The organism is Streptomyces sp. GL_140, assembly GCF_057834465.1.
The window spans coordinates 1,689,745-1,745,133 of sequence record NZ_CM174404.1 but is presented as its reverse complement, the minus strand read 5'-3'; the positions used below and the strand labels follow the sequence as shown (position 1 = coordinate 1,745,133).

Below are 55,389 nucleotides of genomic sequence, written 5' to 3'. Positions count from 1 at the left end.
AGGCGATCCCGAAGTCGATGATCCGCGGGCCCTTGGGGGACAGAAGAATGTTCGAGGGCTTGAGGTCGCGGTGGACGACCCCGGCCTCGTGCACGGCGACCAGGCCTTCGGAGAGCGCGGCGCCGATGGCGGCGATCTGCGCGGCCGTCAGCGGGCCCTCCTCGGCCACCTTGTCGTGCAGGGAGGGGCCGGGCACGTACTGGGTGGCGAACCAGGGGCGCTCGGCCTCCAGGTCCGCGGCGACCAGGCGCGCGGTGCATCCGCCGCGGATCCGCCGGGCGGCGGACACCTCGCGGGCGAAGCGGGAGCGGAACTCCTGGTCCTCGGCCAGGTCGGGCCGGATCACCTTGAGCGCGACGCGCTGTCCGCGCCGGTCGGAGCCCAGATAGACGACGCCCATGCCGCCGGCGCCGAGGCGTCGGTGCAGCCTGAACGAGCCGACGACACGCGGGTCCTCGCGCCGGAGCCGCATCATCGCCATGTCCACCCCGCTGACCGGTCGTCCTGTTGACGTGCCACAGCTTACGGACCATCCGGCATGCGCGCTCAGAGGCCGCGCCCTCGCCGGGGGATTCGATAGTCAGTGCGGGGCAGTCCACTTGAGGGATCCTCAGGCCACCGGTCGGACGCATGTGCGGAACGAGGCCGCGAGGCCAAACGGTGCACGGACCAAGGGATTTGGGGTGACGGGCGGTGTATTCGCGGGGTCCGGCCCGGGGTGCGGGCCGGACCCCGCCGGGTGATCTTGGGAGGACCTGGTCGGAGGCGGGGCGTGTGCGGGGAGTGACGGAAGTGAGCGAAGTCACTACCCTCCGGTCATCCCCTCCGGGAAGACCCTCAGGGCCGGGGGCCGGCCTCCACCCAGGGGAGTACACCGGAGGGTGGCTCGTCATCCTCCCGGAGGCCCGGTAATGGGTACGAGGGCATGAGGCCAGGGGCCTTCTCCGCGCCTAGTGTTGAAGACAAGCGGCGGGTGGAGCACTCGTCCCCCGAGGTCACAAACCCGCCGCTGCCAATCGACAGGGAGAGGACCATGGCGGACATCGCACGGCAGGGACGCAAGGCATTCGCGTTCAACAGCCATGAGTCCGGCCGTCGCCACCCACTGGTGGCCGCGGCCATGGTGCTCCCCCTGGCCGCCCTCCTGCTCTTCCTCTTCGGGGGCTTCGACCAGGTGGTGGCGCAGGCGTCGTCCGTAGGCGTGATGCTGGGGCGCTGAGCGGCGCCCCGGGCCCAGGAGAGCGGTCTGGGCCGGGACTGTCACCGGTCGAACCCCGTGGGGACGGGGGAGCGGCCAACGGACGACAGATGAAGGGTGTTGCCCGTACGACTGGGGAGTCGGCCGGGCAACACCCTTTTTTCATGCCCGCGGCCGCCGCGGCGTCCTTGCCGCAGGCGGTGGGGGCAGGGGCCGTGCACGGTTGTCGGCGGGCTCGCTGGGGCCTTCGGCCCCTCTTCGCGTGCTCGGGCGGGGCAGTCGGGACCCGGTCAGATCGTGACCGGGCCGCGGGCGGTGGCGAACTCGACCGAGACCAGGCCCGGTTCCTCGTCCTCGACCCAGGTGACGTCGATCTGGTCGAGGGGGTGGTCGGCCGGTTCGCCGAGGAATTCGGCGATGGAGGCGGCATCGCCGGCGATGGAGACCCCGTGGATGGTGGTGGAAGTGCGCGGGTCGGCGCTCGGGCGTTCCTCGATGGGGACCGCCCACTGGAGGAAGTAGGGCAGTTGCGGGTCCTCCATCAGTTCCAGCAGGCCGATCTGCTTCCACCTCAGGTCGAACCCGTCGGGGCGGACGCGGTGGCCCTCGGCCGAGGTGCGGCCGAGGCGGGCCTCGACCGGGGCGATGTCGTCGACGGAGACCACCCAACCGAGCCAGCCGCCGCCCTCGGCGGCACGGCGCGCGACCGCCTGGCCGAAGGGTGCGCGGTCGGCGGCGGGGTGGTCGAGTGTGGTGACGACCTCGACGTAGGTGCCGCCGCTCAGCGGAAGAATGAAATTGCGGGTGCCGAACCGCGGGTGCACGCCCCCGTCGACGAACCCGGCTCCGAGGGCCGACCCGATCCACTGGACGGTCGAGACGAAGCTGTCGCGGGCCACCGCATAGGACACGTGATCAAGTCGCACGGCGTCATCATCACCCGACAACCCGCACAAATCCCGACGCCACGCCCGCCGCCCCGGCCGCGTCCGCCGTGGATTCGGCAGTCGAAGCCGGGCAGCAGCCCTGCCGCCTGGTCGAGGCCCACGACCCGCTCGATCAACCGCTGCGGGGCGAGCGCTGCAGCCAGAGGATTCCGATCCGGCATGCAGCACCATGCGCACCGCACGTCCAAGGGACAGCCCGCCCTCCCTTCCCCCCTCCTCGTCCCGGAGCTGCGTACCCTCGTCCGGAGGAGCGCCCGCGCGGGGTGGCGCCGGTGCGGGGGAGCGGTCATGGAGAAATCGGGTCCGGAGGACGGCATCCCGAGCCCCGATGGGCAGGCCCGGCCGCCGGGTCGCCCCTTTCGGGTCCTGCCGGGTGGCGCGGACCCGGCAGGACCCGAGGGAGACGTCGTGAGCCTGCCCCCGGGCGCGGAGCCGCCCCTCCTCGCGCACACCGACGGCGTCGGGACGTGGTCGCGTTGGAGCGGGTGAGCGCGGCCGCGCTCGCGGCGCACGCGGGGGCCGTGCGGTACCTGGTCCTCGCGGACCGCGACGACGGCACCGTCGTCCGCTGCGGGGAGGTCGTGGTCAAGGCGCACGCGGGGGACGGCGACCCCGGCGCGCTGGCGGCACGGATCCGGATCGCGGGGGCCCCGGCGCTGGCCGGGGTCCTGCTGGCACCGCTGCGGACCGGGCTCGGCCATGTCGAAGGACGGCCCGTCTCCCTGTGGCCCTACGGGGCTCCGGTCGACCCGGACCGGCCGCAGGACGCCCCCTGGGAGGCGGCCGCCGAACTCCTGGCCGCCCTGCACAGCACCCCCCTCCACCACCTCCCGACCCCGCTCCCCCCGATGCGCGGCCCCGCCAAACTGGCCCGAGCCCTCCACCGCCTCGCCACGGCCTACCCAACCCTGGACCCGGACCCGGCCCCACCCACGAACCGCGCCCCGACCAGTGCCGCGACAACGCCCCAGCCGACAGCCCCGACCCCGCCTACGGGCCCGACTACGGCCGCGGACCCGACCCACGACTCGATTTGGACCCAGACCCAGACCCCGACCCCGGCCCCGGCCCCGGCCCCGGCCCCGACCCCGACCCCGACCCCGGCCCCGGCGGTGGGTGCAGCCCCCGTTCCGTCCACGGCCCCGCCCCCGGCGGCTACGGCCTTCCGGGCCCGCCGGGTCGAGGGGTTTCCGGGGCAGGGCGGGGATGTTGTTCGGCTCGTGCGGTCCGTGTGGGCCGCTGCGCGGACGCTGCCCGGGTGGACGCGGGGGGAAGGGCCGCAGCCGGGGGGTGGGGTGCTGTGCCACGGGGACCTGCACCTCGGGCAGTTGGTCCGGATTCCCGGGCCGGACGGGCACTGGCGGCTCATCGACGTCGACGACCTCGGACTCGGAGCCCCGGCCTGGGATCTCGCCCGGCCGGCGGCCTGGTACGCCGCCGGGCTGCTCGACGCGCCCACCTGGCTGCGCTTCCTCGACGCCTACCGCGCCGCGGGCGGGCCCGCCGCCGGTCCGCCCGGCAGCGACCCCTGGCCGGAACTCGACATCGCCGCCCGCGCGCTCACCGTGCAGACGGCCGCACTGGCCCTGGCCAAGGCGGCCCGGGAGGAACGCCGACTGGACGACGTGGAGCGGCTGATGGTGGACGCCTGTGTCCGAATTGCGGCTCTCCCGGCCGACTTGGAGCCGCAGGCTCCGTCGTAGGGTGAGGCTCACGCCACCGGGTACGCATCCGGTGTCGACCCAGACGGCGAGGAGTTGATCCGGTCATGCAGTGTCCGAAGTGTCACGCGATGATGCACACCTACAACCGCAACGGTGTCCAGATAGAGCAGTGCAGCGGCTGCCGCGGCATCTTCCTCGACTACGGCGAGCTCGAAGCGCTGACCCGCCTGGAGTCCCAGTACACGGCCCAGTACGGCCAGGTCCCGCCGCCCGCCGCGCCGCCGGCCCCGGCTCCGTACCCGGCCCAGCACGCCCCCGCGCCGGCCTGGGGAGCCCCGCAGCACGGCGGCTACGGCCACGGACATGGGCACGGCCACCACAAGGGCGGCTTCGGCCGGATGCTCTTCTCCTCCTGACGGTGACGGTGACGTTCCGGGGCCCCGCGAACCACCACCGGGGCCCCACCCCGCCCGCCCGACACGTACGGAGTCGTAAGGACGCGTACGGACACGAATGGACGCGCACGCCCATGCCCACCGCACACGCGGAAGCCCCGGCCGTCGTAACGGCCGGGGCTTCCGGATGCTGGTGCGCGATACTGGGATTGAACCAGTGACCTCTTCCGTGTCAGGGAAGCGCTCTCCCGCTGAGCTAATCGCGCGGGACCACGGTCTGAAACCGCAGGTGTTGCGTGTACTGCGTGCGCGATACTGGGATTGAACCAGTGACCTCTTCCGTGTCAGGGAAGCGCTCTCCCGCTGAGCTAATCGCGCGGGGATCCTTGCGGACCAGTGGACGATACTGGGATTGAACCAGTGACCTCTTCCGTGTCAGGGAAGCGCTCTCCCGCTGAGCTAATCGTCCTTGGAGGTGGAGACGGGATTTGAACCCGTGTAGACGGCTTTGCAGGCCGTTGCCTCGCCTCTCGGCCACTCCACCATGGAGCAAGAGCGGGGGTTCTCGGGAAGATGATCCCCCACCACAGAGCGGACGACGAGACTCGAACTCGCGACATCCACCTTGGCAAGGTGGTGCTCTACCAACTGAGCTACGTCCGCAGGTCACCGTGTTCGCTCCGGGGTTTTCCCCCTTCGCTCCCTGGCGACGAGTTGAACTCTAGCGGATTCCCGGGCCAGCTCAAAAACGCGTTTCCGCAGCGTGCTGCCGCCCGATCACCACCGGTCACCCGGCAGACGCCTCACCGGCGCCGCCGCGTCACCGGTCATAGACTCGCAGCCGTGCACGACCTGCCTCCCCTCGCCCGCTTCGGCGGCCTTCTCGCGACCGATCTCCGAGATGTCACCCATGACCCCGCCGCCCTGGAGTCCACCGGCTTCTGGGCGGTCGCCGCCGACTTCGAGGGGCGGCTCGTCTGCGCGCGCTTCGGAGACATACGCCCCGACCCGGTGCCGGCGCCCGTCCCGGGGGCCTGGCTGGGCCCCGACGCCGACCAGTGGACCTCCTCGCTCGACCGCGCCGCGTACGTCGCGGGCGTGCGCCGCATCCGCGAGCACATCGCGGCGGGCGAGGTCTACCAGGCCAATCTCTGCCGCGTGATGTCGGCGCCCCTTCTCGAGCCGACCGCCGGCGGCGGCGCGGCAGATGTCGACGCCCTGACCGCGCTGCTGGCGCGCGGTAACCCGGCCCCGTATGCAGGAACGATTCGTCTGCCGGCCCACGGAGTCGAGATCGCCACCGCGTCCCCGGAGCTCTACCTGCGCCGCACCGGCCGCCACGTCGAGTCCGGCCCCATCAAGGGCACCGGCCGTACCGCCGCGGACCTGCTGCCCAAGGACCACGCCGAGAACGTGATGATCGTGGACCTCGTGCGCAACGACCTCGGCCGGGTGTGCGCCACCGGATCCGTCGCCGTCCCCGAGCTGTGCGCCCTCGAAGAGCACCCGGGCCTGGTCCACCTCGTCTCCACCGTCACCGGTGAGCTCGCCGACGGAGCCGGCTGGCCCGAGCTGCTGGCCGCCACCTTCCCGCCCGGCTCGGTCACCGGCGCCCCCAAATCCTCCGCCCTGCGGATCATCGAGGCCCTGGAGACCGCCCCGCGCGGCCCCTACTGCGGTGGCATCGGCTGGGTGGACGCCGACCGGGGCGCCGCCGAGCTCGCCGTCGGCATCCGGACCTTCTGGATCGACCGCGAGACCCCCGGCGGCCCCCGCCTCTGCTTCGGCACCGGCGCCGGGATCACCTGGGGCTCCGACCCCGACCGCGAGTGGGCCGAGACCGAGCTGAAGGCCGCCCGACTGCTGCGGGTAGCGTCGGGGGAGATCGGGGCGCCCAAGGGTGAAACGAACGCGACCGAAACGAACGCGAACGAAAGCGGGAGGACCGTACGGTGAGGATCTGGCTCGACGGAGCACTGCGGGACGCCGACGACGCGAAGGTGTCCGTGTTCGACCACGGTCTCACCGTCGGCGACGGGGTCTTCGAGACGCTCAAGGCGGAGCACGGCACGACCTTCGCCCTCACCCGCCACCTGGAGCGGCTGACCCGCTCGGCCCGGGGTCTGGGCCTGCCCGATCCCGACCTGGACGAGGTCCGCCACGCCTGCGCGGCCGTACTGGAGGCCAACCCGGTCCCGCTCGGCCGGCTGCGCGTGACCTACACCGGGGGCGTCTCCCCGCTGGGCTCCGACCGGGGCGATACCGGCCCCACGCTGATCGTCGCCCTGGCCGGGGCGGTGCGCCGCCCGGACACCACCGCCGTCATCACCGTGCCCTGGGTGCGCAACGAGCGCTCCGCCGTGGTCGGCCTGAAGACCACCTCGTACGCGGAGAACGTGGTCGCGCTCGCCGCCGCCCACCGGGCCGGAGCCTCCGAGGCCCTGTTCGCCAACACGGTCGGGCGGCTCTGCGAGGGCACCGGTTCCAACGTGTTCCTGGTGCTCGACGGGGAACTGCACACCCCGCCCGTTGCCTCCGGCTGCCTCGGCGGCATCACCCGGGCCCTCGTCGCCGAGTGGTCCGGGGCCAAGGAGACCGACCTGCCCTTCGAGGCGCTGGAGCAGGCCGAGGAGGTCTTCCTGACCTCCTCGCTGCGTGATGTCCAGGCCGTCGTACGGATCGACGGGCGTGAGCTCGGCTCCGCCCCCGGCCCCGTCACGGCCGAGGCCATGCGGATCTTCGACGCCCGCTCCGCCGAGGACGCCGACCCCGCGTCCTGACCCGGCCGCGGCCGGGCAGCGGCCCGGTCCCGGTCATGTCCCGACCCGGTGCGGCCCGGGTCGGGACGGAACTCCCTGTGCTTCGGGCCGCGGGGCGGGTAGAACTCGACTGATGACCACCACCCTGCGGCCGAGCGGGCCGCTTCAGCAGAGCACTGGCGGGGCGCGCTCGCGCCCGTACGAGATCCGCGTCAACAGCAGGCGCGTCGGCGCGCTGCTGCTCGCCGCCGACACCCCCTTCGGGCCGACGGTCGCCGAGATCCGCGACCTCGCCGTCGAGGAGCCCGACCGGCGGCGCGGCCGCGCCACGGTCGCTGCGCTCGCCGCCGAGGAAGTGCTGCGCAGCTGGGGCTGCCGGCGGGTCCGCGTCTCGGTCCCGGCCGGTTCGGCGGGCGGCCTGCGGATGGCCGACTCCCTCGGGTACGCCGAGTACAGCCGCAACATGGCCAAGGAACTCCCGGCCGAGCCGCCCGCCCTGTCCGAGGGGGTCACCGGCCGCCCGATGACGGAGGCCGAGTTCGAGATCTGGCTCGCCCGGGCGATCGAGGAGTACGCGCAGGACTGGATCGGCCGCGGCATGCCCGAGGAAGCGGCGCGCGCGAAGTCGGCGGCCGACCACGCCTCCCAGCTGCCCCGGGGCCTGGCCAGTCCGGGTGTCCGCTTCGCCGTGCTGGAGGCGGCGGGAGTCGCCGTCGGCAGCGTGTGGGTCTCGCCGAACGGCGAAGGCTCGTACGTCTTCGACGTCGTGGTCGCCGAGGAGCACCGGGGCCGCGGCTACGGCCGGGACCTGATGCTCCTCGCGGAACGCCAAGCCCTGGCCGCGGGCCACCGGGTGCTCGCGCTGCACGTCTTCACCGACAACACCCCGGCCCTGCGGCTCTACGAGTCCCTCGGCTACCGGACGACCGACTTCAACTACGCCAAGGACCTGATCTAGAGGGCGAGCAGCCGGTCGGCGATCTCCTCGATGCGGGCGCGCAGGCCCTCCTGGCTCTTGCCGCCGTCGAGGCGCTGGCCGTCGATCACGTACGTCGGGGTGCCGCTCACGCCGATCGCCTTGCCCTCGGCCTGGTCGGCGTCCACGATCAGGATGTGCCGGCCGTCGATCAGGGCGGTGTCGAACTCCTCGGCGTCCAGGCCGAGTTCACGCGCCACGTCCACGAGCACGGCCTCGCCGCGCTTGTCCAGCTCCGCGGTGCGGGCGAGCACGGCCTCCACGTACGGCCAGCCCTGCCCCTGCTCGACGGCCTCCTCGGCCGCCTGCGCGGCGGCGAAGGCGTGCTTGTGCTTCTCCAGCGGGAAGTGGCGCAGCCGGATGTCCAGCCGGTCGCCGTAGCGGGCCCGCAGGGCGCGTACGTCGTCCAGGGCGCTGTTGCAGTCCGGGCACTGGAGTTCGCACCAGACATCGAGGATCACGGAATCGGTCATGTGGACAGTCTCCCAGCCCGTGGCCGGGGGGGGCCGACCGGGACCTCGGGATGAGGGACGACCCGGAGATGTCCCGGAGATCCGCTCCGGGCGGGCCGCGGACATGGCCCGGACGGTGGTCGCCGGTGCAGGATGGATGGGGACAGAACGCCCGGCCCGGCCCACCGGCCGGGTCCGACCGACCGCATCGCCCTGGAGGCCCGCATGCTCGCCGAGACCATTTGTTCCGCGGTGTCCGCGGCGGGCCTGGGCATCGCCGCGCTGACCGCCTACCGCAAGCGCTTCCTCTCGGCCACCCGGATCGCGGCGTACTCGCTGGTGCCCCTCGGCCTGGTGATGACCGGCGTGGTCCAGTGGGCGTCCGGGATCGTCTTCAAGCCGACGGTGTGGATCGGGTTCGGGGTGCTGGGTCTGGCCTGGCTGCTCTTCATGACCACCCGTGCCGTGGAACGGCGTGGGCTCGGCGCGGGGGAGAAGCCCGCGAAGCAGCCGAAGGCCGCCAGGGGCGGTGGTGCGCAGGCCGTGGCTCCGACCGCGTCCGCGCCCTCCCTGGGGGGCGGCGGCCGCCCGCAGGCGACCCCGGCGGCTTCCGCGCCGGGCGAGGACTTCTCCGACATCGAGGCGATCCTCAAGAAGCACGGCATATGACATCCCCCGGTCCACCGGGGGGATTCCGGCCGGGAACCACCTGATCTGACGGGATCCGGCGAACTCCGGCGTGGTGTCTGGCGTGTTGAGCGGCGGACCGGGGTGGGCTGCGCCATCATCGGCCCGACATGCTCGACACATCGCAGGGTGAGCCGGCCGTTCCCGCGCCGGCCACCGCCCCCGTCGCCGTTGCCGAGGAGCCGCGAGGCTGCCTCTTCGCGCTCTCCCAGCCGCCCTTGATGATCTTCCTAGGCGTGATCGGCTGTCTGCTGCTGCTCGCCGCCGTGCACGATCTCTTCCTGCTGTGAACCGGGCACCTGCTCGGGCACTTGCTCGGTTCCCTGCTCAGGCCCCTGCTCCGACTTGCGCCGGGCCCGGTACGCCGCCACGTGCAGCCGGTTCCCGCAGGTGCGGCTGTCGCAGTAGCGCCGGGAGCGGTTGCGGGACAGGTCCACGAAGGCCCGTCGGCAGTCCGGGGCCTCGCAGCGGCGCAGCCGCTCCTGCTCGCCCGAGACCACGATGAATGCCAGCGCCATGCCGCCGTCGGCGGCCAGGTGGTCGCCGACCGAGGCGCCCGGCGCGAAGTAGTGCACGTGCCAGTCGTAGCCGTCGTGGTTGGTCAGCTGCGGAGTGGTGCCGGCCGTCGCGACGAGCTCGTTGATCAGTACCGAGGCCACGCGCGAGTTCGCCGCCCCGAAGATCTGGGCGAACTTTCCGCGCACCGTCCGCACGCCCGCGAGGTCGCGGGCGCCGAGCTCGCCGACGTCGCTGATCGAGTACTCCCGGACGAACCCGCGCAGCGCGTTCACGTCGGCCAGCGTGTCGGACTGGTCCGCCTCGGCCGAGGTGTTCACCAGCGCGACGACGACGTCCAGCGCGCGACGGGTGTCGTGGGGGATCTGCAAGGGGTCTCCCTCAAGGGCCGGGCCTGCGGTGACGGTCGGCCGCCGCCGCTGGTGGCCGACTCTAGCGGGTCCCTACCAAGCGCACCGGCGCCGTCCACGCGGGTGGCTCCCGTGTGAACAGCGCCGGTACTTCCGTATGTGGTTGTCCGCCGCGCACCGTCGCCCCGAGTCGGACGGTGTCGTGCGGCTCCCGGCCTGGGCCGGGAGGGGGTTCCCTCTGTAGGCCTGGCTCAGGATTCGGCCAGGATGTGGGAGAGCTCCTTGTCGAGGTCGAAGTGCCGGTGTTCGGTCCCGGGTGGGACCGCGGCGTCCGTCCGCTTGAGGAACGATTCGAGTGCTCGGGCGGGTGCTTCGAGCAGTGCTTCTCCCTCCGGTGAGCTCAGGGCGATGCAGACGACTCCCTGACCGTGGCTACGGGACGGCCACACGCGGACGTCGCCGGTACCGGTGGGCCGGTGAAGGCCCTCGGCGAGGAGGTCGCGGGCGAATACCCATTCGACCGTCTCCTCGGCGCCGGTGTGGAAGGTGGCGTGCACGGCGTAGGGATCGGCCGTGTCATACCGCAGGCCCGCGGGAACAGGCAGTGAGGACTCGCTCGACACAACGAGGCGCAGGTGCAGCTCGCAGCTGACCGTGGTGTTCATAAGCGCCAGGGCCTTTCGCTCAGTGTGCGCTCGGGGATTCGCACGTCGGCGAAATCGACATGCCACCTACGGTGCCGTTGTAAACCCCTCTGACCGTTTTGCGGACCTCTGGGTCCCTCGAACGGCGGATCCAAACGCCCATTCACGTGTGCTTCGCGCTCCGGTAGATTCGACCCCATGAACACGGGGAGTGACCGCGAGACCAACGAGTCCGCAACCGAGTCCGCCGCCACCGAGCCTGCCGCCGGGGCCGAGTCCGCGGCCAAGGAGGAAGCGCCGCACGTCTCCAAGGCGCCCGCCTTCATCAAGGCCCGCCGCGGGCTGCACCTGAGCTGGCAGGTCGGAGTCTTCGTCGTCGGCCTCGCCGTCATCGGCGCCGGCATCGCCATGCTCGTCCTGCCCGGCCCCGGCTGGGTCGCGATCTTCGCGGGTCTCGCGATCTGGGCCACCGAGTTCGCCTGGGCCCACCTCGTGCTGCGCTGGACCAAGCGCAAGGTCAGCGAGGCGGCGCAGAAGGCCCTCGACCCCCGGGTCCGGCGCCGCAACATCATCCTGACCAGCGTCGGCCTCGTCATCGCGGGCGCGCTGATCGGCTTCTACCTGTGGAAGTACGGGCTCGTCCTGCCCTGGAACCTCAAGGACCAGTGAGCGCTCCGGCCCGTGGCCGGGAGCACCGCTGACATGCGGTAATGTTTGCGGTGCGTCCGGGCGATTAGCTCAGTGGGAGAGCACTTCGTTCACACCGAAGGGGTCACTGGTTCGAACCCAGTATCGCCCACCCGGACCAGAGGCCCGGAGACTTTCACAGTCTCCGGGCCTCTGGCGTTTCCCCTCGCGGAGGACCTCCGCCGCAGGCCCTCTGCGGGCCTTCCGCAGGCCCTGCGCGGGCCACTCCCCGGCCCCCGCCCGAGACAGGTGCCCCTGGCGTCACCTCAGCCTGCCGATCGCCTCTCGCAGCCGCCGGGCGTCCCGCAGCCGCTTCTCGTAGGTGGCCCCCACCGCCAGCAGCAGCACCCCGGCCAGCGCCGGCGGCAGCCAGCGCGGCAGCGCGTCCACGACCTGCACCACGTACGGGGTCAGCTCGTGCAGGGCCACCGCCACCAGCGTCGCCCCGCCCAGCAGCAGCGGGGCCCGGAGCCGGCGCCGCGCCCCGGCCAGGGTCACCGCGAGCGCGGCGACACCCAGCAGCAGCGGCCGCAGCCAGTGCGGGTCGGCCCACACCGCGAGGGTGCTCGGCAGCAGGGTCGCCGCCAGGCCCGGCCCGTACGCCGTCCAGGAGGCGGCCAGCGGGTCCCGGCGGCGCCGCAGGAACCCCGCCGCCAGCGCCGCCGCCGACACCGGCAGCGTGTACGCCTCGGGCACCGTCACCCCCGAAGCCGCCAGCCGCACCCAGGTCGCCGCCAGGAACAGCGCCCCCGCCGCCCAGCCCGCCGAACGGCGCTCCGGCCGCACGGCCGCCCCCGCGCAGACCGCACCGGCCAGCCCCAGGACCAGCGCGAGCACCGGCGTGGCCGCCGACTCGGCCCCGACGGCCAGCAGCACCGCGAGGAGCACCGCTCCGGCCGCCGTGAGCTCCGCCGGAGCCCTCACGAGGCCCAGCCGCGGCCCGAGCGCCGCCACCACCGCGGGAACCACCAGCACCGGCGGACCCCACCACGCCACCGGGAGCTCCAGCAGCGCGCCCAGCGCCACCGCCAGCAGGGCCGCGTACCCGACGGCGAAGGCCGCCGCCGCACGCCTGGCCCACGCTGAGCCGGGCCGGTACGCCGCCCCCGCCGCCGAAGCCGCGCCCAGCAGGCCCAGCACCGCGAAGGTGGCCAGTCGGCCGTCCAGGGCCGCCAGGGACACGTTCAGGGCCCCCGCCGCCGCACAGGCCCCCGCCGCGATCCCGAGGCCCGGGGCGACCGCCGGGGTCCGCAGGGCGAGGGTTCCCGCCGCCAGGGTCACCGCCAGCTGTGCCACAAGGACCGGGCCCGCCGGCAGGCCGGCCGCCACCGGGGCCGTGAACAGCCCCGCCCAGCCCAGCGCCACCGTCGCGGCGGCCGCCGCCGGCTTCAGACGCTCCGGAACCACCCGCAGCAGCCACCACGCGGCCGCCGCCGTCAGCAGCAGCGCCACCACCGGGGCCAGGCCCGTCGCGTGTCCGGCCGCCGGGGGCGGGGTCGTCGGCGCCCACACCTCGTCCAGCACCCGCAGCCGGGCCGCCGCCACCGTCACCACCCACGACGCGCCCCACACCGCCGTCAGCGCCGCCACCCCCGCACCGGCCAGGGAGAGGCCGCGCCGGACCGGAGCCGGGAGCACTGGGGCCCGTACCGCCCCCAGCAGGGGCAGCGCCACCACCAGGTAGGCCACCGCGGCCCAGGAGGACCCCACCCCCGGGGCCACCAGCCCGCCCGCCGCCGCCACCGCCGCGACACCGGCCGCCACGGCGAAGGCCGGGAGCCCCGCCGGACGCCAGGCCACCGCCACACCGAGCGCGCACACCGCCGCCAGCAGCGCCGCCGCTGCCAGCGGCAGGCCACCCGACTCCGGCGCCACCGACTCGCCCAGCCCCATCAGCAGCGCGGCCCCGCCCGTCACCGAGCCGGTGACCGTGCCCCACACCGACCAGCGCCCCGGGCGGACCAGCGCGAGCGCCGCGTCCAGTGCCGCCGTCGCCAACAGCGCCCAGCCCAGGGCGATCCCGTTGCCGCCCGCCGCCACCGCGGCCAGCTGCAACGGCAGCTGCGCCGTCAGCACCGCCGCGGGCAACGGGATCCGCAGCTCCGGCAGCGCGAGCCCGTACCCGGCCCACACCGCCGCCAGCACCGCGGCCGCCCCCGCCGCGTAGGCGGTGCCGTCGGTGTCCGGCATCCCGACCGCGTACAGCGCGTAGGCGTCGAGCACCGTCAGCAGCAGCCCGACCGCGCCCACCGCCTCGGCCGTCGACCGCAGCCCGCGGCGCAGCAGCGCCGCGGGGGCGCCCAGCGCCGCCGCCGTCACCACGGCGAGTACGGCGCTGCGCCCCGCGATGCCCAGGGAACCCCAACTGACCAGCGTGAACGCCAACGCGGCCACGGCCAGCAGCACCGCGCCCAGGATCAGCAGCACGTTCTGCGCACTCGGGGCCGAGGCCTCCGGCCCGCCCTGCGCCGGCTTAGGCCCGGCGGGATGAGCGGGCACCCCCCAGGCCAAGGGGGCCTGAACGCGCAGCAGCCACTCCCGACGGCTCAGCAGGTAGTGACGCCGGGCGTCGAGTTGAATCAGCTCGCGGTCGATGAGCACCAGCTCTTCGGCCGGCGGCAGGGAGTTGTCCATGTGCGGAGTGTCGCCCCGGCCGCGCCCCGGGCACATGGGTGCGCGTACTCATCCCTGGACGAATTCCGGCTGAGTAGGGGTGTCGCGTCCCGCCCCGCGTCAGACTGGGTCCATGGACCCGAGCCGTGGCCGCCGCGACCGCTGGACCCACTACCGCTTCCGCAGCGTGTGGGACCTCGACGCCCCGCCTGCCCGCGTCTACGCCGCCCTCGAGCGGCCCGAGGCCTACCCGCTGTGGTGGCCGCAGATCCGCGAGGCCCTCCCCTCCGGCGACGAGCGCAGCGGCACCGCCCTCATCCGCTCGGCCCTCCCGTACACCCTGCGCGTGAGCGCCGACGAGCTCCTGCGCGACCCCGCGCGCGGAATCCTGGAGGTCGCCCTGCACGGCGACCTGGAGGGCTGGGCGCGCTGGACCGTCGGTCCGCGGCACGGCGGAGCGCGCGCCCTCTACGAGCAGGAGGTCGAAGTCCACCGGCCCCTCATGCGGTGGCTCTCGCTCCCCGGACGGCCCGTGTTCCGGCTCAACCACACCCTGATGATGCGGGCCGGGCGGCGCGGACTCGCCGCACATCTGGCAGCCGGAGCCGAAGCGGTTTGAACCAGCCCCGAGCCTTCTGTATTGTTCAGTCCGTTCCCGGGCGATTAGCTCAGCGGGAGAGCACTTCGTTCACACCGAAGGGGTCACTGGTTCGATCCCAGTATCGCCCACCGGGACAGGCCGGTCCGTCTTATGACGGACCGGCCTTCCGCATGTACGGGCCCGGTACGCACGGGCCCCTGCCGTACGGGAGCCGCGCCTTCGGACCCTTCCGCTACGCCGCCTGCGGCAGCTCCGGCCGCAACGGCCAGTGCGGATCCACCGGCTCCGGCGTCCCCTGCCGGGCGAACCAGGCCTGCAGCCCCCGCGCCTGCGCCGCGTGCCAGACCTGCTGCAAGGTGTGCAGCTCCGCCGGGGACAGCCGCTCCAGCCGCCCCGCGAACCGCCGGCCCACCGCCCGTACGAGCTCCAGCGAGGCGAGGGCGTCCGCCGCCGCGTCGTGCGCGGCCTCCAGCTCTATCCCGTAGTGCGCGCACAGGTCCGTCAGCGTCCGGCGCCCCTTGCGGTAGCGGTCCAGGTGCTTGTCGAGCACCCGTGGATCCAGCACCGTCAGCGGCCGGTTGTCCAGGTAGCGCGCCAGCGAGGAAGCCCGGTGCCGACGCAACTCCCGGTCCAGCAGCGTCAGATCGAACGGCGCGTTCATCACCACCACCGGCCGCCCCGCCAACTGCTGCTCCCCGAGCGCGCGGGCTATCTCCTCCACCACCGGCGCGGGCCAGCGCCCGTTGCGCTGGAGGTGGTCGTCGGTCAGGCCGTGCACTTCCGTGGCTCCCGGAGGTACCGGGACACCGGGATTGACCAGCCAGCGCGTCGAGCGGACCCGGCCGCCCGCGCACTCCTGGACTATGAGCGCGGCGGACACGATCCGGTCCTGTTCCACGTCCACCCCGGTCGTCTCCGTGTCGAATGCGGCCAGCGGGCCCTCGTACCAGCGTGTCATGGCGAACTCCTCGTCACCCGTGGACGGATGGGGCGCATCCGGGCACCGCGCCACAGGACCTGCCACCCTTCCCCGCATCGGTTGTACCCGGGCTCTTTGCCGCGTACGCCGTTTGCGCCACGCCGACTGCGGAGACAACTCCAGTGGGGGACCGCACACATGACCGGTCGTCACCCCGAACCCCTCGTAGAAGAGCCCGGAAGGCATGGGGAGCCGGCCATGGCGCTCGCACAGCCCGAACCGGGCGGGGTGCTCGCTGGTCAGATCGAGCCGCGGACCGACCCGCGGAGCGGACCGCTGCGCGGCACACTCGCCACCACCGCCTGCATGGAAACCCTCCAGGTGGGATACCTGCACGCAGTCGTCGCCGCGGCCGGCTGCTCGCTCTCCCAGCCCTTTCCGGACAACGGCATCGACTGGCACGTCAGCCACGGATCACCCGAGCACGTGATCGACGACGAGGTGACCATCAAGGTCCAGCTGAAGGCGACCTACCAGATACCGCCCAGACCGGTCGGGCCCACCTTCGGCTTCACCCTCGACAACGAGCACCTGGTGAAGCTCGCCCGCAGCCCGGTCGCCGTGCACAAGATCCTCGTGGTGATGCTCGTACCGCGGGAACGCGACCAATGGCTCAGCGCCGGACACGACCGGCTCGACCTGCGGCACTGCTGCTACTGGACCAATCTCGCCGGACACCCCGTGACCGGCCGGCGCCGGACCACCGTACGGATCCCGACCACGCGGATCTTCGACGACCGGGCGCTCTGCGCGATCATGACCCGGGTCGGGTCGGGAGGGACACCTTGATGAACTGGCAGTCACCGCACCTGGAGCCGTACCCGCTCCCGTCCCCGCAGTTCGGCGCCGCCGCACCCGATCCCGCCCAGGTCGATCCGCTCGTGCTCGGCGCCCTGCTGCACCGGCACGGCTGGCTGCGCCGCGGCGGCGCGGCCGGACGCTACGGGCGCTGGACCCCGCCGGCCCCCCACGGGAGCGACAGCCGGGGCACCAGCCTCCTCGTCCCCGAGAGCCGGGCCTTCCCGGACTGCGCCGACCTCCTCGAAGAGGCCCTCACCGCCCTCTCGCGCAGCGCGCTGCCCTCGGCCCGCGAGGTGCTCTACGGGCTCAGCGTGCCGAGCGACGAGATCCGCTGGGAGCGGGAGATCCCGCAGGGGGCGTACGGGCTCCGGGGCGAGGCCGACTGGACCGTCCAGGAACAGCTGCGCTCGGCCGCACGCCAGCTGCTCCTCGCCGGGGCACTGGCCGACCGGGCCCGCGCCGGGTACTACGGCGCACGGCACCGGGGGCAGGCGGAGCGGGCGCTGGACGGGGTGCTGGTCGGGCCGGCCCCCGGCGGGCGCCGGCTCACCGCGTACGTCCCCGTGGACGGGGGCCGCGGCACCGTGATCCGGCTCCACCACGCCCTGCACGCGGCCCGCGAAGCCGTGGACTACCAGCGGGCCACCGGAGGCATGGAAGCCTTCGACGCTGCGGTCGAAGCCGGGGTCAGCCGGGAACTGGCCGAAGCGCTCATCGCGCTGGTCCGCGGCTCCGAGGGGGCCCGGGTGGCCCTCGCGTGGGCCCCGGCCGCGGGGGTCCCGGCGGGCTGCGCGGCCAGGCCGGAGCCGGTGGAGTTCTCGCCCGGGGACCTCCCGGTGCTCCGGGACGCGGCCGCCCGCTACACGCGGGACGAGCCGGCCGTCCCCGTCCGGGTGGCGGGCGCGGTGGTCCGGATGCGGCGCTCGGCCCCCGGGGGCGGGGGCACGGTCCGGCTGCGGGTCCTCGCCGGGGCGGAGATCCCGTACATCCGGGTGGTGCTCGACGAGGAGTCGTACCGGGTGGCGGGCCACGCGCACCTGGTCGGGCTGCCGATCCGGGTGAGCGGTCGCCTGCAGCGGCGGGGCGGGTTCCGTCGGCTGACCGATGCCACTGACGTCCGTCCCGTCCCCCTGGACGAGGTCGAGCGCGACCGCCTCATGAAGTCCCTGGACGGGGACGACGCCCTCGACCCGGGGGACGTCCTCCCGTCGGACGACTGACCCGTCCCTGCGGGGCTCGTCCCCTACCCGCCCTTCCACCATCCCCCAGACTCCGTCCGGGGGGACCCCCAGCCGGGCGCTGCCCGGACCCGGTCCTCAAACGCCGGACGGGCTGAATTTCGCCGCGCAGCGGCAAATCCAGCCCTGCCGGGCAAATTCAGCCTCGCCCGGGGCCCCTCCCAGCGGTAGCTGGGGGAGTTTGAGGCGCGGGGTCCGGGGCGGAGCCCCGGGAGCGGCGCCGCTCGGTGGGCGGACCCCGGCCGGAACAACCGTTTAGCGGCGCAGCCACTCCGCTCGGTACGATTCAGGCGCGCAGCCATCCGCTCGCGCACCCCCCTGAGTCAGGAGAGACCGTGTCAGACGTCCGTGTGATCATCCAACGCGATTCCGAGCGGGACGAGCGCGTGGTGGCCACGGGCACTACGGCGGCGGAGCTCTTCGCCGGCGAGCGCACCATCGTCGCCGTGCGCATCGCCGATGAGCTGAAGGACCTCTCCTACGAGGTGCGGGACGGCGAGACCGTCGAGCCGGTGGAGATCTCCTCCGAGGACGGGCTCAACATCCTGCGCCACTCGACCGCGCACGTCATGGCGCAGGCCGTGCAGGAGCTCTTCCCCGAGGCCAAGCTGGGCATCGGCCCGCCGGTCCGGGACGGCTTCTACTACGACTTCGACGTCGCGAAGCCCTTCACCCCCGATGACCTCAAGGCCATCGAGAAGAAGATGCAGGAGATCCAGAAGCGCGGGCAGAAGTTCGCCCGCCGCGTGGTCACCGACGAGGCGGCCCGCGAGGAGCTGGCGAACGAGCCGTACAAGCTGGAGCTGATCGGCCTCAAGGGTTCGGCGGCGACCTCGGACGACGGCGCGGACGTCGAGGTGGGCGGCGGCGAGCTGACCATCTACGACAACCTCGACGGCAAGACCGGCGACGTGTGCTGGTCCGACCTGTGCCGCGGCCCGCACCTGCCGACCACCCGCAACATCCCCGCGTTCAAGCTCATGCGCAACGCCGCCGCCTACTGGCGCGGCAGCGAGAAGAACCCGATGCTCCAGCGCATCTACGGCACCGCGTGGCCGTCGAAGGAGGAGCTGAAGGCCCACCTCGACTTCCTCGTCGAGGCCGAGAAGCGCGACCACCGCAAGCTCGGCACCGAGCTCGACCTGTTCTCCGTGCAGGACGAGATCGGCTCCGGCCTGGCCGTCTTCCACCCGCGCGGTGGCGTCATCCGCCGCACCATGGAGGACTACTCGCGCAAGCGGCACGAGGAAGAGGGCTACGAGTTCGTCTACACCCCGCACGCCACCAAGGGCACCCTCTTCGAGAAGAGCGGTCACCTGGACTGGTACGCGGAGGGCATGTACCCCCCCATGCAGCTCGACGGTGGTACCGACTACTACCTCAAGCCCATGAACTGCCCGATGCACAACCTGATCTTCGATGCGCGCGGCCGCTCCTACCGCGAGCTCCCGCTGCGCCTGTTCGAGTTCGGCACCGTGTACCGGTACGAGAAGTCGGGCGTGGTCCACGGCCTGACCCGCTCGCGCGGTTTCACCCAGGACGACGCGCACATCTACTGCACCAAGGAGCAGATGGCGGAGGAGCTCGACCGCACGCTGACCTTCGTGCTGAACCTGCTCCGCGACTACGGTCTGACCGACTTCTACCTGGAGCTGTCGACCAAGGACCCGGAGAAGTTCGTCGGCTCGGACGAGGTCTGGGAGGAAGCGACCGCGACCCTCCAGAAGGTGGCCGAGAAGCAGGGCCTCCCGCTGGTCCCGGACCCGGGCGGCGCCGCGTTCTACGGCCCGAAGATCTCGGTGCAGTGCCGCGACGCGATCGGCCGCACCTGGCAGATGTCGACCGTGCAGCTCGACTTCAACCTGCCGGAGCGCTTCAACCTGGAGTACACCGGCCCCGACGGCACCAAGCAGCGCCCGGTCATGATCCACCGCGCGCTGTTCGGTTCCATCGAGCGGTTCTTCGCCGTGCTGCTGGAGCACTACGCGGGTGTCATGCCGCCGTGGCTCGCCCCGGTCCAGGCGGTCGGCATCCCGATCGGCGACTCGCACATCGAGTACCTGCAGGAGTTCGCCGCCGAGGCGAAGAAGAAGGGCCTGCGGGTCGAGGTGGACGCCTCGTCCGACCGGATGCAGAAGAAGATCCGCAACCAGCAGAAGCTCAAGGTCCCGTTCATGATCATCGTCGGTGACGAGGACATGGCCGCGGGCACCGTCTCCTTCCGCTACCGCGACGGTTCGCAGGAGAACGGCGTCCCGCGCGACGAGGCGCTGGCCAAGTTGGTCAAGGTCGTCGCGGACCGCGTCCAGGTCTGAGGCGTTTGAAGCACGAAGAGCGGGCCTCCGGGGAGATCAGTTCCCCGGAGGCCCGCTCTCGTCCTCCCGGCGGAAGACCTGGAGCATCCAGGACGAGAACGAGCCCGTCACCGCGCCCAGCAGCGCCAGCCCGCACGCCATCATGCCCGCCGCGATGATCCGGCCTCCCGGCGTCACCGGGGCCATGTCCCCGTAGCCGACGGTCGTCAGGGTCTCGCACACCCACCAGACCGCGTCGCCGAAGGTGTGGATCGTGGCTCCCGGAGCCCTGCGCTCGAAGTGGTAGACGCCGAGCGCTCCCGCGAAGCCGAGCAGACCCGCCGACAGACCGGCGTACGCCATCACGCGCGCGTACAGCCCCAGGCGCGGGCGGTCGCTCCTGGCCTGCAGCGCGGTGTGGACCTTGACCATGCGCAGCGGCCGCAGCATCGGCAGCGCCACGACCAGCGTGTCCAGCCAGTGCACGCGGACGAAGCACGGGGGCCGCATACCGCTCAGGACCAGGCGGACCGCGTAGTCCACGACGAAGCAGAGCCAGGTCAGCGCGACCAGGACGAGGCCGATGTCCCGCCACAGCGGGTGGGCCCGGTAGGCGAGCACGGCCACGGCGTAGCCGGCGAGGAAGATCAGGGACGCGTAGAACAGCGGCAGTTCGGTCCGGCGTTCCCAGACCTCGTCACGGGTCTCGGATGCATCGTGCATGGGGTCAGCATCGCGGCCCCGGCACTCAGCTTTGCCCCGGCGACACGCCGTGCGGGGGCAAGGTCATATGCTGCATCCCATGACGATTGAGCCGGAGCAGCAGATCGGTGTGGGCACGCAGGACGCGTTCCAGCGTCTGTGGACGCCCCACCGGATGGCCTACATCCAGGGGGAGAACAAGCCGACCGGGCCGGAGGCCGGGGACGGCTGTCCCTTCTGCGGGATTCCGGACATGTCCGATCAGGACGGCCTGGTCGTGGCGCGCGGCAAGCACGTCTACGCCGTGCTGAACCTGTACCCGTACAACGGCGGCCACCTCATGGTCGTGCCCTACCGGCACGTCGCCGACTACACGGACCTGGACGCCGCCGAGACCCTCGAACTCGCGGACCTCACGAAGCGGGCGATGGTCGCGCTGCGCAAGGCCTCCGGGGCGCACGGGTTCAACATCGGCATGAACCAGGGCCAGGCCGCGGGCGCCGGGATCGCCGCGCACCTGCACCAGCACATCGTGCCCCGCTGGGGCGGGGACACGAACTTCATGCCGGTCGTGGGCCACACCAAGGTGCTGCCCCAACTCCTCGCGGACACCCGCCAGATGCTCGCGGACGCCTGGCCGGTCGACTAGCCGCAGGGCGCGGCACCCGGCTTTTGCCGGTGCCGCGCCCCAGGGCCTGTCGTCAAGAGACGGCCTACGCGTCGTAGACGTCCGCCTTGCGCGGCGCCGCGTCCTGGATCAGGCCGCTGACGATCGACGAGCGGTTGGTGAAGCGCTCGGTGTCCACGCCGTTCTCCTCCAGGACCCGCATCGCGGCGGCGTGCACCGCCCTCAGGACGGGGGTCGCGGCGCGCATCGCGTCGTCCGCCATGAAGCGGTGGCGCCACGGCTGGTCGGCCCAGACGTGGCGGACTCCGAAGGGCTCGGGCAGCACGAGCTTGCCGCCCAGGAACTCCAGGAGCGGCGGGTACCAGGTGAAGGGGGCGCGCACGGCGAGGCGCACGACCTCGCTCGTGTCGACCAGGGGCAGCGGGCGCTCCACCATCTCCCAGAACCGTATGGACTTGGGGACCTCGACCACGGGGGGCTTGGACTTCGTGGTGAACAGGCCGTTCAACGGGCCGAGCGCGTGGCCCGTGACCTCCACGCGCAGGGTCTTGTAGAGCACGGTGACCGTCACCAGCATGGTGATGACGAGCTGGCCGTCCCAGAGCGGGTACTGGATGCCGAGGTAGTGCCGGTTGCCACCGCTGAACTGCTGCTCGTTGCAGATCCGGGTGATCTCGTGCGGCTTGATCAGGAAGGTGTCCACGTCCGCGCCGGTGGGGCGGGTGACCTCCTTGGCACCCTCACCGACCGGAGCGACGATCCAGTGCATGATCGAGGCGGGCGGCAGGCCTCCGGTGTGCAGGGGGCCGCGCTCCAGCTTGCGCAGCTGGGTGTCGATCGCGCGTATGACGTCCCAGCTGCGGAACGGGTGGATCTCGGCGCCCTCGGTCTTGGGGGCCAGCTCCTCGGCCATCTGCCAGCTGCCCCAGCGGGTGCCCATGCCGAGGATGCCCTTGGGGCCGGCGTAGAAGACGGAGTTGCTGCGGTCCTCGGCGGTGAGCTTGGCCAGGGAGTGGCGCAGGTCCTCGCGGGCCTTCTCGTCGGGGTTGCCGGGGACGGCTTCGGGGATCTTGGCCGCGACCCCGCCACCGCCGGCCAGGAGGCCGTCCCAGCGGGAGCGCATGTCCTCGGCGGTGGCCTCGCAGAGCCGGCGGGCGAAGAACCAGCCGAGGACCGGGGCGATGACCATGGCACGGACGTACAGCCCGAGGACCCCGGTCACCGGCAGCCGGAACATCAGGACGGCGACGACGATACCCACACCGACCAGGAGCGCCGTGCCCATCCAGGAGGCGCGCTTGGCCTTGGAGGCGGCCAGGGCCTTGCGGCCCGCGAAGAGGCCGAGCCACAGGAGCAGGCCGGGGAGGAACACGACCCCGCAGACGAGCATGATCCAGCGGAGCTTGCGGTCGCGTTCCTTGCGGATGCGGGAGGCGGCCAGGCAGTGCTCGACGACGGTCTGCGGGTCGGCGCCGAAGGACTGGATGAGCGGTTTGCGGGTGGGCGGGATCGTGCGCGCCTCGACGGCGCGGCAGAAGGCCTCGCCGAGGTTGGGTGCGAGGAGAGGGATCTTGCCGGGTTTGACGACGGACTCGTGGTACTCGTTGTTGGCGCCGAGTATGACGTCCAGCTTCGTGTCGCCTCCGCCGTCCCGGTAGGCCGCGGAGGAGAGGGCGTTGGTCGCCGCGGTCTGCCCGCTGCCGCCCTGGAGCGGGATCTGCGCCCCGGGCCTGAAGTCGAATCCGTCGTCCGCCACCGTTGCCCCCATCGCTGTGCGTCGTGCTCGTGTGCGGGTCCGCCCGCCCGCCTGCCTGTCGGCTCACTTGCGTGATGTCTCAGCTCTACCCGCTCCACCCCGCGGACGAGCCTATCGGCGGATTCCTCCCCATGGTGAGGGGACAGGCAAATGCCGCCCACCGCAAGCGGGTTGGGTGGGCGGCTCGGATGGTGCTATGTCAACTGGCTTCCCTTCTCTGCCTGTTCGCGTAGCTTGTCCGCCAGCTGTGGCGGCATCGGCTCGTGGCGCGCGTAGGTACGGCTGAAGCGTCCGGTGCCGTGCGATACGGAACGCAGTTCGACGGCGTAGCGGCCGATCTCGATCTCGGGGATCTCCGCGAGGACGCGGCTGCGGCCCGGGGTGGCCCGGTCGGTGCCGACGACCCGGCCGCGGCGGCCCGCGAGGTCGCTCATGACGGGTCCGACGTACTCGTCCGGGACCAGTACGGAGACCTCTGCCACCGGTTCGAGGAGGTGGATGGCGGCCCCGGCAGCGGCCTCGCGCAGGGCGAGGGCGCCGGCGGTCTGGAAGGCGGCGTCGGAGGAGTCCACCGAGTGGGCCTTGCCGTCGAGGAGGGTGATGCGCACGTCGACGAGCGGGTAGCCGGCCGCGACCCCCCGGGCGGCCTGCGCGCGGACGCCCTTCTCGACCGAGGGGATGAACTGGCGGGGGACGGCTCCGCCGACGACCTTGTCGACGAACTCGACGCCGCTGCCGGGCGGCAGCGGATCGACCTGGATCTCGCAGATGGCGAACTGGCCGTGGCCGCCGGACTGTTTGACGTGCCTGCCGCGGCCGGCGGCCTTGGCGCCGAAGGTCTCGCGGAGGCTGACCTTGTGGGGGACGGGGTCGACCTGGACCCCGTAGCGGGTGCGCAGGCGTTCGAGGGCGAGGTCCTGGTGGGCTTCGCCGAGGCACCACAGGACGAGCTGGTGCGTGTGCGGGTTCTGTTCGAGCCGCATCGTGGGGTCTTCGGCGACGAGGCGGGCCAGGCCCTGGGAGAGCTTGTCCTCGTCGGCCTTGCTGTGGGCCTCGATGGCCAGGGGGAGCAGCGGGTCGGGCATGGACCAGGTCTCCATGAGGAGGGGCTGGTCCTTGGCGGAGAGGGTGTCTCCGGTCTCGGCGCGGGTGAGCTTGGCCACGCAGGCCAGGTCGCCGGCGATGCAGTGGGTCAGGGTGCGCTGCTGTTTGCCGAAGGGGGAGGTGAGGGTGCCGATCCGTTCGTCGGCCTCGTGGAGGTCCTGGTCCCGGGGGCTTCCGTTCTCGCGGCTCGGGGCTGTGCGGCTTCCGCCGTCGGGGCCCCGGCCGTCCGGGCCCTGACCGTCCGGCCCGTGGCCGTTGGCGTGCCGGCCGGCGTGGCCGCTGACGTGGACGGTCTCGTCGGGGCGCAGGGTGCCGGAGAAGACCCGGACCAGGGAGACGCGGCCGACGTAGGGGTCGGAGGAGGTCTTGACGACCTCGGCGAGCAGCGGGCCCGCGGGGTCGCAGGTGACGGCGGGGCGGTCGGCGCCGCCGGGGGTGGTGACGGTGACGGGGGCGCGTTCCAGGGGGGTGGGGAAGCCGCCGGTGATCAGTTCCAGGAGTTCTACGGTACCCAGGCCCTTGCGGGCGCCCTCGGCGGCGGGGGCAGCCATCAGGACGGGGTGGAAGGTGCCCCGGGCCACCGCGCGCTCCAGGTCGTCCACGAGGGTCTTGAGGTCGATGTCCTCGCCGGCCAGGTAGCGGTCCATGAGGGTCTCGTCCTCGCTCTCGGCGATGATCCCCTCGATCAGGCGGGCGCGGGCTTCGGTGATGAGGTCGAGCTCGGCGGGGTCCGGATCGCGTTCGACGCGGTCCCCGGAGGTGTAGTCGTAGACCCGCTGCGAGAGCAGGCCGAGCAGTCCGGCGACCGGGGCGTGGCCGTCGTGGCCGGCGGGGCCGTGGAGGGGCAGGTAGAGGGGGCGGACGGCGTCGGGGTCGTCGGCGCCGAAGGCGTCCCCGCAGACGCTGGTCATCTGGCCGTAGTCGGCGCGGGCCGCTTCGAGGTGGGTGACGACGATGGCGCGGGGCATCCCGACGGCGGCGCATTCGTCCCAGACCATGCGGGTGGGGCCGCAGAGCCCGTCCCCGTCCTCGGCGGCCGAGACGACGAAGAGGGCGGCGTCGGCCGCGCGCAGACCGGCCCGGAGCTCTCCGACGAAGTCGGCGTATCCGGGGGTGTCGAGGATGTTGATCTTGATTCCGGCCCACTCGACGGGGACCAGGGAGAGCTGTACGGAGCGCTGGCGCCGGTGCTCGGTCTCGTCGTAGTCGGAGACGGTGGCCCCGTCCTCGACGCGGCCGGCGCGGTTCACGGCCCCCGCGGTCAGGGCCAGGGCTTCGACCAGGGTGGTCTTGCCGGATCCGCTGTGGCCGACCAGCACGACGTTCCGTACGGAGGCGGGGCGGTCGGCCGTCGGTGCCCTGCCGGCGGCTCCGGCTTGGTGTGATGTGGCTCCCATGATGCTCGTGCCTCCCGGTTGGAGAGGAAATGGGCTCCTTCGAGCTTTGCACTGCCGTCACACCGCGTCCATACGTCGTACCGGAGCCGCTCACCGGGGTGGCCGGGAGACGGGCGGGCACCGGGACGTGCTGGAGCCGTGCGGGAGCTGTGCCATAGGCGTGCCTGAGCTGTGCCTGAGCCGTGCCGGAGCCCCCTCCCCGGGGCGGCCCGCAGGCGCCCTTCGGGGCAGGTCGCAGGGGTGCCGATGGCGGAAGAACGGCCTCCGCGGCGTGAACCAGTGGGTGCGCGGCGCCGATGGGCCGGGGTGCTGGCTACGATGGGCCAGCCGGTGGCCGTGGTGGCCGTGCGGCCCAGCGACCCTCCGGGAAGGCCATGCTGAACAAGTACGCGCGTGCATTCTTCACGCGTGTTCTCACGCCATTCGCCGCTTTTCTGCTCAGGCTGGGAGTGAGTCCCGACGCGGTCACCCTCATCGGCACGGCCGGAGTGGTGGCGGGAGCACTGGTCTTCTTCCCCATGGGCGAGTTCTTCTGGGGCACGATCACCATCACGCTCTTCGTCTTCTCCGACCTGGTGGACGGGAACATGGCCCGCCAGGCCGGCGTCTCCAGCCGGTGGGGCGCGTTCCTCGACTCCACCCTCGACCGGGTGGCCGACGCGGCGATCTTCGGCGGGCTCGCGCTCTGGTACGCGGGCTCCGGGAACAACAACGCCCTCTGCGCGGTCGCGATCTTCTGCCTGGCCAGCGGGCAGGTGGTCTCGTACACCAAGGCGCGCGGGGAGTCGATCGGGCTGCCGGTGGCCGTCAACGGGCTCATCGAGCGCGCCGAACGACTGGTGATCACGCTGGTCGCGGCCGGTCTGTCCGGGCTGGAGACCTTCGGGGTGCCCTCGTGGATCGGCGTACTGCTGCCGATCGCGCTGTGGGTCGTCGCGGCGGGCTCGCTCGTGACGCTGATCCAGCGGGTGGTCACCGTACGGCGCGAATCGGCGGAGGCCGACGCGGCCGCGGCTGCCGCCGCCTCTCCGGGCGCCCCCGCCTCTCCCGAAAGCGGTACGGCCTGATGGGCAAGGCGCAGGACAAGCTGGTCGACGGGCTCTACGGGCTCGGCTGGGCCGGCGTCAAGAAGCTGCCCGAGCCCGCGGCGGCGGCCCTCGGCCGCCGGATCGCGGACTTCACGTGGAAGCGGCGCGGCAAGAGCGTGCTGCGCCTGGAGTCGAACCTGGCCAGGGTGGTGCCGGACGCGACGCCGGAGCGGCTGCGCGAGCTGTCGCAGGCGGGCATGCGCTCCTACATGCGGTACTGGATGGAGTCCTTCCGACTGCCGACCATGGCCAAGGAACGTTTCAGCACCGACGTGGACATGAAGGACGACCACATCCTGCGCGAGGCCCTGGCCTCCGGGCGCGGAGTCGTGGTCGCCCTGCCCCACCTGGCCAACTGGGACCTCGCCGGCGCCTGGGCCGTCACCCACATCGGCGTCCCGTTCACCACGGTCGCCGAGCGGCTCAAGCCGGAGACCCTCTACGACCGCTTCGTCGCCTACCGCGAGAGCCTGGGCATGGAGGTGCTCCCGCACAGCGGCGGCGCCGCCTTCGGCACGCTCGCGCGCCGGCTGCGCTCGGGCGGGCTGGTCTGCCTGGTCGCCGACCGCGACCTGTCGGCTTCCGGGGTGGAGGTCGACTTCTTCGGCTCCGCCGCGCGGATGCCGGCCGGACCCGCGCTGCTGGCGCAGCAGACCGGCGCGGTACTGCTGCCCGCCACCCTCTACTACGGCGCCACGCCCCGGATGTACGGCCGCATCCACTCCCCGGTGGACGTGCCCGAGAAGGGGACCCGGCAGGAGAAGACGGCCGCCATGACCCAGGCGCTCGCCGATGCCTTCGCACAGGGGATCGCCGAGCACCCGGAGGACTGGCACATGCTGCAGCGACTGTGGATCGACGACCTGGAGCCCCAGGGCGAGGAGCGCTCCGCGTGAAGATCGGCATCGTCTGCCCGTACTCGTGGGACGTGCCGGGCGGAGTCCAGTTCCACATCCGCGACCTGGCCGAACACCTGATCCGCCTCGGCCACGAGGTGTCGGTCCTGGCCCCGGCGGACGACGAGACCCCGCTGCCCCAGTACGTGGTCTCGGCGGGCCGGGCGGTGCCGGTGCCCTACAACGGCTCGGTCGCACGCCTGAACTTCGGCTTCCTGTCGGCCGCGCGGGTGCGGCGCTGGCTGCACGAGGGCGTCTTCGACGTGGTCCACATCCATGAGCCGACCGCGCCCTCCCTGGGCCTGCTGACCTGCTGGGCGGCGCAGGGCCCGATCGTGGCCACCTTCCACACCTCCAACCCGCGCTCGAGGGCCATGCTGGCGGCGTACCCGATCCTCCAGCCGGCGCTGGAGAAGATCAGCGCGCGGATCGCGGTGAGCGAGTACGCGCGGCGCACCCTCGTCGAGCACCTCGGCGGCGACGCGGTGGTCATCCCCAACGGCGTGGACGTGGACTTCTTCGCCAAGGCCGAACCGAACCCCTCCTGGTCCGGCCGGACCCTCGGCTTCATCGGCCGCATCGACGAACCGCGCAAGGGACTGCCCGTCCTGATGGCGGCCTTCCCCCGCATCGTCGAGGCGTGCCCGGACGTGCGCCTCCTGGTGGCGGGCCGCGGAGACGAGGAGGAGGCGGTCGCCTCCCTCCCGGCCGAGCTCCGCTCCCGGGTCGAGTTCCTCGGCATGGTCTCCGACGAGGACAAGGCGAGGCTGCTGCGCAGCGTCGACGTGTACGTGGCCCCGAACACCGGCGGCGAGAGCTTCGGCATCATCCTGGTCGAGGCCCTCTCGGCCGGGGCGGCCGTCCTGGCAGCCGACCTGGACGCCTTCGCGCAGGTCCTGGACCAGGGCGCGGCCGGCGAACTCTTCACGAACGAGGACCCCGACTCCCTGGCCGAATCGGCGATCGCCCTCCTGCACGATCCCGAACGCCGCGCAGCCCTCAGCACCCGCGGCTCCGCGCACGTACGCCGCTTCGACTGGTCCACGGTCGGCGCCGACATCCTGGCCGTCTACGAAACGGTGACGGACGGCGCAACCGCGGTGGCGGAGGACGAGCGGGTCCCGCTCCGGACCAGGCTGGGACTTTCGCGCGAAGCGTAGGCGGCACTGCCGCCCGCACCGGCACGCGCGCCGACCCGAGCGCGCCCGCCCGCGCCCGCCCGCGCCCGCCCGCCGAGGGGGCGGGTGCGCGAAAGCGGTGACCGGGCCGATGAAAGGTAAAGTCGCCGCCCGTGATCGAAACCCTTGTCTGGACTGCTCTGGCGCTCGGTGTCGTCGGGGTCTACCTCAGTTGGACCGCCGGGCGGCTCGACCGGCTGCACACGCGGATGGACGCCGCCCGGGCCGCGCTCGACGCCCAGCTCGTCAGGCGCGCCTCCGTGGTGGTGGAGGTGGCCACCTCGGGGGTCCTCGACCCCGCCTCCTCCATCGTGCTGTACGAGGCCGCGCACGCGGCCCGGCAGGCCGAGGAGGAGCACCGGGAGGTCGCCGAGAGCGAGCTGAGCCAGGCGCTGCGCGCGGTGTTCGCCGACGCCGGCCAGGTAGACGCGCTGAAGGCGGCACCGGGTGGGGTGGAGGCGGCCGAGGAGCTCGCGGCGGCGGTCCGCCGGGTGCCGATGGCCCGGCGGTTCCACAACGACGCCGTTCGCGCGGCCCGCGCCCTGCGCAGGCACCGCAAGGTCCGCTGGTTCCGGTTGGCCGGGCACGCGCCGTTCCCGTTGGCCTTCGAGATGGACGACGAGCCTCCGGTGGATCTGGCGGAACGCCCGTAACTTGTACCCAATGGCCAAAATGCGAAGAGCCACCGGCTGCACATTGGCCCTTGCAGTGGACTGCTCCAGAGGGTTTCCTCGGTCCAGTACCACCTGAATCTTCCTTTCGAGTGAGGTCAATCCGTGAGCACGCTTTCTTCCAACCCGCAGTCCGCTGAGTCGGCGATCGGCACCTCCCGCGTCAAGCGCGGCATGGCCGAGCAGCTCAAGGGCGGCGTGATCATGGACGTGGTCAACGCCGAGCAGGCGAAGATCGCCGAGGACGCCGGCGCCGTGGCCGTCATGGCCCTGGAGCGGGTCCCCGCCGACATCCGCAAGGACGGCGGCGTCGCCCGGATGTCCGACCCGAACATGATCGAAGAGATCATCGAGGCCGTCTCCATCCCGGTCATGGCGAAGTCCCGCATCGGCCACTTCGTCGAGGCCCAGGTCCTGCAGTCCCTCGGCGTCGACTACATCGACGAGTCCGAGGTCCTGACCCCGGCCGACGAGGTCAACCACTCCGACAAGTGGGCGTTCACGACCCCCTTCGTCTGCGGTGCCACCAACCTGGGCGAGGCCCTGCGCCGCATCGCCGAGGGCGCGGCCATGATCCGCTCGAAGGGCGAGGCCGGTACCGGCAACGTCGTCGAGGCCGTCCGTCACCTGCGCCAGATCAAGAACGAGATCGCCCGCCTGCGCGGCTACGACAACAACGAGCTGTTCGCCGCCGCCAAGGAGCTGCGCGCGCCGTACGAGCTCGTCAAGGAAGTTGCCGAGCTCGGCAAGCTCCCGGTCGTGCTGTTCTCCGCCGGTGGCGTCGCCACCCCGGCCGACGCCGCGCTGATGCGCCAGCTCGGTGCCGAGGGCGTCTTCGTCGGCTCCGGCATCTTCAAGTCGGGCGACCCGGCCAAGCGCGCCGCCGCCATCGTGAAGGCCACCACCTTCTACGACGACCCGAAGATCATCGCGGACGCCTCCCGCAACCTGGGCGAGGCCATGGTCGGCATCAACTGCGACACCCTCCCCGAGTCCGAGCGCTACGCCAACCGCGGCTGGTAATCACCTCATGACGAACACCCCCGTTATCGGCGTCCTGGCTCTCCAGGGCGATGTACGGGAGCACCTGATCGCCCTGGCCTCGGCTGACGCCGTGGCCAGGCCGGTCCGGCGTCCCGAGGAGCTCGCCGAGGTCGACGCCCTGGTGATCCCCGGCGGCGAGTCCACGACGATGTCGAAGCTCGCCGTGCTGTTCGGCATGCTGGAGCCGCTGCGCGAGCGCGTGCGGGCCGGGATGCCGGTCTACGGCACCTGCGCCGGCATGATCATGCTCGCCGACAAGCTCCTGGACGGCCGTGAGGACCAGGAGACCCTGGGCGGCATCGACATGATCGTGCGCCGCAACGCCTTCGGCCGCCAGAACGAGTCCTTCGAGGCGCAGGTCGACTTCGCGGGCATCGAGGGCGGCCCCGTCGAGGGCGTCTTCATCCGCGCCCCCTGGGTCGAGTCCGTCGGCGCCTCCGCCGAGGTGCTCGCCACATACGACGGCCACACCGTCGCCGTGCGCCAGGGCAACGTGCTCGCCACCTCGTTCCACCCCGAGCTCACGGGTGACGATCGGGTCCACGCGTACTTCGTCGACATGGTGCGCGCGGGGCTGTAACGGCGTCCCGGTAGGATCTGAGGCGAACATTGTTGGTGACGCGAAGGAGACAGGCAGATGTCCGGCCACTCTAAATGGGCTACGACGAAGCACAAGAAGGCCGTGGTTGACGCCAAGCGCGGCAAGCTCTTCGCGAAGCTGATCAAGAACATCGAGGTCGCGGCCCGTATGGGCGGCGCCGACATCGATGGCAACCCGACCCTCTTCGACGCCATCCAGAAGGCCAAGAAGAGCTCGGTGCCCAACAAGAACATCGACTCCGCGGTCAAGCGCGGCGGCGGCCTCGAGGCCGGCGGCGCCGACTACGAGACGATCATGTACGAAGGCTACGGGCCCAACGGCGTCGCGGTGCTCATCGAGTGCCTCACCGACAACCGCAACCGTGCCGCGTCCGACGTGCGGGTCGCCATGACCCGCAACGGCGGTTCGATGGCCGACCCGGGCTCGGTCTCGTACCTGTTCAACCGCAAGGGCGTCGTGCTCCTGCCCAAGGGCGAGCTCTCCGAGGACGACGTCCTGGAGACGGTGCTCGAAGCGGGTGCCGAGGAGGTCAACGACCTCGGAGACCAGTTCGAGATCATCAGCGAGGCCACCGACATGGTCGCGGTCCGTACCGCGCTCCAGACCGCCGGCATCGACTACGACTCGGCCGACTCCAACTTCCTGCCGACCATGCAGGTCGAGCTGGACGAGGAGGGCGCGCGCAAGATCTTCAAGCTCATCGACGCGCTGGAGGACAGCGACGACGTGCAGAACGTCTTCGCCAACTTCGACGTCTCGGACGAGGTCATGGAGAAGGTCGACGCCTGAGCTGCCCCTTGTGGCTAAACCCTCGCCGCTCTCGCGGAGGTGGTCGCTCGCCGTTGGGGTTGCTCAATTGACGGTTGCTGTATTCGACGGGCCGACAGGACACACCCTGTCGGCCCGTCGCTTTGTCAGTGGTGCCCGATAGCCTGCGTAGCTGCACGTACAGGAGATCGAAGGAGGGGGGGTGGGCATGCGCGTGCTCGGTGTTGACCCGGGACTGACCCGATGCGGTGTCGGCGTGGTCGAAGGCGTGGCCGGCCGCCCCCTGACGATGCTGGGCGTGGGAGTCGTACGGACGCCTGCGGACGCCGAGTTGGGGCTGCGGCTCGTCGGCATCGAGCAGGGCATCGAGGAATGGATCGACGAGTACCGGCCCGAAGTCCTCGCCGTGGAGCGGGTGTTCAGCCAGCACAACGTAAGCACCGTGATGGGCACCGCCCAGGCCAGCGCCGTCGCCATGCTGTGCGCCGCGCGCCGCGGACTGCCGGTCGCCCTGCACACCCCGAGTGAGGTCAAGGCCGCCGTCACCGGCAGCGGTCGCGCCGACAAGGCGCAGGTCGGAGCCATGGTCACCCGGCTGCTGCGGCTGCCGGCGCCGCCCAAGCCCGCCGACGCGGCGGACGCCCTCGCCCTCGCCATCTGCCACATCTGGCGGGCCCCCGCCCAGAACCGACTCCAGCAGGCGGTGGCCCGGCACGCCACCACCCTGAAAGGCCGCACCTCATGATCGCCTTCGTCAGCGGCCCGGTCGCCGCGCTCGCCCCCACCCTGGCCGTCATCGAGGTCGGGGGAGTGGGCATGGCCGTGCACTGCACGCCGAACACCATCGCCGGCCTGCGCACGGGCGAGACGGCCCGGCTGGCCACCTCCCTGGTCGTACGGGAGGACTCGCTGACCCTGTACGGGTTCGCCGACGACGACGAGCGGCAGGTCTTCGAGCTGCTGCAGACCGCGAGCGGGGTCGGGCCGAAGCTCGCGCAGGCGATGCTCGGGGTGCACAGCCCGGACGCGCTGCGGCTCGCCGTGTCCATGGGGGACGAGAAGGCGCTGATGGCCGTCTCCGGCATCGGGAAGAAGGGTGCGCAGAAGCTCCTGCTGGACCTCAAGGACAAGCTCGGCGCACCGCTGGGGTCGAGCGGCATGGTCGGTGCGCAGCGTGCGGTGGCCTCCGGCCCGGCGCCGTGGTCGGAACAGCTGTCCGCGGCGCTGATCGGTCTGGGCTATGCCGCCCGGGACGCGGACGAGGCCGTCTCCGCGGTGACCCCCCAGGCGGAGGCCGCCATCGCCGCCGGCGGTTCCGCCCCGGTCCCGCAGCTGCTGCGCGCGGCCCTGCAGACTCTGAACCGGGCCCGGTGACGACCGCCTGCGCGGCGCCCCAGCAGACGGCCCGCACGCGACGGACCACCGCACCACCGAGAAGGCAGACTGAACACCGTGAACTGGGATGACGAGAGCGACGACCGGATCGTCGCAGCCGCGGCGGACGGCGAGGACACCGCCGTCGAGGCGGCCCTGCGGCCCAAGGACCTCGGCGAGTTCGTCGGCCAGGAGAAGGTCCGCCAGCAGCTGGACCTCGTCCTGAAGGCGGCCCGCCAGCGCGGGGCCACCGCCGATCACGTGCTGCTGTCGGGCGCCCCGGGGCTGGGGAAGACCACCCTGTCCATGATCATCGCCGCCGAGATGGGCGCGCCGATCCGGATCACCTCCGGCCCGGCCATCCAGCACGCCGGCGACCTCGCCGCGATCCTCTCCTCCCTACAGGAGGGCGAGGTCCTCTTCCTCGACGAGATCCACCGCATGTCCCGGCCCGCCGAGGAGATGCTGTACATGGCCATGGAGGACTTCCGGGTCGACGTGATCGTCGGCAAGGGTCCGGGGGCCACCGCGATCCCGCTGGAGCTGCCCCCGTTCACGCTGGTCGGCGCGACCACCCGGGCCGGGCTGCTGCCCCCGCCGCTGCGCGACCGCTTCGGGTTCACCGGGCACATGGAGTTCTACGCCCCCGAGGAGCTGGAGCGCGTCATCCACCGCTCCGCGCGCCTCCTCGACGTGGAGATCGACACGGCGGGCGCCGCCGAGATCGCCGGCCGCTCCCGCGGCACCCCCCGCATCGCCAACCGGCTGCTGCGCCGGGTCCGCGACTACGCCCAGGTCAGGGCCGACGGCGTGATCAACCGCGAGGTCGCCGGTACCGCCCTGAAGGTCTACGAGGTGGACGAGCGCGGGCTGGACCGGCTGGACCGGGCCGTCCTGGAGGCGCTGCTGAAGCTCTTCGGCGGCGGGCCCGTCGGGCTGTCGACGCTCGCGGTGGCCGTCGGCGAGGAGCGGGAGACCGTCGAAGAGGTGGCCGAGCCGTTCCTCGTGCGCGAGGGGCTCTTGGCCAGGACCCCCCGGGGCCGGGTCGCGACCCCGGCCGCATGGGCTCACCTGGGACTTGTTCCGCCGATGCAGACCGGTGGCGGATCAAGCGGACAACAGGGGCTGTTCGGGGCCTGACGGCGCGGAGGTTCGCCTCGTCAGGAACTGCGGTGACATGCTGGGCGTTGTTCCATCGGTGCGGACTCGCCTAGACTCCGCCGATGCCGACCCTTACGGTCGGCGTACCCACCCCCCGTAGAAAAGGCCGCGCGCTCGTGCGGTCGATGCGAAGGACCTGCGTCCCTTGAATATCATCTCCCTCCTCCCGTTCTTGCTGATCATCGGCGCGATGTTCCTGCTGACCCGCAGCCAGAAGAAGAAGCAGCAGCAGGCCGTGCAGATGCGCGATCAGCTGACGCCCGGCACCGGTGTCCGCACCATCGGCGGCATGTACGCCACGGTGAAGGAGATCGGTGACGACACGGTCACGCTCGAGGTGGCTCCCGGCGTCCACGCGATGTTCGCGAAGAACGCCATCGGCGCCGTCCTCGAGGACGAGGAGTACAACCGCATCGTCCACGGCGTGAGCGATGATCTGACGATCGACACGCCGGTCGTCCCGGACGACGCGTCCTCCCTGACCGAGGGCGAGGCTCCCAAGCTCGACCTCGGCAAGAAGGACGAGCCCAAGGCCGACGGGCCCGCGGCGCAGGAGCCCAAGGACGACGAGCCCAAGGACGGCAAGTCCGACGGTGAGGCCGGCGCGAAGTAGCGCCCGGCAGGGGGCCGTGCAGGGAGCCTGATCGGCATCCCGGACGGTCCCCGCCAGTGACCCTTCTGCGGGGGGCAGGGGTCCCCACACACATTTCGTGGCCGTCCGCGCGCTGACCCGGCGCGGGACGGTTGGACAGGGAGATACGACAAGGTGGCAGCACCGAAGAAGGGCCGGCGGCCCACGGGGGCTCAGGGGAGGCCGGGGCGTTCCCTGGCCATCATCCTGATCGCGATGGTGGCGCTCACCGCGGGGATGTTCCTCACGAAGCAGACGACGCCGCGACTCGGCATCGACCTCGCCGGCGGTACGAGCATCACGCTCAAGGCCAAGAGCGAGCCCGGCAAGCCGGACGCGATCAACGAGACCAACATGAACACGGCGGTCGGCATCATCGAGCGCCGCGTCAACGGTCTCGGTGTGTCTGAGGCCGAGGTTCAGACTCAGGGCAAAGACCACATCATCGTGAACATCCCCAAGGGGACGAACGAGGAGCAGGCGCGCCAGCAGGTCGGTACCACCGCCCAGCTGTACTTCCGCCCCGTTCTCGCGATGGCTGACGGTGCCCCGATCACCCCCGAGGCCAACGCGAGCGGCTCCCCGAGCCCCACCGCGAGCGGTTCCGGTTCGCCGTCCGCAGGTGCGCCCACCCCGTCGTCCAGCGCCACTTCCCAGGGCCGCGCGCTCAGTGAGGCCCTCAAGGCCCCGAACGCCCCCTCGCCCTCGCCCTCGGCGAGCGCTTCGAAGAAGGCAGACGACAAGGCCACCCCGCCGGCTTCCCCCTCGGCGAGCACTCCGCCGAGCGCCGACCAGGCCGCCGCCGCCGACCTCCAGGCGAAGTTCGCCGCGCTGGACTGCAGCAACGAGACGCAGCGCGCCGCCGTCGGCAAGAACGTCAAGCCCGAGGACCCGACGCTCGCCTGTGGCAAGCGCGGGAACGCATGGGGCAAGTGGGTGCTCGGTCCGGCGCAGGTCGCCGGCACGGACGTGAAGGACGCCAAGGGCGTCATCGACCCGCAGCGCGGCATGTGGATCGTCACGATGCAGTTCACCGACAAGGGCGCCGACAAGTTCGCCAAGATCACCGGTGAGCTCGCCGCCAAGCAGTCCCCGCAGAACCAGTTCGCGATCGTCCTCGACGGCGAGGTCATCTCCGACCCGTCCGTCAGCCAGGCGCTGACCGGCGGCAACGCCGAGATCTCCGGCGGCTTCACCCAGCAGTCCGCGCAGGACCTGGGCAACATGCTCTCGTACGGCGCCCTGCCGCTGTCCTTCCAGGAGGACAGCGTCACCACCGTCACCGCCGCGCTCGGTGGCGAGCAGCTGAAGGCTGGCCTCATCGCCGGTGCCATCGGCCTCGCGCTCGTCGTGATCTACCTGCTGGCGTACTACCGGGGCCTGGCGTTCATCGCCATCATCAGCCTCCTGGTCTCCGGCGTACTGACCTACACGATCATGGCGCTGCTCGGAAAGGGCATCGGCTTCGCGCTGAACCTGCCCGCCGTCTGTGGTGCGATCGTCGCGATCGGCATCACCGCGGACTCGTTCATCGTGTACTTCGAACGCATCCGGGACGAGATCCGCGAGGGCCGCACCCTGCGTCCGGCCGTCGAGCGCGCCTGGCCGCGGGCCCGGCGCACCATCCTGGTCTCCGACTTCGTGTCGTTCCTGGCCGCCGCGGTGCTGTTCATCGTGACCGTCGGCAAGGTGCAGGGCTTCGCCTTCACCCTGGGTCTGACGACCCTGCTCGACGTGGTCGTGGTGTTCCTCTTCACCAAGCCCGTCATGACGCTGCTGGCCCGTACGAAGTTCTTCTCCAGCGGTCACCCGTGGTCCGGGCTGGACCCGAAGCGACTGGGCGCGAAGCCGCCGCTGCGACGTTCGCGTCGTACCGGTTCCGGCGCGGCCGCCGCCACCGTCTCCGCTCCCGTCGACGCAAAGGAGGCGTGAGAGATGTCGAAGCTCGGAGATCTCGGCGCCAAGCTGTACCGAGGTGAGGTCGGCTACGACTTCGTCGGCAAGCGCTTCGTCTGGTACGGCGTTTCCATCCTGATCACCATCACGGCGATCGTGGCCCTGGCCGTTCAGGGCCTCAACATGGGCATCGAGTTCAAGGGCGGGGCCGTCTTCACGACCCCGAAGACCTCGCTCTCGGAGGCCCAGACCCGCACCGCCGCGCAGAAGGCCTCCGGCCACGAGGCGACCGTCCAGAAGCTCGGCACCGGCGGCATGCGGATCCAGATCTCTGAACTGGACACCGCCGCCGCCGCCGAGGTGAAGACCAAGCTCGCGGCCGACCTCAAGGTCGAAGCGGGTCAGATCAACGCGGACCTGGTCGGCCCCTCCTGGGGCGAGCAGATCGCCAACAAGGCCTGGACCGGCCTCGGCGTCTTCATGGTCCTCGTGGTGATCTACCTGGCCATCGCCTTCGAGTGGCGGATGGCGGTCGCGGCGCTCATCGCGCTGATCCACGACCTCACGATCACGGTCGGCGTGTACGCGCTGGTCGGCTTCGAGGTCACCCCGGGTACGGTCATCGGTCTGCTGACCATCCTCGGTTACTCCCTCTACGACACCGTCGTCGTCTTCGACGGTCTCAAGGAGGGCTCGAAGGACATCACCAAGCAGACCCGCTGGACGTACAGCGAGATCGCCAACCGCAGCATCAACGGCACCCTGGTCCGTTCGATCAACACCACCGTCGTGGCGCTGCTCCCCGTCGGGGCGCTGCTCTTCATCGGCGGCGGCCTGCTGGACGCCGGCATGCTCAACGACATCTCGCTGTCGCTGTTCGTCGGCCTCGCGGCCGGTGCCTACTCGTCGATCTTCATCGCGACCCCGCTGGTCGTGGACCTGAAGGAGCGCGAGCCGGCGATGAAGGCGCTGACGAAGCGGGTGCTCGCGAAGCGGGCGGCCGCGGCGGCCAAGGGCGAATCGGCCGAGGACGACTCCGAGGCCGAGGACGCGCCGCAGGTAGTGGCGCAGGGCCGGTCCGGGCGGCGCCGGTGACCGCGGAGCTCTCCACCGAGGTACGGGACCTGCTGCTCAGCCGGATCACGGACGTGGCGGACTACCCGAAGCCGGGGGTGATGTTCAAGGACATCACCCCGCTGCTGGCCGACCCGAAGGCGTTCGGCGCCCTGACGGACGCGCTGGTGGAACTGGCCGCGAAGTACGGGGCGACGAAGATCGTCGGACTGGAGGCGCGGGGGTTCATCCTGGCGGCTCCGGTGGCCGTGCAGGCCGGCATCGGCTTCGTCCCGGTGCGCAAGGCCGGAAAGCTGCCGGGGGCGACCCTCCTGCAGTCGTACGAGCTGGAGTACGGCTCGGCCGAGATCGAGATCCACGCCGAGGCGCTGTGCGCCGAGGACCGGGTCATGGTCATCGATGACGTGCTCGCCACCGGTGGCACCGCCGCCGCTTCGCTGGAGCTGATCCGGCGGGCCGGGGCGGAGGTCGCCGGGGTCGCGGTCCTGATGGAGCTGTCGTTCCTGCCGGGCCGCGAGCGGCTGCTTCCGGCGCTGGGGGATGCCCCGCTCGACGCGCTGATCGTGGTCTGACGACGCTGCCTACGAAGCGGGCGTGCTCGGGTTCGTCCCGGGCACGCCCGCTTCGGCGTGCGCGGGCCGCTGCGCGGGGCCGTCCCCGACCCGCCCTTCCACCGTTCCCCGGGCTCCGCCCGGACCCGGTCCTCAGACTCCCCCAGCTACCGCTGGGAGGTGCCCCCTGGACGGGCTGGAATTTCCGGCCCGTCCGGCGTTTGAGGACCGGGGTCTGGGGCGGAGCCCCAGCAGCGGACCGGAACCGCCGAGGCGGAGGCTCGAGGGAACGTGGGGGCGCAACCCTCGCTACGATGGGTTGTCCGGACCGGAACACGGGCACCGGATCCTCCCCCACACTCCGTGCGGGGGGACCCCCTGAGGAGCGCTCTTGCCAGACGAGGTCCAGCCAATCCCCGCCGCGCAACCCGACCCGCAGCCCGAGGCGATCGCGGCGGCCCCTGCCACGCCCTCGCCGGCGCCCGCGCCGCCGGCCAGGCCCGTGCCCGCGAAGTCGGCCGGGTCCTCCAACCGGGTTCGGGCACGGCTGGCCCGCCTGGGCGTCCAGCGTTCCAACCCGTACAACCCGGTCCTGGAACCGCTGCTCCGCATAGTCCGCAGCAACGACCCGAAGATCTCCACGGAGACGCTGCGCCAGATCGAGCAGGCGTACCAGGTCGCCGAGCGCTGGCACCGCGGGCAGAAGCGCAAGAGCGGCGACCCGTACATCACCCACCCGCTCGCGGTGACGACCATCCTCGCCGAGCTGGGCATGGACCCGGCGACGCTGATGGCCGGGCTGCTGCACGACACCGTCGAGGACACCGAGTACGGGCTGGAGGACCTGCGGCGCGACTTCGGCGACGCGGTCACCCTGCTCGTCGACGGGGTCACCAAGCTCGACCGCGTCAAGTTCGGCGAGGCCGCCCAGGCCGAGACCGTCCGCAAGATGGTCGTGGCCATGGCCAAGGACCCCCGGGTCCTGGTCATCAAGCTCGCCGACCGCCTGCACAACATGCGCACGATGCGCTACCTCAAGCGGGAGAAGCAGGAGAAGAAGGCCCGCGAGACCCTCGAGATCTATGCCCCGCTGGCGCACCGGCTGGGCATGAACACGATCAAGTGGGAGCTGGAGGACCTCGCCTTCGCGATCCTCTACCCCAAGATGTACGACGAGATCGTGCGGCTGGTGGCCGAAAGGGCACCCAAGCGGGACGAGTACCTCACCGTCGTCACCGACGAGGTGATGGCCGACCTGCGGGCCGCCCGCATCAAGGCCACCGTCACCGGGCGCCCCAAGCACTACTACAGCGTCTACCAGAAGATGATCGTACGGGGCCGCGACTTCGCGGAGATCTACGACCTCGTCGGCATCCGCGTCCTCGTGGACACGGTGCGGGACTGCTACGCCGCCCTCGGTACGGTGCACGCGCGATGGAATCCGGTCCCCGGCCGGTTCAAGGACTACATCGCGATGCCCAAATTCAACATGTACCAGTCGCTCCACACGACGGTCATCGGACCCAGCGGCAAGCCGGTCGAGCTCCAGATCCGCACCTTCGACATGCACCGCCGCGCCGAGTACGGCATTGCCGCGCACTGGAAGTACAAGCAGCAGACCGTCGCCGGCACCTCGAAGGTCCGTACCGACGTCCCGCAGGCCGCCAAGGGCAGCGTGGGCCACGACACGGTCAACGACATGGCCTGGCTGCGCCAGCTGCTGGACTGGCAGAAGGAGACCGAGGACCCGAGCGAGTTCCTCGACTCGCTGCGCTTCGACCTCTCGCGCAACGAGGTCTTCGTCTTCACGCCCAAGGGCGACGTCATCGCGCTGCCGGCCGGCGCCACCTCCGTGGACTTCGCGTACGCCGTCCACACCGAGGTCGGCCACCGCACCATAGGAGCGCGGGTCAACGGGCGGCTCGTGCCGCTCGAATCCACCCTGGACAACGGCGACCTGGTCGAGGTCTTCACCTCCAAGGCCGAGGGCGCCGGCCCGTCCCGCGACTGGCTGGGCTTCGTCAAGTCACCCAGGGCCCGCAACAAGATCCGCGCCTGGTTCTCCAAGGAGCGCCGCGACGAGGCGATCGAGCACGGCAAGGACGCCATCGCGCGGGCCATGCGCAAGCAGAACCTGCCGATCCAGCGCATCCTCACCGGCGACTCGCTCGTCACCCTCGCGCACGAGATGCGCTACCCCGACATCTCCTCGCTCTACGCGGCGATCGGCGAGGGCCACGTGGCCGCGCAGGGCGTCGTACAGAAGCTGGTGCAGGCCCTCGGCGGCGAGGACGCGGCCAACGAGGACATCGAGGAGAGCATCGCCCCGGTCCGGGGCCGCAGCAAGCGGCGCGGGAACGCGGACCCGGGCGTGGTCGTCAAGGGCGTCGACGACGTGTGGGTCAAGCTGGCCCGCTGCTGCACGCCGGTCCCCGGCGACCCGATCGTCGGGTTCGTCACCCGGGGCAGCGGCGTATCGGTCCACCGCAGGGACTGCGTCAACGTCGACTCGCTGTCGCAGCAGCCCGAGCGGATGCTGGAGGTCGAGTGGGCCCCCACCCAGTCCTCCGTCTTCCTGGTCGCCATCCAGGTCGAGGCGCTCGACCGGTCCAGGCTCCTGTCGGACGTCACCCGGGTCCTGTCGGACCAGCACGTGAACATCCTCTCGGCGGCCGTCCAGACCTCCCGCGACCGGGTGGCCACCTCCCGGTTCACCTTCGAGATGGGTGACCCGAAGCACCTGGGACACGTCCTGAAGGCCGTCCGGGGCGTGGAGGGCGTCTACGACGTCTACCGCGTCACCTCGGCCCGCAGGCCGTAGCGGCGAGCCGCGCAAGACCGCCCCGTACATGACGAGGGCCCCGGTACTGGAATCAGTACCGGGGCCCTCGTCACGTACGGGGCGGACCCGAATCAGCCGCCGAACTCCTCGAGGCCCTTCAGCGCCTGGTCCAGCAGGGCCTGACGGCCCTCCAGCTCCCGGGACAGCTTGTCGGCCTTGGAGTTGTTGCCCTGCGCGCGCGCCGCGTCGATCTGGCCGCGGAGCTTGTCGACCGCCGCCTGCAGCTGACCCGTCAGGCCGGCCGCACGGGCCCGCGCCTCCGGGTTCGTACGGCGCCACTCGCCTTCCTCGGTCTCCTGGATGGCCCGCTCGACGGCGTGCATCCGGCCCTCCACCTTGGGACGCGCGTCCCGCGGTACGTGGCCGATGGCCTCCCAGCGCTCGTTCAGCGAGCGGAACGCGGCGCGGGCCGCCTTCAGGTCGGTGATCGGGACGAGCTTCTCGGCCTCGTCGGCCAGCTCCTCCTTCAGCTTCAGGTTTTCCACCTGCTCGGCGTCGCGCTCGGCGAAGACCTCGCTGCGCGCCGCGAAGAACACGTCCTGGGCGCCGCGGAAACGGTTCCACAGGTCGTCCTCGGACTCGCGCTGCGCACGCCCCGCGGCCTTCCAGTCCTCCATCAGCTCGCGGTAGCGCGCCGCGGTCGGACCCCAGTCGGCCGACTTCGAGAGCGCCTCGGCCTCCGCGACCAGCTTCTCCTTGACCTTGCGGGCGTCCTCGCGCTGCGCGTCGAGCGAGGCGAAGTGGGCCTTGCGGCGCTTGGAGAAGGCGGAGCGGGCGTGCGAGAAGCGGTGCCACAGCTCGTCGTCCGACTTGCGGTCGAGGCGGGGGAGACCCTTCCAGATGTCCACCAGCGCCCGGAGCCGCTCGCCCGCGCTGCGCCACTGGTCGCTCTGCGCCAGCTGCTCGGCCTCGGCGACCAGCGCGTCCTTGGCCGCACGGGCCTCGTCCGTCTGCTTGGCCTTCTGGATCTTCCGCTCCTCGCGCCGCGAGTCCACGGTCGACACCAGCTTGTCCAGCCGGCCGCGCAGCGCTTCGAGGTCACCCACGGCGTGGTGCTCGTCCACCTGCGTGCGCAGGTGCTCGATGGCGGTCTGGGCGTCCTTGGAGGACAGATCGGTGGTCCGTACTCGTCGTTCGAGGAGGCCGATCTCGACCACCAGGCCCTCGTACTTGCGCTCGAAGTAGGCCAAGGCCTCCTCCGGGGTGCCCGCCTGCCACGATCCGACGACCTGCTCGCCATCGGCAGTACGCACGTACACGGTGCCGGTCTCGTCGACTCGGCCCCACGGGTCGCTGCTCACAGCGCCTCCTCCACCTGATGCCTTGCGAGGGGTTCACCCCCTGGGCATCGTCCACAGTTTCCTGGGGCGGGCCGCGCCCGCCCTGCACAACGCCAACATAGGCGACCGCCGGGCCGGCTGTCCGCATCCAGCACGACGGAATATCGACGTACGGGTGCGGCGCCGGCCGGGCCCGGGGCGCCCGGTCCCCGTCAGTTCTGGGTGACGGTGCCCTTCTCGATGGTCACCGGGGTCTTCGGCGCGCCGTCCGAGCCGCCGTCGGCCGTACCGGCCTTGGCCACCTCTTCGAGCACCTTCAGACCGGCCGCGTCGATCTTGCCGAAGGGGGTGTACGAGGGGGCCAGCGGGCTGTCCTTGTAGACCAGGAAGAACTGGCTGCCGCCCGAGCCGGGCTGACCGGTGTTGGCCATCGCCACGGTGCCCGCCGGGTAGATCACCTGACCCTGGTCGTTCGCCTTGCCCAGCGAGTCGAGGTTCTCGTCCGCGATGGTGTAGCCGGGGCCGCCCATGCCGGTGCCCTGGGGGTCACCGCACTGGAGGACGAAGATCCCGCTCGTCGTCAGACGGTGGCACTTGGTGTTGTCGAAGAAGTTCTTGTCGGCGAGCGACTTGAACGAGTTGACCGTCTGCGGGGTCTTCGCCGCGTCCATCTCGAACTTGACCTCACCCGCGCTCGTCTTCAGGTCGAAGGTGTACTTCGCCTTGGCGTCGATCGCCATCGCCGGCGAGGGGGACTGCTTCGGCGTCGGCGAGGCCGACGGGTTCGCCGCCGGATCGGCCGCCTCGTTCTTCTTGTCCTTGTCGAAGACGCCGCCCACCACGAGGCCGACCAGCGTGGCGACGACCACGGCCACCACCGCCCCGACCACGGCCATCCGCTGTCGCGTCCTGCGCCGCGCTTCGGCACGCCGCTTCTGCTGGCGTTCGTACTTCTCTCGGGCGAGCTGGCGCCGCCGCTGATCGCTCGTGACCACCGGGTCGTCTCCTTGTGCGTATCTGGTACCACTGTCCGGGCTGGGTTAGGCCGTACCGTATATGGGTTCGCTGTGTAATGAGCGGCGCCGGTAGGCTCTGAGCAGCGACCTTCCGACCTTCGGCGGCCGCCGAAGCTCCCGCCGGACGACGATTTGAGGGACGAACGTGCTGATTGCCGGGTTCCCCGCCGGGGCCTGGGGGACCAACTGTTACGTGGTCGCCCCCGCCGCCGGCGAGGAGTGCGTCATCATCGACCCTGGCCACCAGGCCACCAGGGGTGTCGAGGAGACGCTGAAGAAGCATCGGCTCAAGCCCGTCGCGGTCGTCCTGACCCATGGCCACATCGATCATGTGGCCTCCGTGGTCCCGGTGTGCGGAGCACACGACGTACCGGCCTGGATCCACCCCGCGGACCGCTTCATGATGAGCGACCCGGAGAAGGCCCTCGGCCGCTCCCTGGGAGCCCAGCTCATGGGCGAGCTCACGGTGGGGGAGCCCTCCGAGGTCAAGGAACTCACCGACGGCGCGAAGCTCGCCCTGGCGGGCATGGAGCTCACCGTGTCGCACGCCCCCGGCCATACGCCGGGGTCGGTGACCTTCGGGATGCCCGGGGCCGCGGACATCCCTCCGCTGCTGTTCTCGGGCGACCTGCTCTTCGCCGGCTCCATCGGACGCACCGACTTCCCCGGCGGCAGCCACGCCGACATGCTCGAGTCGCTGGCCCGCGTGTGCCTGCCGCTCGACGACTCGACCGTGGTGCTGCCCGGACACAACGAGCACACGACCATTGGCCGTGAGCGCGCCACCAACCCGTACCTGCGGCAGGTGGCCGCCGGCCTGGGAGACGGTTTCACGTCTCCACGACGAGGAATGTGACGAGAGTTTCGTGAGTACTTTTCAGGCCCCCAAGGGCACGTACGACCTGCTGCCGCCCCGCTCGGCCACCTTCCTGGCGGTGCGCGAGGCCATCGCCGCGCCCCTGAAGAACTCCGGCTACGGGTACGTCGAGACCCCCGGCTTCGAGGACGTCAAGCTCTTCTCGCGCGGTGTCGGCGAGTCCACCGACATCGTCAGCAAGGAGATGTACACCCTCACGACCAAGGGCGGCGACGAGCTCGCGCTGCGCCCCGAGGGCACCGCGTCCGTGCTGCGCGCGGCGCTCCAGGGCAACCTGCACAAGCTCGGCGGCCTGCCCGTCAAGCTCTGGTACTCCGGCTCCTACTACCGCTACGAGCGGGCGCAGAAGGGCCGTTACCGCCACTTCTCCCAGGTCGGCGCCGAGGCGATCGGAGCCGAGGACCCGGCGCTGGACGCCGAGATGATCATCCTGGCCGACCAGGCGTACCGCTCGCTGGGCCTGCGCGACTTCCGGATCCTGCTCAACTCGCTGGGCGACAAGGAGTGCCGCCCGGTGTACCGGGAGGCACTCCAGGCGTTCCTGGGCGGGCTGGACCTGGACGAGGAGACCGTGCGCCGGGCCGAGATCAACCCGCTGCGCGTGCTCGACGACAAGCGCGACGACGTGCAGAAGCAGCTGGTCGGGGCCCCGATGCTGCGGGACTACCTGTGCGACGCGTGCAAGGCGTACCACGAGGAGGTCCGGGCGCTGGTGACGGCGGCCGGGGTCGTCTTCGAGGACGACGAGAAGCTGGTCCGCGGGCTGGACTACTACACGCGGACCACCTTCGAGTTCGTCCACGACGGTCTGGGCTCGCAGTCGGCGGTCGGCGGCGGCGGCCGCTACGACGGCCTCTCCGAGATGATCGGCGGGCCGGCGCTGCCTTCGGTGGGCTGGGCGCTGGGCGTCGACCGTACGGTGCTGGCGCTCGAAGCCGAGGGCATCGAGCTGGACATCCCCGCCGCGACCTCCGTGTTCGCGGTGGCGCTGGGCGGGGCGAAGCCGGTGCTGTTCGGTCTGGTGACCGAGCTGCGGCGCGCCGGTGTCGCGGCGGACATCAGCTACGGGGGCAAGGGCCTCAAGGGTGCGATGAAGGACGCGAACCGCAGCGGGGCGCGGTTCGCGGTGGTCGCGGGCGACCGTGACCTCGAGGAGGGCGTGGTCCAGCTGAAGGACATGGAGTCCGGGGAGCAGACGCCGGTCGCCGTGGCCGATCTCGTGGACACGGTCCGCGCGAAGCTGGCCTGACGGTCGCTGCCGCCTGTGGGGGCGGGTGCGGGGGAGCCGCTGTACGGAGCTCTCCCCGCCCCGCCCTTTCGCCGTTCCCTGGGGCTCCGCCCCAGACCCCGCGCCTCAAACGTCGACGGGGCTGGATTTTGCCCGGCGAGGCTGGATTGCCCCGGCCCCGCTACAGCAGGCCGTGCCGCATGGCCGTGGTCACCGCCGCCGTGCGGTCCGTGACTTCCAGCTTCGCGAAGACGCGCAGCAGATGGGTCTTGACCGTGGACTCGGCCACGAACAGCTGCCGCCCGATCTCCGCGTTCGTCGCGCCCCCCGCGACCAGCCGCAGGACCGACACCTCCCGCTCCGACAGCCGCGGGCGCTCCGGGCGGGTGCGCAGGCGGTCGACCAGGCGGCCCGCCACCGAGGGGGCCAGGACCGTTTCGCCGCGCACGGCAGCCCGTACCGCCTCCGCCAGTTCCGCCCGCGCCATGTCCTTCAGCAGGTAGCCCGCCGCCCCCGCCTCCACCGCCCGCAGGATGTCCCGGTCGTCCTCGTACGTCGTCAGGACCACCACCCGCACCGGCAGCCCGGCCGCGGTGATCCGGGCGATGGACTCGACGCCGTCGCCGCCCGGCATCCGCAGGTCCATCAGGATCAGGTCGAGGCCGGGGAGGAGCTCCGCGGCCAGTGCCTCCGCCTGGGGACCGTTCGAGGCCTCCGCGACGACCTCCAGGTCGGGCTCCGCGCTGAGCATGCCGCGCAGGCCCTCCCGTACCACCGGGTGGTCGTCGGCCAGCAGGATGCGGATCATGTCGTACGGCTCCTCAGCGGATCGGGAGTGTCACGGTGACGGTGGTGCCGGTGTGGGCCGCGCTGTCGATCGAGGCCGTGCCGCCCACCTCCGCCGCGCGGGCGCGCAGTCCGCGCAGGCCGTAGCCCGGGGCGGGGGCCGTCGGGTCGAAGCCCCGTCCGGTGTCCTTGACCGTGACGGTCAGCTCGGCGTCACCGTAGGCCAGGGAGAGCGAGCAGCGGGCACCGGGACCGGCGTGCTTCGCGGCGTTGGCCAGGGATTCCTGGCAGGACCGCAGGGCCACCACTTCCAGCGCCGCCGCCAGCGGCCGGACCTCCCCGGTCACCGAAGCGGCCGCGGGCGGGTCCTGCCGGGCCGCGAGGCGGCGTACGGCATCGGGCAGGGAGCCCGCGTCCAGGTCGGCGGGGGCGCCGCCCGAGACCAGGGACCGGGCCTCGGCCAGGTTCTGCCGGGCGGTGACGGCCATCAGCTCCAGGTGCCGGTGGGCCTGCTCCGGGTCCGTGTCGAGCTCGGACTGCACGGCCTGGACCAGCATCAGCAGACTCGTGAAGCCCTGGGCGAGGGTGTCGTGGATCTCGCGGGACATGCGCTCCCTTTCGGCGTGGGCCCCCTGGGCGGCGGACAGCCGGGCCACCTCCTCCCGGCTGGCGTCGAGTTCGGCGATCAGGGAGGCCCGTTCCTGGCTCTGCTGGATGATCCGGGTGATCCAGGCGCCGATGAAGGCGGAGAAGACGAAGGTGACGAACGCGCCGAGGGCGCTCACGAACACGTCGTGACCGGGGGGCCGCCACAGCACCGCCCAGCCGGCCACCGGCGCCAGCGCGACCAGGGCCACCGCGGCCACCGCCCGGCGCACCGGCAGCAGCATGAAGCAGGGGGGAACGAGCGCGAAGGCGGCCAGCCGGGCCTCGCCGACGAGGACGGCGGCCGGCAGGAACAGCGCCAGGTTCCCGGCCAGGTAGCGCAGTGACTCCCGGGGCCGGGCGTCGGGCTCCTGCAGGAGCAGCGGGCGCCCGGCCCACACGTACCAGGGGGCGAGCGGCACGATCAGCGCGACGGCGAGGAGCCGGTAGCCGGCCGCCGGGAATCCGGCGGCCGACACGAAGGCCACGGTGGCGACCCACACCAGCCCGAAGTAGAGGTCCCACGGCCCGAAGGCGCGGTCCCAGACGTGGGCCTCGCGCGCCCCGGTCGTCGTCGCCGTGAAGCCCTTCAGCCGTCGCGGTGGTTCTTCCACTTGAAGGTCAGCAGACACAGGACCAGCCCTCCGACGACCCAGGCCCCCAGGACCAGGGCGACCTTTCCATACTCCCAGCTGCCCGCCTGCTCCAGGACGGCCGCGGATTCCGGCAGGAACACCCCGCGCAGCCCCTGGCACATCCACTTCAGCGGGAACAGCGCGCCGATGTTCAGCAGCCAGTCCGGGATCTGGTTGATGGGGATGTAGACGCCGGAGATGAACTGGAGGACCAGGAAGGGCAGGACGACCACCGAGCTCGCGCTCTTGCCGGACTTGGGCAGGCTGCTGATCGCGATGCCGAGCAGCGCGCAGCCGGCCAGGCCGAGTACGAAGATCCAGGCGAAGGTGAGCCATTTCGCGGCGGAGGTCGGCAGGTCCAGGCCGAAGAGCGTGGCTCCGACGAGCAGCAGGATCGCGGTCTCGGCGATTCCGGTGGCGAGCACCATCCAGACCTTGCCGAGGAAGTACGCGGCCGGCGGCATCGGGGTTCCGCGCAGCCGGCGCAGCACCTTCTCGTCGCGTTCGACGGCGATGGAGATGCCGAGCGACTGGAAGCTGGTGGACATGATGCCGGCGGCGACCATGCCCGCCGCGTAGAGCTGGGAGGCGGTGATCCCGGTCCCCTCCACGGTGCCGCTGAAGATCGAGGCGAAGAGGGTGAGGAAGACGATGGGGAAGGCGAAGGTGAAGATCACCGAATCGCGCTGGCGGGCGAACTGCTTGATCTCCAGGGCCCCGCGGCTCAGGCCCAGGGCCCAGGCGCCGGGCAGGGCCGCCGCGGCCTTCGTGACGTCGGTGCTCATCGGGCTTCCTCCGGCTGCTGAGCGGTGGCGGGTACGAGCTGTCCCGTGAGGCGCAGGTACACGTCCTCCAGGGTGGGGCGGCCGATCTTCAGGCCGGGGATCTCGCCGTCGAAGCGGGCCATGAGCTCGGCGACGGTACGGGTGGGGGTCTCGGTGGAGACGCTGCGCGAGGTGCCGTCGGCCTCGGTCCACTCGACGGTGGCGCCGGTGCCGAAGCGGGAGCGCAGTCCGGCCGGCTCGCCCTCGGCGACGACCTTGCCGTTCGCGATGACCGCGAGGCGGTCGGCGAGGGCCTCGGCCTCCTCCAGGTAGTGCGTGGTGAGCACGATGGTGGTGCCCTCGGCGGAGAGCAGCCGGATCAGGTCCCAGAACTGGCGGCGGGCCGCCGGGTCGAAGCCGGTGGTCGGCTCGTCGAGGAGGAGCAGTTCGGGGTTGCCGATGACGCCGAGCGCCACGTCGAGCCGGCGCCGCTGGCCGCCCGAGAGCGACTTCACGCGCTCCTCGCGCTTGTGCTCCAGTCCGACCAGGGCGATGACCCCGGCCGGGTCGCGCGGGGCCGGGTAGTAGCGGGCGAAGTGCTCGACCGTCTCCCGTACGGTCAGTTCGGCGGGCGCCGACTCGTCCTGCCAGACGATTCCGACGCGCGAGCGCCAGGCCCGCCCCGCGACGGCCGGGTCCGAGCCGAGCACGCTGACCTCGCCGCCGTCCCGTTGGCGGTGGCCCTGGAGTATTTCCACCGTCGTGCTCTTGCCGGCGCCGTTGGGCCCCAGGAGTCCGAAGACCTCGCCCTGCCGGATCGTCAGATCAAGTCCGTCCACCGCGGTGACCTCGCCGTACTGCTTGCGAAGCCCCCGCACCTGCACCGCGTTTCGTGTCATGTCTCAAATGGTGTGGCGGAACGCGCCCGACCGGTCCCCCCGTGCGTACCTCCTTATGTCCACCGAACGGTGGACACCTGGATCCGTACGGCACAATGGCCGGTGCTTGTGGACCTTGACGATGTGGAGCGGGCGGTATGACGACACGAGGTACGGACGCGGACGCCGCTCCGCGGACCGCCGTCGGCGGCAGCCGGGCGCTGGCCCTGCTGCTGGTGATCACCGGAGCCGCGGGCCTGCTCGCCGCGTGGGTCATCACGATCGACAAGTTCAAGCTGCTGGAGGACCCGAACTTCACGCCGGGCTGCAGCCTCAACCCGATCGTGTCCTGCGGCAACATCATGAAGAGCGACCAGGCGTCCGTCTTCGGGTTCCCGAACCCGATGCTGGGACTGGTCGCCTACGGCATCGTCGTCTGCGTCGGCGTGAGCCTGCTGGCCGGCGCCCGCTTCCCGCGCTGGTACTGGCTGACCCTGAACGCCGGAATGCTCTTCGGCGTCGGCTTCTGCACCTGGCTGATGTACCAGTCGCTGTACAACATCAACTCGCTGTGCCTGTGGTGCTGCCTGGCCTGGGTCGCCACCATCTTCATGTTCTGGTACGTCACCTCGCACAACGTCCGCAACCGGATGCTGGGCGCCCCCGGCTGGCTGCGCGCCTTCTTCGACGAGTTCACGTGGGTGCTGCCCGTCCTGCACATCGGGATCATCGGCATGCTGATCCTGACCCGCTGGTGGGACTTCTGGACCTCCTGAGTCCGGACCTCCTGAGCGCGGGCGGCGCTGTCAGCGGGCTCGCATAGGCTTCCGGTGTGGAACCAGATCTCTTCACCGCAGCCGCCGAGGACCGCCAGGCGAAGGACCCCTCCAGTTCTCCGCTCGCCGTCCGGATGCGCCCGCGCAACCTGGACGAGGTCGTCGGCCAGCAGCACCTGCTCAAGCCCGGCTCCCCGCTGCGCAGGCTCGTCGGCGAAGGGGACGGAGGCCCGGCCGGGGCTTCCTCGGTGATCCTGTGGGGTCCGCCGGGGATCGGGAAGACCACCCTCGCCTACGTGGTGAGCCAGGCGACCAAGAAGCGGTTCGTGGAGCTGTCCGCGATCACCGCGGGCGTCAAAGAGGTACGGGCGGTCATCGAGGGCGCCAAGCGGGCGGCCGGCGGATACGGCAAGGACACCGTCCTCTTCCTCGACGAGATCCACCGCTTCAGCAAGGCGCAGCAGGACTCGCTGCTGCCGGCCGTGGAGAACCGCTGGGTCACGCTGATCGCCGCGACCACGGAGAACCCGTACTTCTCGATCATCTCCCCGCTGCTGTCGCGGTCCCTGCTGCTCACGCTGGAACCGCTGACGGACGACGACCTGCGCGCGCTGATGCACCGGGCGCTGACGCAGGAGCGCGGCCTGGGCGGAGCGGTGACGCTGCCCGAGGACGCCGAGGCGCACCTGCTGCGGATCGCGGGCGGCGACGCGCGCCGCGCGCTGACGGCACTGGAAGCGGGCGCGGGCTCGGCGATCGCCAAGGGAGAGCCGGAGATCACCCTCCAGACGGTCGAGGAGGCGGTCGACCGGGCGGCGGTCAAGTACGACCGGGACGGCGACCAGCACTACGACGTGGCGAGCGCGCTGATCAAGTCGATCCGGGGCTCGGACGTGGACGCGGCGCTGCACTACCTGGCACGGATGATCGAAGCGGGGGAGGACCCGCGGTTCATCGCGCGCAGGCTGATGATCTCGGCGAGCGAGGACATCGGGCTCGCGGATCCCACCGCCCTGCCGCTGGCGGTCGCGGCGGCCCAGGCGGTGGCGATGATCGGCTTCCCGGAGGCGGCGCTCACCCTGTCCCACGCGACGATCGCGCTGGCGCTGGCCCCGAAGTCGAACACCGCCACGACCGCGATCGGTGCGGCGCTGGCGGACGTCCGGGCCGGGCTGGCCGGGTCCGTGCCGGCGCACCTGCGGGACGGGCACTACAAGGGGGCGGCGAAGCTGGGCCACGCGGTGGGGTACGTGTACCCGCACGACGTGCCGGGCGGTATTGCTGCGCAGCAGTACGCGCCGGACGAGGTGAAGGGGAAGCGGTACTACGAGCCGACGAGGTACGGAGCCGAAGCCCGCTACGCGGACGTGGTGGAAAAGGTCCGCGAGCGGCTGCGGGGCGGCGGGTCCTGACCTGCGGCGCCGCTGCCGGGGACCAGCCCCCGGACCCCCGCGCCTCAAACGCCAGCGGGGCTGGTTTCAGCGCGGCTCGCGTCGGAATGCCGGGCAGGGTGTCGGCGCCTAGGCTCCGTCGCATGGGACGTCCTGCTCCACTGATCGCCCTGGCGGCCGTGCTGTTGCTCGGCGGCTGCCACCACGGCGACGCCGGGACGGCTCGCTCCAGCGCCGCGGCGCTCCTCGCGGAGGTGCCGCTCTCCAGCGCCGGGTTCCCTCCGAGCGCGGCCACCGCCAGGACCCAGCTGGGCGGGCTCACCGTCGAGTGGGGCAAGAACTGGGAGACGTACAAGCGGGAGAACTTCGGCAGGTACTGGTCCGACGAGACCGACGCCGTCGGCGGGCGCAACGGGTGCGACACCCGGGACGACGTCCTGCGCAGGGACCTCAAGGAGCTGCGGGAGGGTGACCGGAACCCCTGCGTCGTCGTGTCCGGGACCCTGCACGATCCGTACACGGGCAAGGAGCTCCCCTACTACTACCGGCGCGCCTCGCAGATCCAGACCGACCACGTCGTCGCCCTCGGCGCCGCCTGGCGCGCGGGTGCGTACGCCTGGACCCCGGAGCGCAGGCTGGCGTACGCCAACGACCTCGACGTGCTGCTCGCCGTGGACAAGCAGACCAACTACGAGAAGAGCAGCAAGACCGCCGACAAGTGGAAGCCGCCGGTCAAGGGCTACTGGTGCGAGTACGCGCGGCGCTACACCGGGATCAAGGCGAAGTACGGGCTGTCCGTGACCCCGCCGGAGAAGGAAGCGCTGAGCGAGATGCTCGGCACCTGTCCGGCCCAGGCGGGCGGTCCGTCCTAGGCGAACAGGGTGCGCATCGCCCGGCGCAGGCCGCAGATGTCGCCGACCGGCTCGGGGAAGTCGAAGCGGGCGTCGAAGGCGGTGGCCCCGCGCGTGAAGCGCACCCGCAGGCCGAGGCGGTCCAGTGCGAGGGGGACCGCCGTCAGGTCCTGGCTCTCGCCCCGGGAGCCGAGCAGCCCGCGCAGTTCGCCCATCCGGTCGCCGTGCGAGGCGGCCAGGTGCTGGAGGATCTCCGACTCGTGCGCCACCATCGGGTCCGGTTCGGCCGCGGCCAGCAGCTCGGGGTCCACGTGCTCGGCGCCCCACAGGTCGTCCACGGAGATCTCGCCGACCTCCAGGCGCAGCAGCACCCACGCGGGCCGGCCCGCGTAGGGGGGTTCGAGGGACTCGGACATCCCGAGGAGCTCGCCGACCGGGTGCCGCTCGGCCAGCAGCGCCGCGCAGGCCGCTCGTTCGGCGGTTCCCCGCACCGGAGTGAGCCACCCGGCGAGCCACGCGCGGCCTCGGATACGATGGGGCACGGACACCGGCGCCACATCCGTGATCTCGATCACGGCGGTGAGGTCGTCGTCCTGGGCGTGAGCGGCTGCCCTGGCAGCCGCGGATTCCCCTGACACCAGGAGAATCACGTCCCCGTCCGGGGTGACGGTCCTTGCGGCCGGCACCCCTGTTCCGAACTCTCCCTGGTCAAGAGCACCGGGCAGGGTGAGGGATACTGAGGCGTTGGACTCTACGAGGGTTCGTACGCGTTCGGCTCCGGTGAGCTGCCGAACGCCTTCCCTGGGACGCGGCTGACCCTGCCAATCGTCGTCGAAAGCAGATCCTGTTTCGTTTGGATCTGAACTTCGATGCGCACTGGGCAGGGGGATCCCATGTGGTCGAGACATTACGTCCTCCTCGCTAAGGTAAGCCTCACCTAACTTACATGGAGGTAGGTTCCACGTGAACCAGAAGCGACCCAAGGTCAAGAAGTCGCGTGCCCTCGGCATTGCGCTGACCCCGAAGGCCGTCAAGTACTTCGAGGCCCGCCCCTACCCGCCGGGCGAGCACGGCCGTGGCCGCAAGCAGAACTCGGACTACAAGGTTCGTCTGCTGGAGAAGCAGCGTCTGCGCGCTCAGTACGACATCTCTGAGCGTCAGATGGCCCGCGCGTACGACCGCGCCAAGAAGGCCGAAGGCAAGACGGGCGAGGCGCTGGTCGTCGAGCTCGAGCGTCGCCTCGACGCCCTGGTCCTGCGTTCGGGCATTGCCCGCACCATCTACCAGGCTCGCCAGATGGTCGTTCACGGCCACATCGAGGTCAACGGCGACAAGGTCGACAAGCCGTCGTTCCGCGTCCGTCCGGACGACGTCATCACGGTGCGCGAGCGCAGCCGCGAGAAGGTTCCGTTCCAGGTTGCCCGTGAGGGTGGCTACGCAGGCGAGGGCGAGACCCCCCGTTACCTGCAGGTCAACCTGAAGGCCCTGGCCTTCCGCCTGGACCGCGACCCGAACCGCAAGGAAATTCCGGTCATCTGCGACGAGCAGCTCGTCGTCGAGTACTACGCCCGCTGATCTCGTACCAGCGGCCGTAGCCTCACAGGCTGGTCAGCCCGCCGGTTCCCCCTTGGGGGAGTCGGCGGGTTTCCTGCTTCTCGGGTATCCCGGCGGGGCATCGGCGGTCGTACGCGGCTTCGGCAGCGGGGCCGCGCCCGTCGGCGCCGGAGCCGGTGCCGACGTCGGCTCCGGCCCCCGCAGGGCCCGCTCCACCAGCGCGTCCACCGGCAGGGTCCGCCCGTGCCGGGCGCAGGACGCGTACCGCTCCGCGCCCAGCAGCTCGCCCGCCCGCTCCTGGCACATCAGGCGCGGGGCGTTGAAGTACCCCGAGCCGAAGAGCTGCATCCCCACCCCGTCCCACATCGGCTCGGCCGCACCCTGGAGCACGGCGGCCTCGGCCGGATGCCCCTCGGCGACCGTCACCAGCGCCAGCAGCTCCATCGCCAGCACCAGTCCCACCAGGTCCCGGAACGCGTGGTTGATCGCCACGCACTCGCTCAGCAGCCGACGCGCCTCGGCCGTCTCGCCCGAGTCCAGGGCCGCGTAGGCGAGGACGTACAGGGCGTAGGCCTTCGTCCAGCGCTCCCCGCGCTCCTCGCAGATGTCCCGGACCTCCTCGCACAGCGCGAGCGCGCCCGCGGGCTCCCCCTGGAAGGCCAGCGTCATCGCCAGCTCCACCTGGCACATCAGGACGTTGCTGTTCAGCTCCCCGGCCTCCCGGTAGCGCTCCAGCGCCCCGCCGAGCAGCTCCCGGGCCCGCGCCATGTCGTCCGAGATCAGCGCCAGGCAGCCCATCCGGTGCACCGCGTACGCCGTCGCCACCGGGTTCCCGCTCTGCGCGGCCCCGTCCCGGCACTCGTACAGGGCGCTCATCGAGGCCACCGCGTCGCCCTGCAGCGCCGCCACGTACCCGAGCACCCACAGGGCCTTCAGCCGAGAGCTCTCGTACTCCCCGCCCGTGTCCGGGGGACCGGCCGGGCCCAGCCCGAGCTCCAGGCTCAGGTCGATCCCCAGGTCCAGCCCCGCCAGATCCAGGTCGTTCCCGGGGCCGCCCTCCAGGGTCCGGTCCAGCCAGTGGCGGCCCTCGGAGAGCCGGCCGCAGCCCGCCCAGTAGAACCAGAGGGTGCCCGCCAGGTACTGGCCGAGGTGGATCTCCTCCGGCTCGTCCAGGCAGCACTCCAGCGCGAGCCGCAGGTTGGGCAGCTCCGCCTCCACCAGCGCGGCCACCTCCTGCTGGCGCGGGCTGAACCAGTCCAGCTCGCACCAGGTCACCAGACCCACGTACCAGTCCCGGTGCCTGCGCCGCAGCCGGGTGGCGTCGCCCAGCGACTCCAGCCAGCCCGCCCCGTAGATCCGTACGGTCTCCAGCATCCGGTAGCGCACCCCGGCCGCGGTCTCCTCCCGGACCAGCAGGGACTGCCCCAGCAGCTCCCCGACCAGGTCCAGCACGCAGTCCACCGGCAGGTCCGGGCCCGCGCACACGTACTCGGCGGCGTCCAGGTCGAACTGCCCCGCGAAGACCGACAGCCGGGCCCACAGCAG

Annotated in this window: 52 protein-coding genes, 7 tRNA genes and 1 pseudogene (2 of these 60 cut by a window edge); 37 read left to right on the top strand and 23 right to left on the bottom strand. The window is 71.7% G+C overall.

Annotation, left to right across the window (positions count from 1 at the left end; translation table 11 throughout):
- Positions 1-481, bottom strand: the beginning of a protein-coding gene (locus AC3IYJ_RS08135; protein ID WP_489400655.1) for a serine/threonine-protein kinase. 755 nt of this gene lie to the left of the window's left edge; the window shows 481 of its 1,236 coding nt (coding positions 1-481); the start codon lies at positions 479-481; its stop codon lies beyond the left edge, outside the window.
- A gap of 552 nt (positions 482-1,033) precedes the next feature.
- On the opposite strand from AC3IYJ_RS08135, the gene AC3IYJ_RS08130 reads away from it, so the two are divergent.
- A complete protein-coding gene (locus tag AC3IYJ_RS08130) occupies positions 1,034-1,219 on the top strand; it encodes a hypothetical protein (RefSeq protein ID WP_385129416.1) in 186 nt (61 codons plus the stop codon).
- A 269-nt stretch (positions 1,220-1,488) separates the two neighbouring features.
- Here the strand turns inward: AC3IYJ_RS08130 and AC3IYJ_RS08125 are convergent, their stop codons facing one another.
- A complete protein-coding gene (locus AC3IYJ_RS08125; protein ID WP_489400654.1) occupies positions 1,489-2,124 on the bottom strand; it encodes a VOC family protein in 636 nt (211 codons plus the stop codon).
- A gap of 488 nt (positions 2,125-2,612) precedes the next feature.
- Between AC3IYJ_RS08125 and AC3IYJ_RS08120 the strand changes: the two genes are divergently transcribed.
- Positions 2,613-3,848: a phosphotransferase family protein gene (locus tag AC3IYJ_RS08120; protein WP_489400653.1), complete on the top strand. Its 1,236-nt coding sequence runs from the start codon at positions 2,613-2,615 to the stop codon at positions 3,846-3,848.
- A 65-nt stretch (positions 3,849-3,913) separates the two neighbouring features.
- The gene (locus AC3IYJ_RS08115) at positions 3,914-4,225 is read left to right on the top strand and encodes a TFIIB-type zinc ribbon-containing protein (protein ID WP_489400652.1); all 312 of its coding nucleotides are present in this window, start codon (positions 3,914-3,916) and stop codon (positions 4,223-4,225) included.
- A 170-nt stretch (positions 4,226-4,395) separates the two neighbouring features.
- On the opposite strand, the gene AC3IYJ_RS08110 is transcribed toward AC3IYJ_RS08115, so the two are convergent.
- From AC3IYJ_RS08110 to AC3IYJ_RS08090, 5 genes are all read right to left on the bottom strand, one after another.
- Positions 4,396-4,470, bottom strand: a tRNA-Val gene (locus tag AC3IYJ_RS08110).
- Between the two features lie 40 nt (positions 4,471-4,510).
- Positions 4,511-4,582 (bottom strand) — tRNA-Val (locus AC3IYJ_RS08105).
- Positions 4,583-4,601: 19 nt separating this feature from the next.
- Positions 4,602-4,673, bottom strand: a tRNA-Val gene (locus AC3IYJ_RS08100).
- 1 nt (position 4,674) lies between these two features.
- Positions 4,675-4,748, bottom strand: a tRNA-Cys gene (locus AC3IYJ_RS08095).
- Between the two features lie 46 nt (positions 4,749-4,794).
- Positions 4,795-4,867: transfer RNA gene (locus AC3IYJ_RS08090), tRNA-Gly, on the bottom strand.
- Positions 4,868-5,047: 180 nt separating this feature from the next.
- Here AC3IYJ_RS08090 and AC3IYJ_RS08085 point away from each other — a divergent pair.
- The 3 genes from AC3IYJ_RS08085 (at position 5,048) to AC3IYJ_RS08075 (ending at position 7,921) form a co-directional block, all read left to right on the top strand.
- Complete coding sequence (locus AC3IYJ_RS08085) at positions 5,048-6,160, top strand: chorismate-binding protein (RefSeq protein ID WP_489400651.1); 1,113 nt, start codon at positions 5,048-5,050, stop codon at positions 6,158-6,160.
- Positions 6,157-6,984 (top strand): aminotransferase class IV, encoded by an 828-nt coding sequence (locus AC3IYJ_RS08080; RefSeq protein WP_489400650.1) that lies wholly within the window; start codon positions 6,157-6,159, stop codon positions 6,982-6,984. The genes AC3IYJ_RS08085 and AC3IYJ_RS08080 overlap by 4 nt, the downstream gene beginning before the upstream one ends.
- Before the next feature lie 112 nt (positions 6,985-7,096).
- Positions 7,097-7,921 (top strand): GNAT family N-acetyltransferase, encoded by an 825-nt coding sequence (locus AC3IYJ_RS08075; protein WP_489400649.1) that lies wholly within the window; start codon positions 7,097-7,099, stop codon positions 7,919-7,921.
- On the opposite strand, the gene AC3IYJ_RS08070 is transcribed toward AC3IYJ_RS08075, so the two are convergent.
- A complete protein-coding gene (locus AC3IYJ_RS08070; RefSeq protein ID WP_489400648.1) occupies positions 7,918-8,412 on the bottom strand; it encodes a DsbA family protein in 495 nt (164 codons plus the stop codon). The genes AC3IYJ_RS08075 and AC3IYJ_RS08070 overlap by 4 nt on opposite strands.
- Before the next feature lie 204 nt (positions 8,413-8,616).
- Between AC3IYJ_RS08070 and AC3IYJ_RS08065 the strand changes: the two genes are divergently transcribed.
- Positions 8,617-9,060 carry a hypothetical protein gene (locus tag AC3IYJ_RS08065; RefSeq protein ID WP_489402733.1) on the top strand — a complete coding sequence of 148 codons (444 nt, stop codon included), beginning with the start codon at positions 8,617-8,619 and terminating at the stop codon, positions 9,058-9,060.
- Between the two features lie 128 nt (positions 9,061-9,188).
- Positions 9,189-9,368, top strand: a complete 180-nt coding sequence (locus AC3IYJ_RS08060; protein WP_489400647.1) for a hypothetical protein — start codon at positions 9,189-9,191, stop codon at positions 9,366-9,368.
- Positions 9,369-9,410: 42 nt separating this feature from the next.
- Here AC3IYJ_RS08060 and AC3IYJ_RS08055 read toward each other — a convergent pair.
- Positions 9,411-9,965 (bottom strand): annotated as a pseudogene (locus tag AC3IYJ_RS08055) (CGNR zinc finger domain-containing protein); the annotation flags it as partial.
- A 230-nt stretch (positions 9,966-10,195) separates the two neighbouring features.
- Positions 10,196-10,609: an SsgA family sporulation/cell division regulator gene (locus tag AC3IYJ_RS08050; RefSeq protein WP_030011909.1), complete on the bottom strand. Its 414-nt coding sequence runs from the start codon at positions 10,607-10,609 to the stop codon at positions 10,196-10,198.
- Positions 10,610-10,786: 177 nt separating this feature from the next.
- Between AC3IYJ_RS08050 and AC3IYJ_RS08045 the strand changes: the two genes are divergently transcribed.
- A complete protein-coding gene (locus AC3IYJ_RS08045; RefSeq protein WP_489400646.1) occupies positions 10,787-11,257 on the top strand; it encodes a TIGR02611 family protein in 471 nt (156 codons plus the stop codon).
- 58 nt (positions 11,258-11,315) lie between these two features.
- Positions 11,316-11,387, top strand: a tRNA-Val gene (locus AC3IYJ_RS08040).
- A 149-nt stretch (positions 11,388-11,536) separates the two neighbouring features.
- On the opposite strand, the gene AC3IYJ_RS08035 is transcribed toward AC3IYJ_RS08040, so the two are convergent.
- Entirely contained in the window at positions 11,537-13,909 is a 2,373-nt protein-coding gene (locus AC3IYJ_RS08035) for an SCO7613 C-terminal domain-containing membrane protein (RefSeq protein ID WP_489400645.1), read from the bottom strand.
- Between the two features lie 112 nt (positions 13,910-14,021).
- On the opposite strand from AC3IYJ_RS08035, the gene AC3IYJ_RS08030 reads away from it, so the two are divergent.
- Together AC3IYJ_RS08030 and AC3IYJ_RS08025 are read left to right on the top strand one after the other, a co-directional pair.
- Entirely contained in the window at positions 14,022-14,507 is a 486-nt protein-coding gene (locus tag AC3IYJ_RS08030) for an SRPBCC family protein (RefSeq protein ID WP_489400644.1), read from the top strand.
- A gap of 38 nt (positions 14,508-14,545) precedes the next feature.
- Positions 14,546-14,617, top strand: a tRNA-Val gene (locus AC3IYJ_RS08025).
- Positions 14,618-14,721: 104 nt separating this feature from the next.
- Here AC3IYJ_RS08025 and AC3IYJ_RS08020 read toward each other — a convergent pair.
- Complete coding sequence (locus AC3IYJ_RS08020) at positions 14,722-15,447, bottom strand: 3'-5' exonuclease (protein ID WP_489400643.1); 726 nt, start codon at positions 15,445-15,447, stop codon at positions 14,722-14,724.
- 219 nt (positions 15,448-15,666) lie between these two features.
- On the opposite strand from AC3IYJ_RS08020, the gene AC3IYJ_RS08015 reads away from it, so the two are divergent.
- From AC3IYJ_RS08015 to thrS, 3 genes are all read left to right on the top strand, one after another.
- On the top strand, positions 15,667-16,257 hold the full coding sequence (locus AC3IYJ_RS08015; RefSeq protein ID WP_489400642.1) for a DUF4365 domain-containing protein: 591 nt from the start codon (positions 15,667-15,669) through the stop codon (positions 16,255-16,257).
- Positions 16,257-17,489, top strand: a complete 1,233-nt coding sequence (locus AC3IYJ_RS08010) for a hypothetical protein (RefSeq protein ID WP_489400641.1) — start codon at positions 16,257-16,259, stop codon at positions 17,487-17,489. The genes AC3IYJ_RS08015 and AC3IYJ_RS08010 overlap by 1 nt, the downstream gene beginning before the upstream one ends.
- Positions 17,490-17,842: 353 nt before the next feature.
- Positions 17,843-19,822 carry a threonine--tRNA ligase gene (thrS, locus tag AC3IYJ_RS08005; RefSeq protein WP_489400640.1) on the top strand — a complete coding sequence of 660 codons (1,980 nt, stop codon included), beginning with the start codon at positions 17,843-17,845 and terminating at the stop codon, positions 19,820-19,822.
- Positions 19,823-19,858: 36 nt separating this feature from the next.
- Here thrS and AC3IYJ_RS08000 read toward each other — a convergent pair whose 3' ends face one another.
- Complete coding sequence (locus AC3IYJ_RS08000) at positions 19,859-20,524, bottom strand: potassium channel family protein (protein WP_489400639.1); 666 nt, start codon at positions 20,522-20,524, stop codon at positions 19,859-19,861.
- Between the two features lie 67 nt (positions 20,525-20,591).
- Between AC3IYJ_RS08000 and AC3IYJ_RS07995 the strand changes: the two genes are divergently transcribed.
- The gene (locus AC3IYJ_RS07995) at positions 20,592-21,152 is read left to right on the top strand and encodes an HIT family protein (protein WP_489400638.1); all 561 of its coding nucleotides are present in this window, start codon (positions 20,592-20,594) and stop codon (positions 21,150-21,152) included.
- 64 nt (positions 21,153-21,216) lie between these two features.
- On the opposite strand, the gene AC3IYJ_RS07990 is transcribed toward AC3IYJ_RS07995, so the two are convergent.
- Together AC3IYJ_RS07990 and AC3IYJ_RS07985 are read right to left on the bottom strand one after the other, a co-directional pair.
- Complete coding sequence (locus AC3IYJ_RS07990) at positions 21,217-22,887, bottom strand: hypothetical protein (protein ID WP_489400637.1); 1,671 nt, start codon at positions 22,885-22,887, stop codon at positions 21,217-21,219.
- Positions 22,888-23,081: 194 nt separating this feature from the next.
- Entirely contained in the window at positions 23,082-25,388 is a 2,307-nt protein-coding gene (locus AC3IYJ_RS07985; protein ID WP_489400636.1) for an elongation factor G-like protein EF-G2, read from the bottom strand.
- Positions 25,389-25,762: 374 nt separating this feature from the next.
- Here AC3IYJ_RS07985 and pgsA point away from each other — a divergent pair, with 374 nt between their 5' ends.
- From pgsA to AC3IYJ_RS07910, 15 genes are all read left to right on the top strand, one after another.
- Positions 25,763-26,455 (top strand): phosphatidylinositol phosphate synthase, encoded by a 693-nt coding sequence (gene pgsA / locus AC3IYJ_RS07980; RefSeq protein ID WP_489400635.1) that lies wholly within the window; start codon positions 25,763-25,765, stop codon positions 26,453-26,455.
- Positions 26,455-27,372 (top strand): phosphatidylinositol mannoside acyltransferase, encoded by a 918-nt coding sequence (locus tag AC3IYJ_RS07975; protein WP_489400634.1) that lies wholly within the window; start codon positions 26,455-26,457, stop codon positions 27,370-27,372. The genes pgsA and AC3IYJ_RS07975 overlap by 1 nt, the downstream gene beginning before the upstream one ends.
- Entirely contained in the window at positions 27,369-28,532 is a 1,164-nt protein-coding gene (locus AC3IYJ_RS07970) for a glycosyltransferase family 4 protein (protein ID WP_489400633.1), read from the top strand. Before AC3IYJ_RS07975 ends, AC3IYJ_RS07970 begins: the two co-directional genes overlap by 4 nt.
- Before the next feature lie 131 nt (positions 28,533-28,663).
- On the top strand, positions 28,664-29,203 hold the full coding sequence (locus AC3IYJ_RS07965) for a LemA family protein (RefSeq protein ID WP_489400632.1): 540 nt from the start codon (positions 28,664-28,666) through the stop codon (positions 29,201-29,203).
- 123 nt (positions 29,204-29,326) lie between these two features.
- Positions 29,327-30,244 (top strand): pyridoxal 5'-phosphate synthase lyase subunit PdxS, encoded by a 918-nt coding sequence (pdxS, locus tag AC3IYJ_RS07960; RefSeq protein WP_384663629.1) that lies wholly within the window; start codon positions 29,327-29,329, stop codon positions 30,242-30,244.
- A 7-nt stretch (positions 30,245-30,251) separates the two neighbouring features.
- A complete protein-coding gene (gene pdxT, locus AC3IYJ_RS07955) occupies positions 30,252-30,845 on the top strand; it encodes a pyridoxal 5'-phosphate synthase glutaminase subunit PdxT (RefSeq protein WP_330295446.1) in 594 nt (197 codons plus the stop codon).
- Between the two features lie 57 nt (positions 30,846-30,902).
- Entirely contained in the window at positions 30,903-31,655 is a 753-nt protein-coding gene (locus tag AC3IYJ_RS07950; RefSeq protein ID WP_489400631.1) for a YebC/PmpR family DNA-binding transcriptional regulator, read from the top strand.
- Between the two features lie 187 nt (positions 31,656-31,842).
- Entirely contained in the window at positions 31,843-32,379 is a 537-nt protein-coding gene (gene ruvC, locus AC3IYJ_RS07945; RefSeq protein WP_489400630.1) for a crossover junction endodeoxyribonuclease RuvC, read from the top strand.
- Positions 32,376-33,008: a Holliday junction branch migration protein RuvA gene (gene ruvA, locus AC3IYJ_RS07940; RefSeq protein WP_489400629.1), complete on the top strand. Its 633-nt coding sequence runs from the start codon at positions 32,376-32,378 to the stop codon at positions 33,006-33,008. The genes ruvC and ruvA overlap by 4 nt, the downstream gene beginning before the upstream one ends.
- 78 nt (positions 33,009-33,086) lie before the next feature.
- On the top strand, positions 33,087-34,148 hold the full coding sequence (ruvB, locus tag AC3IYJ_RS07935; protein ID WP_489400628.1) for a Holliday junction branch migration DNA helicase RuvB: 1,062 nt from the start codon (positions 33,087-33,089) through the stop codon (positions 34,146-34,148).
- Positions 34,149-34,314: 166 nt separating this feature from the next.
- Positions 34,315-34,782, top strand: a complete 468-nt coding sequence (gene yajC, locus AC3IYJ_RS07930) for a preprotein translocase subunit YajC (RefSeq protein ID WP_489400627.1) — start codon at positions 34,315-34,317, stop codon at positions 34,780-34,782.
- A 153-nt stretch (positions 34,783-34,935) separates the two neighbouring features.
- Complete coding sequence (gene secD, locus AC3IYJ_RS07925) at positions 34,936-36,732, top strand: protein translocase subunit SecD (protein WP_489400626.1); 1,797 nt, start codon at positions 34,936-34,938, stop codon at positions 36,730-36,732.
- 3 nt (positions 36,733-36,735) lie between these two features.
- A complete protein-coding gene (secF, locus tag AC3IYJ_RS07920) occupies positions 36,736-37,791 on the top strand; it encodes a protein translocase subunit SecF (RefSeq protein WP_489400625.1) in 1,056 nt (351 codons plus the stop codon).
- Positions 37,788-38,342 (top strand): adenine phosphoribosyltransferase, encoded by a 555-nt coding sequence (locus AC3IYJ_RS07915; RefSeq protein ID WP_489400624.1) that lies wholly within the window; start codon positions 37,788-37,790, stop codon positions 38,340-38,342. The genes secF and AC3IYJ_RS07915 overlap by 4 nt, the downstream gene beginning before the upstream one ends.
- Positions 38,343-38,712: 370 nt before the next feature.
- A complete protein-coding gene (locus AC3IYJ_RS07910; RefSeq protein ID WP_489400623.1) occupies positions 38,713-41,142 on the top strand; it encodes a RelA/SpoT family protein in 2,430 nt (809 codons plus the stop codon).
- A gap of 92 nt (positions 41,143-41,234) precedes the next feature.
- Here the strand turns inward: AC3IYJ_RS07910 and AC3IYJ_RS07905 are convergent, their stop codons facing one another.
- The gene (locus AC3IYJ_RS07905; RefSeq protein WP_489400622.1) at positions 41,235-42,464 is read right to left on the bottom strand and encodes a DUF349 domain-containing protein; all 1,230 of its coding nucleotides are present in this window, start codon (positions 42,462-42,464) and stop codon (positions 41,235-41,237) included.
- A 191-nt stretch (positions 42,465-42,655) separates the two neighbouring features.
- The gene (locus AC3IYJ_RS07900) at positions 42,656-43,438 is read right to left on the bottom strand and encodes a peptidylprolyl isomerase (RefSeq protein ID WP_489400621.1); all 783 of its coding nucleotides are present in this window, start codon (positions 43,436-43,438) and stop codon (positions 42,656-42,658) included.
- A 166-nt stretch (positions 43,439-43,604) separates the two neighbouring features.
- Between AC3IYJ_RS07900 and AC3IYJ_RS07895 the strand changes: the two genes are divergently transcribed.
- Together AC3IYJ_RS07895 and hisS are read left to right on the top strand one after the other, a co-directional pair.
- Positions 43,605-44,315 (top strand): MBL fold metallo-hydrolase, encoded by a 711-nt coding sequence (locus AC3IYJ_RS07895; protein WP_489400620.1) that lies wholly within the window; start codon positions 43,605-43,607, stop codon positions 44,313-44,315.
- A 10-nt stretch (positions 44,316-44,325) separates the two neighbouring features.
- On the top strand, positions 44,326-45,585 hold the full coding sequence (gene hisS / locus AC3IYJ_RS07890; protein ID WP_489400619.1) for a histidine--tRNA ligase: 1,260 nt from the start codon (positions 44,326-44,328) through the stop codon (positions 45,583-45,585).
- A gap of 160 nt (positions 45,586-45,745) precedes the next feature.
- Here hisS and AC3IYJ_RS07885 read toward each other — a convergent pair whose 3' ends face one another.
- From AC3IYJ_RS07885 to AC3IYJ_RS07870, 4 genes are read right to left on the bottom strand one after another with little or no spacing between them, the layout of a single operon-like run.
- Entirely contained in the window at positions 45,746-46,372 is a 627-nt protein-coding gene (locus AC3IYJ_RS07885; protein WP_489400618.1) for a response regulator, read from the bottom strand.
- Between the two features lie 13 nt (positions 46,373-46,385).
- Positions 46,386-47,609, bottom strand: a complete 1,224-nt coding sequence (locus AC3IYJ_RS07880; protein WP_489400617.1) for a sensor histidine kinase — start codon at positions 47,607-47,609, stop codon at positions 46,386-46,388.
- Positions 47,585-48,415, bottom strand: a complete 831-nt coding sequence (locus AC3IYJ_RS07875) for an ABC transporter permease (protein WP_489400616.1) — start codon at positions 48,413-48,415, stop codon at positions 47,585-47,587. Before AC3IYJ_RS07875 ends, AC3IYJ_RS07880 begins: the two co-directional genes overlap by 25 nt.
- The gene (locus AC3IYJ_RS07870) at positions 48,412-49,293 is read right to left on the bottom strand and encodes an ABC transporter ATP-binding protein (protein ID WP_489400615.1); all 882 of its coding nucleotides are present in this window, start codon (positions 49,291-49,293) and stop codon (positions 48,412-48,414) included. The genes AC3IYJ_RS07875 and AC3IYJ_RS07870 overlap by 4 nt, the downstream gene beginning before the upstream one ends.
- 137 nt (positions 49,294-49,430) lie before the next feature.
- On the opposite strand from AC3IYJ_RS07870, the gene AC3IYJ_RS07865 reads away from it, so the two are divergent.
- The 3 genes from AC3IYJ_RS07865 to AC3IYJ_RS07855 all read left to right on the top strand — a co-directional run bounded on the left by AC3IYJ_RS07865 (position 49,431) and on the right by AC3IYJ_RS07855 (position 52,311).
- On the top strand, positions 49,431-50,048 hold the full coding sequence (locus tag AC3IYJ_RS07865; protein WP_489400614.1) for a vitamin K epoxide reductase family protein: 618 nt from the start codon (positions 49,431-49,433) through the stop codon (positions 50,046-50,048).
- Positions 50,049-50,104: 56 nt separating this feature from the next.
- Positions 50,105-51,460, top strand: coding sequence for a replication-associated recombination protein A (locus tag AC3IYJ_RS07860; RefSeq protein WP_489400613.1), 1,356 nt, complete (start codon positions 50,105-50,107; stop codon positions 51,458-51,460).
- 122 nt (positions 51,461-51,582) lie between these two features.
- Positions 51,583-52,311: an HNH endonuclease family protein gene (locus AC3IYJ_RS07855; RefSeq protein WP_489400612.1), complete on the top strand. Its 729-nt coding sequence runs from the start codon at positions 51,583-51,585 to the stop codon at positions 52,309-52,311.
- On the opposite strand, the gene AC3IYJ_RS07850 is transcribed toward AC3IYJ_RS07855, so the two are convergent.
- Positions 52,308-53,198: a DUF2470 domain-containing protein gene (locus AC3IYJ_RS07850; RefSeq protein WP_489400611.1), complete on the bottom strand. Its 891-nt coding sequence runs from the start codon at positions 53,196-53,198 to the stop codon at positions 52,308-52,310. The genes AC3IYJ_RS07855 and AC3IYJ_RS07850 overlap by 4 nt on opposite strands.
- Before the next feature lie 55 nt (positions 53,199-53,253).
- Between AC3IYJ_RS07850 and rpsD the strand changes: the two genes are divergently transcribed.
- On the top strand, positions 53,254-53,865 hold the full coding sequence (rpsD, locus tag AC3IYJ_RS07845) for a 30S ribosomal protein S4 (protein WP_008740451.1): 612 nt from the start codon (positions 53,254-53,256) through the stop codon (positions 53,863-53,865).
- A 33-nt stretch (positions 53,866-53,898) separates the two neighbouring features.
- Here the strand turns inward: rpsD and AC3IYJ_RS07840 are convergent, their stop codons facing one another.
- Positions 53,899-55,389, bottom strand: partial view of an ATP-binding protein gene (locus tag AC3IYJ_RS07840; RefSeq protein ID WP_489400610.1) — the 3' portion only. 855 nt of this gene lie beyond the right edge of the window; 1,491 of the gene's 2,346 nt are visible here — the last part of the coding sequence; its start codon lies off the right edge, out of view — the gene reads right to left on this strand; its stop codon occupies positions 53,899-53,901.

What these genes read in the sequence shown, in the direction of transcription:
- AC3IYJ_RS08130 (WP_385129416.1), top strand. Translation starts at nt 1,034, where the DNA reads ATGGCGGACATCGCACGGCAGGGACGCAAGGCATTCGCGTTCAACAGC.
- AC3IYJ_RS08115 (WP_489400652.1), top strand. Translation starts at nt 3,914, where the DNA reads ATGCAGTGTCCGAAGTGTCACGCGATGATGCACACCTACAACCGCAAC.
- AC3IYJ_RS08075 (WP_489400649.1), top strand. Translation starts at nt 7,097, where the DNA reads ATGACCACCACCCTGCGGCCGAGCGGGCCGCTTCAGCAGAGCACTGGC.
- AC3IYJ_RS08070 (WP_489400648.1), bottom strand. Translation starts at nt 8,412, where the DNA reads ATGACCGATTCCGTGATCCTCGATGTCTGGTGCGAACTCCAGTGCCCG.
- AC3IYJ_RS08065 (WP_489402733.1), top strand. Translation starts at nt 8,617, where the DNA reads ATGCTCGCCGAGACCATTTGTTCCGCGGTGTCCGCGGCGGGCCTGGGC.
- AC3IYJ_RS08060 (WP_489400647.1), top strand. Translation starts at nt 9,189, where the DNA reads ATGCTCGACACATCGCAGGGTGAGCCGGCCGTTCCCGCGCCGGCCACC.
- AC3IYJ_RS08050 (WP_030011909.1), bottom strand. Translation starts at nt 10,609, where the DNA reads ATGAACACCACGGTCAGCTGCGAGCTGCACCTGCGCCTCGTTGTGTCG.
- AC3IYJ_RS08045 (WP_489400646.1), top strand. Translation starts at nt 10,787, where the DNA reads ATGAACACGGGGAGTGACCGCGAGACCAACGAGTCCGCAACCGAGTCC.
- AC3IYJ_RS08035 (WP_489400645.1), bottom strand. Translation starts at nt 13,909, where the DNA reads ATGGACAACTCCCTGCCGCCGGCCGAAGAGCTGGTGCTCATCGACCGC.
- AC3IYJ_RS08030 (WP_489400644.1), top strand. Translation starts at nt 14,022, where the DNA reads ATGGACCCGAGCCGTGGCCGCCGCGACCGCTGGACCCACTACCGCTTC.
- AC3IYJ_RS08020 (WP_489400643.1), bottom strand. Translation starts at nt 15,447, where the DNA reads ATGACACGCTGGTACGAGGGCCCGCTGGCCGCATTCGACACGGAGACG.
- AC3IYJ_RS08015 (WP_489400642.1), top strand. Translation starts at nt 15,667, where the DNA reads ATGGCGCTCGCACAGCCCGAACCGGGCGGGGTGCTCGCTGGTCAGATC.
- AC3IYJ_RS08010 (WP_489400641.1), top strand. Translation starts at nt 16,257, where the DNA reads ATGAACTGGCAGTCACCGCACCTGGAGCCGTACCCGCTCCCGTCCCCG.
- AC3IYJ_RS08000 (WP_489400639.1), bottom strand. Translation starts at nt 20,524, where the DNA reads ATGCACGATGCATCCGAGACCCGTGACGAGGTCTGGGAACGCCGGACC.
- AC3IYJ_RS07995 (WP_489400638.1), top strand. Translation starts at nt 20,592, where the DNA reads ATGCTGCATCCCATGACGATTGAGCCGGAGCAGCAGATCGGTGTGGGC.
- AC3IYJ_RS07985 (WP_489400636.1), bottom strand. Translation starts at nt 25,388, where the DNA reads ATGGGAGCCACATCACACCAAGCCGGAGCCGCCGGCAGGGCACCGACG.
- pgsA (WP_489400635.1), top strand. Translation starts at nt 25,763, where the DNA reads ATGCTGAACAAGTACGCGCGTGCATTCTTCACGCGTGTTCTCACGCCA.
- AC3IYJ_RS07975 (WP_489400634.1), top strand. Translation starts at nt 26,455, where the DNA reads ATGGGCAAGGCGCAGGACAAGCTGGTCGACGGGCTCTACGGGCTCGGC.
- pdxT (WP_330295446.1), top strand. Translation starts at nt 30,252, where the DNA reads ATGACGAACACCCCCGTTATCGGCGTCCTGGCTCTCCAGGGCGATGTA.
- AC3IYJ_RS07950 (WP_489400631.1), top strand. Translation starts at nt 30,903, where the DNA reads ATGTCCGGCCACTCTAAATGGGCTACGACGAAGCACAAGAAGGCCGTG.
- ruvC (WP_489400630.1), top strand. Translation starts at nt 31,843, where the DNA reads ATGCGCGTGCTCGGTGTTGACCCGGGACTGACCCGATGCGGTGTCGGC.
- ruvA (WP_489400629.1), top strand. Translation starts at nt 32,376, where the DNA reads ATGATCGCCTTCGTCAGCGGCCCGGTCGCCGCGCTCGCCCCCACCCTG.
- secF (WP_489400625.1), top strand. Translation starts at nt 36,736, where the DNA reads ATGTCGAAGCTCGGAGATCTCGGCGCCAAGCTGTACCGAGGTGAGGTC.
- AC3IYJ_RS07885 (WP_489400618.1), bottom strand. Translation starts at nt 46,372, where the DNA reads ATGATCCGCATCCTGCTGGCCGACGACCACCCGGTGGTACGGGAGGGC.
- AC3IYJ_RS07875 (WP_489400616.1), bottom strand. Translation starts at nt 48,415, where the DNA reads ATGAGCACCGACGTCACGAAGGCCGCGGCGGCCCTGCCCGGCGCCTGG.
- AC3IYJ_RS07870 (WP_489400615.1), bottom strand. Translation starts at nt 49,293, where the DNA reads ATGACACGAAACGCGGTGCAGGTGCGGGGGCTTCGCAAGCAGTACGGC.
- AC3IYJ_RS07865 (WP_489400614.1), top strand. Translation starts at nt 49,431, where the DNA reads ATGACGACACGAGGTACGGACGCGGACGCCGCTCCGCGGACCGCCGTC.
- AC3IYJ_RS07855 (WP_489400612.1), top strand. Translation starts at nt 51,583, where the DNA reads ATGGGACGTCCTGCTCCACTGATCGCCCTGGCGGCCGTGCTGTTGCTC.
- AC3IYJ_RS07850 (WP_489400611.1), bottom strand. Translation starts at nt 53,198, where the DNA reads ATGTCTCGACCACATGGGATCCCCCTGCCCAGTGCGCATCGAAGTTCA.